Here is a 57671-nt window from a genome sequence, read left to right as displayed (position 1 = left end):
CAAATGTGTGCTCGCATTTATGTGAGAACACGTATGAGCTTCCAGCACCCTTCAATACCGCAATCATCTTTAACTTTTTCATTGTCGCATTGACAACAGCTGTATCTCTTGGTCATAAGAAAACCACCTCGTTGGTTCGTCGCATCTCCGACGTAGCGAACAAAAGCCTAGTAGGGCCTATTGTGCGGAGGCCCGCTAAGGTCGAAGAAGAATTTGATAGCCTCGACGCCAAACTTCCACCAGTCAGTTTGATCACGTCAAAGACAACCGGATCAAGCAGTGGCGGGATCAGGAGTACACCTACGATGCGTGGGGCAACCTGATTGAAAAGCGCAGCGGCATGAACCGGCTGCAGACGTTCAGTTATGACATACAAAAGGCGCCAAGTGCTGGCACTTCCGCTGTTCCTGGGCGGATAAGCAACCCCGTATTTCTCTCGCTACCTATCCTGAAATTAGCCTACGAGATGCGGGGGCACTGGTCGCTAGGGGTATCGATCCGCGTGTCTATCGGCAGTTGAAGCGTAATGCCAGGCGCCTGGCCACGGAAAACGCCTAGGAAGCGATTGTTCAGCATTGAAAGTGGTACGCAAAGTTGAACATCGTGTTTCTGGTCGTGGGTCTCGATAGTCCGGTCGGGCCCAGAACCTCCCGCTTCAATTGGCCGCCGAGTCGGCTGACAGCGAGGGCGCTCAGGTTGAGATGTAGAGGAGCGCCTACCTTCGCTGTTCATGGCCGGTTAAGTCTTTAGACCAGGTCGGTGATCAGTCGTTGGGCAGGTGCAATTGCACTTCCATGGCGTCATGAAGAAGTCGGACGACCTCGATCACGTCGTCGTTTGTCACACAATAGAACACGATATACCGTGGGCTTTTGACCGTTCCATGGGTTTGTTTGGCCTGCTGGAGTGAATAGATGAGGCGATAGCTGCGGAGGCCCGGTGCAAGTTCATCGCGGTCGTGGCTGCCAATGCGATAAGGCGTGTCGGCAATCGCTTGCAGCGCCGCGAGGATCAGCGCCTGGTAGCGCTGGCGTGCTTGATCGCCGAACTGCGTCTGGGAGAGCCTGAGGATGTCGACAATGTCGGCGCCCGTCGCGTTGGAATCCGATACTGCGACATGCTCAGTGTTTCTCTTTCGCGGGGATCGCTGCTTCCAGGCTCAAGCCCTCGAGGTAGTGCTCCAGATCCCTTTCGTTCACCTGAGTAAAGCGCCCGTGCTCAAGGTCCATGATGCCGATTGAGGTCGCCTGACGCAGGGCCTCAATTTTGGCGGTGTCTTCGGCGACGCGCTGTTCCAATAGACGCAAACCTTCTCGCATCACTTCGCTGGCATTCTGATAACGGCCGGACTGTACCAGGTCCTGGATAACCTGTTCCAGGTGAGGGGTCGCCATTATCAGTCGCACCTTGCGCGATGTACGAGGTGCTCAAAGATGTCGGTGATGGTACGACGCGCACCATCCTCCTCCTCGGCGACCCGTAGCCTTGCCCGATAATAAAATCAGGCGCTGCGGGCAAGGTCAACCCACCACAACCCCTCAAACTATTTTAAAATGACGTGCTAAAACTATTAAATTTTCTAGGTTTATTCTGAAAATAATTGGCCAATCTATGGGTGTGTATGAAGAAAATCTGAAATTTGGAGAGGCGGACACAATAACCTGAGAGAGCGTTCAATATGATTTTTGGAAATAAAAATATTATTTATTGATCACTTTATAGATGCGGGTGAAAAAAATGAAAATATCTTGGGGTACTAATCCGGACTCTGAGCTTGAACAAGCTGTCATCTTCAAGGATAGCCTTCCCGAAAGGAATTGCGACATTTGTTTTACTGCAATTGTAGATAAGAGAGGTACATATGCAAGTGGAGAGGCATACATAGATTTTAGGCCGAGCGTGGGTTGGAAAGCGACGGTTAAAATGGATGAAAAGGTGCTTGTGCAATGGCCTCCTGGATCAGGATTCTTGGTTAGGGTGTATGTCTCAAGGACTGAGGTTCTATTTGGCTCCATGGATGTTCTCACACTAGCCGAATGGACTGGTTATAGTGAAAGTAGTGGGGGTAGTTATGACTGTTTGTTGCTGAGTGATAAGAAATACCCTTCATATCCAGTTGCCAATTTCCATACCGCTGAGCTAATTATAACCGATGCCACGAAAGCGACACTTTATAGAATAGGTACTATCAAAGGCAAGGGAGAGGACTATGCTTTTGACGAAGGTGAGTCATTTGTTCTACGGAACTACAACGATAAATTAACTGTATGGGATGGCATGATAAAAAATTGTCACGAGAAGGGCGCGTGCATTGAGGTTACGATAAAATCCAGAGAGTAAGTATGAATAAGCCCCATGAAGGACAGGGCACCGGTTCCCCATTGCTATAAGGGATAGGTAAACGGGTATGTTTGATGATAAAAATGGGGGGCTTGTGGGGTGGGAGCGACGGCACCGCTGGAATCTAGAGAAAAAACTGGCCATGGTTCGCGAGAGCCTTAAGTGTTAGTGGATCAGCTTTCAACCGGTGTTGACAGATATTTGCTTTATCGGAAATTCAACGGTTGTCGCTAGAGGATTGTGACAGGGTTTGTATAGTGAGTTGATCCATGTCCCCGTCAACACAGGGTCCAATGTCGACCTCTTGACCGGTAGCATATGCTGTTAGCAACATCAAAACTATAGCTCGGCCGCGTGCTTTATCTACTCCATACGATGGGCTCAGCATCATTTTATTATTTGGACTTTTTTTAAGTGTAAAAACAAGGTAATAATTTTTGTTATCATATTCAATAGAGTCTATTGCGCTGGATTGCTTCGCACATTTATAATCTTCAGCGTAAGCGTCTAGGCAGGAGAGGGCTGTTAAAACGAGAATGCATATGGCTGATTTTAGCGAGGTCATAGCGCACCAATGTTTGGCAAGGTGAAAATTTTAGAAATAGACAAGATTTTTCTTGAAGGAAAAATATCAGGGTTGGTAGCTGATGCGGATTTTATTAACCTCTCCATTCGTACAGTGAATATCAACATTCGAACCCGTAGCGAACGCTGCTCGTAATATTTCCATCATGGTTCGCCCATAGTCCGTGTCTATGTCATATTTTGGGCTTAGTGCCATCCAGTTGTACGGGTAGTTAATTATGGTAAATCTGACATGATCCTCGTTGTTGGAAAAACTGATCCTATCAATTTTTCCAATTTTATTGGGCGCTGGCGCACACGAGTAGGCTGCATATGATTCAGCGGATACCAGAAACAGATAACACAAACACATTAATCTCATAAAGCGCATTGGAGATTCACCTCATTAAATAGGGGTTATATCGTTAATGGCAAGCTCGTGATGGCGTTGGTATTAATCAAATAAAAGGTATGGTTGTTATGCTTCATGTTCAGCATGACACCATGTTTCATGTCCGCATATTATCGGGCTCCGAAACGGATTTTTCCCTAGTAATATTAATAGTTTTAGAGAAAATAAGATAAATTCAGTGAGAGGCTATACTACTTTAAAAAACCGGATTTTTTCTGGGGGTCATACATATCTAGAATGGCTCGAAGTAGTCATGCATTTCTGACTAACCTCAGTATCGTCGATTTGTGCGATAGAACGTCTGATTATAGGGCGTCACGCTCGTCCTGGCTCAGGGCATTGACCGGCGTGGCGCGTACCGTTGTAGTTTGTGCGTCGGTTTGCAAACGTCATCTTCTGTCCAGCGTTGCGCCCAGCTCGGCAGCGACGGCTTCAGCTAACCAGTCAACGAATTGCAGCCGTTCTGGCGACGAGGTTAGCGGTTCTTGTTGTCGTCCCCCCCAAGTAGACAGTGAGTTTTTGCTCAACCCTAGAATGGCAACGGCCTGCGCCAGTGCCTTTTCCTTGCCCGCAGCTTGCGCTCCAGTCCAGTAATACGCTACTTGGTGCCACGCGCTTTGATGAGTCCGGTCGGGTGACAACTATCCTGATACAGGGGAAAACTATAAAAATTACTAGGGAAAAGTATTTTTCAAAGTTCTAAATTGCAGTCGCGGTGGGTGAAAGCTGGTTCTACAGAGGTGCGGAAACTATGCTACTAACCCAGCCAAAAAATATATCCAGTCATGAATGCGATGAGCCTATTTGGTGAGGTGTAGTAATGTATATTTATAGGTTGATTATCTTATGCTTGTTTTTTCTGATGTCCACCGACTTATATGCAAATTCGTGCGCGCCAGCGCCGAACAAGATTGGTAAGATAGATAGGGTTCATTTTGATAACAGTTTTAATTATCTCTCTTTTGTGTTGGTTGATTATCCGTATGATTGGATGTTGATAAGCCCGGATTATGGTATCGACAAGAGTTATGGAAAGGTCATGACGGCAATAGTGTTAACGGCATACGTGACAGGTTCGGATGTGTATGTCGGATATTGCGAGGGAGATGGGCATGTAAATAAAGTTCGTATCAGCTATAAAACCTAAGGCCTTATTTTTCATAATCGCATCTAACTATTTCTCTCTGATTAGTTGCACTATTAACAATGGTATATCATGTTTTTCCTAAATAAATCAAATTTGTTTGTCATGATTGTGACAATTTTTTTCTGCGCACATGCCTACTCTGAAGAATATAAATGCCCACCGAGATCCGGCCCGGTAGATTCTATTGAGTATGGCAATGATATGTATTATCCGACTTTTACAATAAAGGGATATCCAAACTACAAGGTGAAGCTGAGTCCAAAATATGGCGTGGACAAGATAGGCGGGCGGATTATGGTTTCGATATTGCTAACAGCATATGCTACCGGTCGAGAGGTAAAAATTGATGAGTATTGCAGCAACGGAGAAATGAATAAGATAATTATAAATAATCTGCCGTTCTATTCTGTTGATGGTGGTTAGGGTTATTGGTTAATCTGGCTGGTTCGAATGAATATTGGAGAGAGATACATGTTCTTGGGTGTTGAGATGATTCTCTGCAGATTATATGAAATGTCGAATTTTTTTAAAACAGGTCTTTTAGTTTATTCATTGAAAGCTCTTGGTCTCATCCCTAATGCTCAAAGTATGAAATCGCAGCATTTTTTCACGAAGGCCAGGGGCGCGGTTTTTTTACTTTCTATTTTGTTTTTTTCCAGCGTACTGGCCGCACCCCCAAAGAAGGTCTATCGGGTTGATGATCGACCGCCTGAGGAAATATTTTCTCCAGAAAACACTAAGGCTTTTGCTCCTTGGGGAGAAAACGACTATTTATTGGCTCATGTTTTAGGGGTAAGCCTGAGGCAACTAGGCCCAGAGGGCTCTGCTTTTGTCGCAACAGCAGAAACGCTGGAAGCTGCACGTCAAGTTGCGCAGACGAGGTTCCGACTTACTCCGCCAACTCAGCGGGTCCGCCCGCTTTATATATATGAAATACGAGCAGAGCAGAATTTCTATGAGGTCGATCGTTATATGGAGGCTTTGGAGCGGAATCCTCCAGAAGATGAGAGTCGACGAGACATTGCTTTCGCACGATCGGCTTTTCGATACCAAAGAGAATGGGTTGCCTTCGGAGGGATTACCAATGCGCAAGTCAGGCTAGCACGCCGAATCTACTTTAATGAGGATACTCTTCAGATTGAAGAAGATGGTGTTGTTGAAAATGAGCATTTTGTAGCGGCTAATACGCGTGCTAATGACGGGATATTCCCACTCCAAGGAATGCACCCATTGCTTGGTAGACAGGCGTTCATTCTTAACTCGACGGTTGAATTTTTGAGTGGATTTGCAGTCTCGCTTGCTTATTGCCCTCCTCCTACCGTTGATAGAAAAATAAGGTTGAAAGTGGCAGAGAGCAATTGCAATAATCCTACAGTCATACACCTTGACCGCGATTTAACAGGCTTAAACGAAATATTGCCTATTCTCCTCAATGAAGATTAACGAAGCCTTTGTTTCGCAATGAGAGCTTCGACAAAGGCAAGCTGGCCGGACAGGTTAGTCAGCCGCTACAGTTTTTCCAGCGCCTGCAACCGTGCGGCAAGGCTGGCTGATTTCAGCGATTGATCATAGTGGCTGCGCATCACGGCTTCGTCCGCGGTATTGGCCGCTTGTGCCATCAAGTCGGCCTTCATTGTGATGAGCACGTTGGTTTCGCCCTCAAGAATACCGTCGATGTACCGGCGGACGGTGGCCTCTAGCTCATCGGCGGCTACCCGCTCGTGCAGAAAACCGATGCGCAGCATTTCGTCGTCGTCGATGCTAAGGCCCGTCAGGAACAGTTTTTTGGCCGCCGCCAGACCTAACAGTGTGACGTAGCGCCGTATGCCGCCGGGGTAATAATGCAAACCGATACGGGCGGCTGGCATGAACATGCGGGTGCCGCGCAGGCCGATCCGTAAGTCGCAGCACAACGCCAGATCGGTGGCGCCCCCATAGACGCTGCCATTGAGCACACACAGCGTCGGCAATGGAAAACGTTCGAGGTGATCCAGCATGTTTTCAAAGCGGCTGTCGAGTTGGTCATTGATTGCTCCCAGCGTATAGCCGGAGCTGAAGGTTTTGCTTGCGCTGCCGGTGATGATCAGCAAGCGCAATTCAGGCGTCTTCTCAAGTTGCCGTAGGTGGTGGCTGATCACATCACAGTCTTGTGGTGCGATACGATTGTGCTGGCTAGGGCGACACAGTGTGAGGGTTGCCACTGCACCCTTCAGTGTCAGCTGTGGCACACCATCTTCTTTCAAATCAGGCATTGGTCTTCCTCGCAGGGTGATTGGTCGTGGTACCGGATCTGTCGGTCATGTGCGTGGCTCAGGCAGGCCCCATCAACAGATCGGGTAACCCGGTGGCGATGCCTGGGACTATCGCCAGCAGCACGATAAAGGCCAGCAGAATGGCGACGAAGGGCAAGGCGCCCATCATGATGTCGCGCAGCGCAACCTGCGGCGCCACGCCACGGATTACGAACAGATTGAGCCCCATGGGCGGATGGATCAGGCCGATTTCCAGGTTGATCGTCAGCATCACCGCGAACCAGATCAGATCGATATTGCTATGCACCAGCACCGGCAGAATCACTGGCATGCTCATCAGGATGATCGAGACTGCCGGCAGAAAGAAACCGGCAATCAGCAGGAACACGTTGAGCACCAGAATCAGCTCCCAATTGCTCAGGTTCCAACTGAACATCCATTGCGCCAGGCTTTGCGTGATGTAGAGATAGGACATCATGTAGGCATACACCGCCGCGCCGGCCACGATCATCAGAATCATGCAGGACTCGCGCACAGCCTCGCGCATGATTGTCCAGAGTTCGGCCAGATGCCATGTCCGGTACACCACGACCACCAGCACCAGGGCCAGAAAGGCGGCAATTGCAGCCACTTCGGAAGGCGTGGCAAAACCGCCATACATGACCACCGTCACCGAAATGATGATGGCCAGGAACGGCAGAATGCGGATCAGCCCCGACATCTTCTCGCTGAGTGTGTAGCGTTCTGTCACCTGCTGCGGGTCATTGCGCAGTTGGCGATAGCTGCTGGCCCAGGCATACACGGCGAAGATCACCAACAGCATGATGCCGGGCACGACGCCGGCCAGGAACAGGCGTGCGATGGAGGTATGGGTGATGATGCCGTAGATGATGAAAGTCAGCGACGGCGGAATCAGAATGCCCAGCGTGCCACCTGCGGCAATCGCACCTGTAGCCAGGCGCGGGGGGACATTTCGGCGGATCATTTCTGGAATACCTACACGCCCGATGGCGGCAGCGGTGGCGGGGCTGGAGCCGCACATCGCGGCAAACAGGCCAGTCCCCATGATGTTGGCGATAACCAGGCCACCGGGAATTGCGCACATCCAGCGATGCAACGAATCGTACAGGTCCTTGCCCGCACGAGAGGCGCCGATGGCGCAGCCCAGCAGCACGAATAACGGGATGGTCAACAGCGCGAAGTTGGACAGTTCGCCGACGAAGGTAGTGGGTATCGCCGCAAGACCGTTCAAGTCTCCGAAGCAATAAAGGAAGGCCACGGACACCAGAATCAGCCCGAACGCAATCGGGATGCCGGAAAACAGCACGGCAAAGGTCACCACGAACAGCAACGCGCCAAGTTCTAATTCAGACATGCTGCAACCTCCTTCTCATGTGCATCACGACGCAGGCAATAGGCTTGATGCATGCAGCTCACGTACTGCAGGGCGGTGATCAGCATGCCCAACGCAATCGTGGCGTATTTGGGCCAGGCCAGAGGCTGCCAGATCCCCAGGGCGCGCTCCGCGGTGACGAAGGCGTGCTGAGTCATGCGCCATCCTTCCCAGGCCAGATACAGGCAAATCAAGCAGGCACACAGTTGTGCTATCAGTGCCAGCATGTACTTGAATCGCTCCGGCAGAATGACACTCAACAGGTCCATCTTGACGTGACCGCCAGTGGCTAGCGTGTAGGGCGATGCCAGGAAAATCGCCGCGATCATCAGTTCAATCGAAAGCTCCAGTTCCCATGAGTTCTGCAGGCCAATGGTACGCTTGAACACCATCCACGTGATGATCAGGGTCGCCGCCAGCAGCAGTCCGGCCGAAAGTACGGCCAGGGCAGTGCTGACACGGGTTATCCAGCGATCAAAGCTATGCATGTTCGTCTCCGCTTTTATTATTGTTGAACGGATCGGGCGGCTCATCCGCCTGCCTTCACTTCTGGGCGGTTTGGTTGAGTTGTTCCACGGCCTCCAAAAGACGCTTGGCTTGCGGGCTGATGCTGGCATAGGCGGGCCATGCAGTGTTTTTGGCCAGGGTCAGCCATTGGTCGTATTCGTCCTTCGACATTTGCCGCACGTCGACTTTCGCGGCCTTGAACCTGGCGACCACCTCGGCTTTGATCTTGTCCTGATCGGCATTGAAGTCGGCCAGCGTGGCGTCGGCAGCCTGTTCGAAGATCTTCTTCTGTTCCAGGGTCAGCGCATTCCACGCCCTTGTCGAGATCACCAATGGCTGAAACACCACGAATATTGTGTAATCACCGCCCAGCGTTGCGTATTTGACCTGCTCATACAGACGCATGCTCATCAAGGTTTCAAACGAGGTCATCAAGCCGTCCAGCACGCCGCTTTGCATCGCGTTGTACAGCTCGGTGGATGGCATGGCGTATACCGAAGCGCCGGCTTTCTCCAGGACGGTGTCCACGGTTCGGTCGGCCCCCCTGAACTTCAGGCCCTGAACGGTTTGCGGTGTGGTGGTTGGCCGTATCCGGTTGGCGATGCCACCTTCTGTCCACCACCAAGTCAAAATATGAAAGCCCTGCTTCTCGGCGACTGCCTGCAATTGCGTTTCATAGTCGGTGCCTTTGAAACGCATGGCATCCTGCACGCTGCTGACGGCTCCTGGCAGGATTGTGATGGAAAATTCAGGTGCTTTGCCCACGCCGTAGATCAGCGGAAAAATTGCCAGATCGATCGAACCGCCCGCCAGCGCATCGATTTGCTTGATCGGGTTGCTGATCAGCGAAGCGCCTGGATAAATCCGGAACTTGAACGAAGGATCGCGTTTGACGACTTCGTCGGCAAATTGCCGCGCGCCTTTGTCACGGCCATCGCCCTGCGGCCATTGATGGGTCAGCTTCAGTGTTTCGGCTTGAGCTGTGCCCAACATCAGCACGCTGGTTGCCAATAACGCCAGGTTCATGAATTTCATCATTGATCTCCGTTTTTATTATTAATAACACTCTGACCATAGACGGCTTATCGTTCGTGCTGCTCAGAATGAACGGTTACATTGATGCACCACTTTCTTTTCTAACAATTGCGCGATTGTTTCTGGCGAGAGACCGTAATCGGCCAGCACTTGCTTTGTATGCTGACCAAACAAAGGCGGGGCGGTACGCACGGAGCCTTGCGCCAGCGAAGCCATTTTTATTGGCAGAGCCACCTGTTTCAGTGCGCCGAGTAGTGGATGTTCAACGGTTTCAACCAAGCCGCAAGCGATCACCTGTTCGTCATTGAATACGTCTTCCAACGTGTTGATAGGCCCCGCCGGTATGCCGGCCTCGATCATCGCCGAGGTCCATTCCATGCGGGTTTTCTTGCGCAAACTGCCTTCGAGCAATGCCTTGAGCGCCAGGCTATTGTGCATGCGCTCGGCGTTGGTCTTGAAGCGGCTGTCTTGCGTCAGTTGCGGCAACTCCAGAATATGGCAAAGGCGAATCCACATATCCTGGGCCGCCGGTGCCAGATTCAGCGGGCCATCGGCGGTCTCGAATGTGCCGTAGGGGGCGATCACTGGATGAACGTTGCCTGATGGGCCGGGAATTTCGCCAACGCTCAGGTAGCGTTGACCCTGAACGCTGAGCAATCCGATCAGGCTGGCCAGCAAGGAGGTCTCAACCTGTTGGCCACGACCGCTACGCTGGCGCTCGATATAGGCCGCCAACACCCCCATCGCGACCCACATGCCGGCAGTAAGATCGCCGATGGCGGTGCCCACTCGAGTCGGGCCTGATTCCGGCGTGCCGGTCAAGCTCATGAAGCCGGAATAGCCCTGCGCGATCTGGTCGAATCCGGGCCAGTTCCTGGCGGGACCCGTGCTGCCAAAGCCGGAGATGGAGGCGTAGATGAGTTCCGGACGGTGGGCGCAGAGTGTTTCATAACTCAGTCCCATGGCAGCCATGGTGCCCACTTTGAAGTTTTCCACGACCACATCCGATTTCAGTGCCAGTTCCTTGATCAAGGCCAATCCCTCAGCCTGACGGAAATCGACCCCAATGTCCTTCTTGTTTCGGTTGGCGCTAAGATAATAGACGCTTATATCGCCATCAAACGGCCCCCACTGACGAATCATGTCGCCATGGGGGGTGGGTTCGACCTTGATGACCTCGGCTCCCAGATCCGCCAGGATCATGGAGCAAAAAGGGCCGGATAATGCGCGAGTCAGATCGAGTACCTTGACGCCGGAAAGAGGCAATTGCATGGAGCGTGTCTCCTGGATTGCTTTTTTGTTCTTTTCAATGATCCTAGGCATTCATCGAGGCAGACTGAAATACCGTTTGTTGAGCGTGCTATAAGTTTTTCTTATCGAGCCTTGCAGACGCTCTGTTCAGACACTCACGGCAACTTCGCAGGAGAACGGCTTGAATCTCAAACAGCTGAACTATTTCGTGAAGATCATTGAAGCGCAGAACATGACGCGTGCTGCCGAGGGGCTGCATATCGCGCAACCGGCACTGAGTCAGCAAATCACCCTCTTGGAGGATGAACTGGGTGTAAAGTTGTTGAATCGCAGCTCGCGGGGAATCCAGGCAACGCAGCAAGGCGACCTGTTATATCGGCATGCGAAAACGATCCTGCGACAGGTCGACAACACCCGTGTCCTGATCTCCAAGAAAGAGGGCGACATGACCGGCAATGTCTCGATCGGCATGCCTTCCAGCACCTCAAAGTTGCTGGCGTTGCGTTTGATGCGGCTGGTGAAGAAGCGTTATCCATCGATCATGCTGGAAATCGTCGATGCGCCCAGCGCCGACCTGGTGTCGCTGGTCGGGCATGGTCGAGTCGACTTTTCATTGGTGCCGGACCCACAAAAACCCAAGGACATGGATTTTTTGCCGTTGTTTCGTGAAGAGTTGTATTTGATGACACGCCATGACGTGATCCCCACCACAGGGCCCGTGTCGTTGAAACGAATCGCCGAGATGCCATTGATTCTTCCCAGCATGCCCAACACATTACGGTCGCGGGTCGAGCATGCGTTTTTAAGGGCCAACCTGGCGTTCGATCTGTTCGGCGAGGCCAGCACCTCGGCCATCCTGATTCCCGCCGTGCGTGCCGGCTTGGCGGCGACGATTCTGCCTTACTCGGCGGCTCACGAGGAAATCCTCAACCGCCAGGTTGACATCCACGGTATCGAGGGCGGATTCGGGCGAGATGTCTACCTGTGTATCAGTAACACGCTGCCCCTATCACCGGTTACTACGACCGTGATTGATCAATGCCATGCGGCCCTGCATGAGTTGCTGGAAAATGGCTTCTGGAAGGGCTGCGAGTTGTTATAGCCAGGCCTCTCTCCAGGTCAAGCGTCGCCTAGGGACGCTTTGCAGGGTTTAAAAGCGAGGTGTCGAAGTAGATATCCGGATAGTCGCCCGCCCGCGGTCCACGGAGCGTCTGGATCGGCAACGCGCCATCAAGGGCGAATAGGGTATCCATGGCGGCGGGCAGGGCTAATGTTCTGGTGTGGCAGCGAACAATTGGCTCGGATCAGGTCGGAGCGACCACCGATGTCCAGATATCACTCTCGGTAAATTTTTCGCAGTACAAATGAACGTTGTCCAGTGCCTGGGATTGCAACCAGCCCTTGATCGATTCGACCATCGCCGGTGGCCCGCAAACGTACATGTCGACCGGCGCCTCGCGCAGTTCAATGCTATCGAAGTGTTCGGCAATGTAGCCGCGTTTGCCCGACCATTGCGGCGTCGGATTGCTGAGCACTTCGGTGTAGCGAAACCCAGGTATGCGTTCGGCATAGGCTTGGATGCGTGGGCGTTCGCACAGATCGGCAGCGTCTCGCACGCCGTAGTACAAATGCACCGGTTGCGCACATCCACGCTCGGCCAGTTCATCGAGCATACCCAGCAGGGCGGAAAGCCCGGTACCACCAGCCACCAAGATCAAGGGTCTGGCCACGTGACGAAGATAGAATGCGCCCAGAGGTGCCTCCAGTCCGATGTGGTCCCCCACCTGACAGCGTTCACGGATGTAGTTGCTCATTACCCCTTCGGGTAACAGTCGAATCAGGAATTGCAGTTGATTGTCGCCGCTCGGTCGATTGGCGAACGAGTAGGACCGCTTACTTTCAGTCCCCGGGATCAGCAATCGAGCGTATTGCCCCGGTAGAAAATCCAACGGGTTGCTCAAGCCAAGATGCAAACGCAGGATCGCAGTACTGGCTGAAATCTGTCGGACTTCAGTGACCGTGCCGCTGAGTTGTTTGGGGCCTGCGGCATGGCACAGACTGGAAGCAAAATCGAAATAAAACGTCGCATCGGACTTGACCCGAGTTTGGCAGGTGAGCATTTTGCGTTGTCGCAGGTCCTGGCTGGAGAGCGCGTCCTCATCGACATAGTCCTGGCTGTAATCGCCCGACTCGCAGCGGCCCTGACAGGTTCCGCAGACGCCTTCGCGGCAATCCAGAGGAATGTTGATGCCATTGCGCAGGGCGGCGTCGAGCAGTATTTCGTTGGGCTGTACGGGAAAGAACAGCGTTTTGCCGTCGGCAAAGCTGAACGCGACCTTATGGTGCATGCTCCGGTCTCCAGGGGGTCAGAGGTGGTAGAAATCGAGCACTGAATTGATCGTGTCGTTGAGCAGCAGGACATGCTTGCGGGTGATCAGCCAACTGTCGGCGTGGGGCTTGAGGCGATAGGTCGCACGACCGTAGAACTGCTCGGAAGTGGCCAGGCGATAGAACAGAGTGTGCCAGTTCAGGCGCACCTCCAGCTCACTGTCGTCGAGTTCGCTGATCCGCACGTTGTTGATCAAATGCGAGGTGCGCGGCATCGGGGTCGACGAGGCAGATTTGCCGGTGCGCAGGCGGAACACCCGGTCTTCCAGTCCAGAGCGATTCGGGTAGTAGATCAGCGACATTTCGCGTTTCGGGTCGCGCGTGTAGACATGTTCTGAGTCCCATTGCGGCAGGTGAAACTCACTGTATTCATCGAACAGGTTGATATAAGCGTCCCACTCCTGGGCATCGCACAGTTCGGATTTGCGGTAGAAAAACTGTTCGATCTGATACTGCAATTGCACATTCATGTTCACACCTCACGTAGCTTCAGGGATTTGGCTTCCAGGCCATCGAGCAGGAATTTCTGCCAGTTGCTGTGCTGATTGACGTAAAGCCCTTCGTGGGTGAATTCGGTGCCGGTCATGGCGGGGGCAATGCCGATGGACTCGCTATTGGGGGTGGCGGCGGTTACCCAGCGATGGCTGCCGCGGGAAATATCGCTCCAGCGCTCCAGGCGCGCCTGGAAACCGCGCTGAGCTTCGCGGAACTCCGCCAGGTCATCCGGTGTACCCAGGCCCGACACGTTGAAGAAGTCCTCGAACTGACGAATGCGGTTTTCCCGATCCGCGTCCGATTCGTTTTTAACCCCCAGGCACTGGCTGATGATCTCGGTTTTACTCCAGGTCAGCGGGCGGATGATGCGCAGTTGCGAGCTGATCTGATCGAGGAAAAACAGGCTTGGATAGATGTTCAGGTTGCGCAGCCGATGCATCATCCATTCGGCTTTTTCCTGGCCGTGTTCTTCGATCAGCCGTGGCATGATCGTGGCGTAGCCGGAGCGCACTGTGGGGTTCGGCATGTCGCTGAACAGCAGACTATGGCCGTTGTTGAACGCAAACCAGCCGTCATCGGTGTTGGCGTCGCCGGCGCCCAGTTTGCTGTAGTCCAGGGTGTGGCTGGCACGACTGCCGTTCTCGCTGTTGACCTGCTGGCGGTGTTGCACCGTGGCCACGTAGTTATAGTGGACAGTGCTGACGTGATAGCCGTCCAGGCCGTTTTCGTTCTGCAGTTTCCAGTTGCCGTCATAGGTGTACGCCGACTTGCCGGGCAGTACCTCCAGTTCGCCGGTCGGCGATTGAGCAACCATCATGTCGAAGAACACCCTGGCGTCGCCGAGAAAGTCTTCGAGGCTGTTATCAGCGAGGACATCCAGGCTGATAAACACAAAACCCTTGTAGCTCTGAATGCGCGCTTTTTTCAGGCCGCGTGCGGCCTTATCGAAACCTTCGGGGTATTCGCCGGGCGCCTTGACCTTCACCAGGCGGCCGTCGCTTTTGTAGCACCAGGCATGGAACGGGCAGGTAAAGGTCGATTGGTTGCCCTTGCCGACGCGAGTCAGGGTCGTGCCGCGATGCTGGCACGCGTTGATCAGCGCATTGAGCTGACCGTCGCCGTCGCGGGTAATGATCATGGGCTGGCGGCCGGCGCGCATCGTGACGAAGTCGTGATTGTTGGCCAGCTCGCTTTCATGACAGGCGTAAATCCAGTTCTTTTCGAAGATCAGTTCCATCTCCAGATCGAACAACTGTGGCTCGGTGAATATGTCCCGGGCAATCCGGAATACGCCGTCTGTCGGTCGGAAGTCTATGCAGCCCTCGATAAACGCTTTCCATTGCTCGACGTTCTTTTCGCCACCCATGGGTCTATACCTTTTTTATTTGGGCCAATCGGTTGTACTCATTAGAGAGAGTGAGGCGGGTAGGGGTCTATCCGATTTGTCGGCGAAGGCAGTCCAAAAAATTGCAGTGGCGCCTAAAAGATCCGCTGCGCGCCGGGTAACAGATCCACGTATCAAACCGTGCAGCTCCTATCCAAATCTCGCATCCAGCGATAAAAGGCCACACCTGTCTGTAGCATTCAGGTACTGTCTGGCAGGACGGGTGTAGTGTTCGAGGACGCGTCCAAGGTTTAAAACGACTGCTCTATCCACTGAGTCGGTAATTGCTATCCACTGGGTCGGATTAGCGGCTTTGTCGCTTGGAACTTGCTGTTTTTGCGGGGGATACGCGCCGTAGAGCGCGCAGAAAACATGGTCGTGGGTGCATCGTGATGAACAGCAAAACTAATGCGCAGTTTCGCGATATTCGTATTGATAGATTTGACCTTGAAGGTGCGAGGACCTGGATGTCTGGCATCTGTGGGCCGCATCGTCTCGTGACCGCGACCCCCGAGCGGATCCGCTTTCACCACAGCGCTAATGTGTTCAAGTCGATGGCCACCACGTTGGGCACTATCGAGTACGGCACTGATGTCACTGTCGATATCGAGGACGCTGAGCATTTCAGCAGCTACAGCCTGAGTTTGCCGCTGGTGGGCGAGCAGGAACTGAGCAAGAACGGCAGTGTGGTGAAGTCCAATCGCGATCAAGGTGTGATCATTTCACCGAATGAAAACCAGGTGCTGGCGATCTCCGGCGATTGTCGCAAAGTCCAGGTGGTCATCACGCGTGCCGCCATGAGTGAGTCTCTGGAGGATATGTTGCAACGACCGTTGCAAGCTCCGTTGCGTTTCGAGTCGGTGATGGATGCGGTCGATGGAGCATCGGCTTCGTGGTGGCGAATGGCACGTTATTTCATCGCCGAACTGGAGCGCGGCAGCGAACTGTATGAGCAGTTGGCGTTCACCCGGGATATCGAGAGTTCCTTGATCAAAGGCTTGATCCTTGCTCAACCGAACAATTATTCCGAAGAGCTGAAGCGCGTGTTGGGCGTGAAGTTGCCGCACTATCTGATCAAAGCCAGGCAATACATCCACGCCAATGCCCGAGAATCGCTGCGCCTTGAGGATATCGAGGCCGCGAGTGGGGTTTCACGCTTCAAGTTGTTCGAAGCCTTCAAGAAGCACTTCGCACTGTCGCCGATGGTTTACCTGAAAAAATACCGCTTGAATGCCGTGCGCCAGGATATCCTTGAGTACGGCTCTGCGCGCAACATTTCCGAGATAGCCTTGAGCTGGGGCTTCACGCACCTCGGCCGCTTTTCCGTTGAGTACCGCAAGTTATTCGACGAGTCCCCGAGCATGACCTTGCAGCGTAACGAGGCCCGCCGCATGCGCAGTGTATAGCGGCACGAGCAGCCTTTAGTTGTGCACCCGCCCATCCAACGCAATCACCCCGCGTTCGACAAGATCAGTGTCGGTACCGTATATTGGTTTCGTTGAAATCGCCGTCATTGTCGCCCCCCGATAAGCGCTGGTCCAGCCGGAGCCGTGGATAGATGAACGTTCCATCCCCCCATGACAGTCAGCAAGAAAACGACATGGAACAATCGCCTCAGATCGGCGATAGGATCGCCGGCAAATCAGCCCCCCCTGATGAACGCACTGTTCGCGACTGGATCGGGACGGAGGCGTTTGAGCATTGGGTGCAGTTGCGAAGCTGGATCGACGCATCCTACCCCGGTGTTTTCGAGCCGGATTGGCTCTATGGTGGCAAGAAACGCGGTTGGTCCCTGCGCTACAAGAAGATCAAAGCGTTCTGCACCTTACAGCCAGCATACAGGTTGTTTTCGGTGCAGGTGGTCTTGGGTCGAGCAGAGCGAGAGAAGTTTGAGGAGCGGCGTTATTTTTGGCCCCCGCAGTTGGTCAAACTCTACGATGAAGCTCGCACCTACCATGACGGGAAATGGCTGGCAGTTGCAATCTCATCCGCGGATGATCTGCATGATCTGAAAGAGCTTGTGAGTATGAAGCGCCCTCCATTGATCAGCTCCTGATTTATTTGCGCGCACACCATCAGCTCATCTCCTCGGTCATCGGCTAGCGCTTCACGGGTTGCCTAACTGCAGGCAGCACTGCCTTGCAAGTGATGAATCCAGATAGCGCCTCCCGAAACCGGTGTCAGCCCAAGCTGCGAGCGACTCAGAGAGTTGCTACAGCTTTCTCATGTCGCCGGGGCTACCCGAGTCGGGGAGATGCTGAAGAAAGGCGGTGGGTGTCATTTTCGTTACCTGTCGAAAGGCAAACGAGAACGCCGCTGTGCTGGCGAAGCCTACGTCTGCCGCGACCCGCGAGATTGAGTCTCCCGCCGAGAGTCGATCGATTGCCAGGGCGATCCGTGCTCGTTGCCGCCAGACCTTGAAGGTCAATCCTGTTTCTACCGGGAACATGCGGCTGACGGTGCGAATCGAGGTGGCTGCTCGATGGGCAAGGTCACTGACTCCGAGGTGCATCCGTGAATCGGCTAAAGCCAGATCAGCGACGCGTCTTGCGATCATACCGGTTGGCATCGGCAGGAATACTGGAAGGTCGGGTGTCTCGCTAAGCTCGTGAAGAATCAATCGGGCGGCGAGTTCGGCTTTTGCAGACGATATATCTTCCTTGAAGCTCGTGGCGATCAATTCCCGCAACAGTGGAGTAACCGCGACAGCGAATACGTAATCGAGTGGCCGTTCTGGCGCCCACGTCCGTAACGCCGAGGGATGCCAATAGATCATCCGTAATTCGGTATCGGAAAGCATATCGACCCGATGAGGCATGCCGGCTGGCATCCAGAGTGCGAGTTGGGGAGGGACGAACCAGCGTCCAGATGCGGTGTAGACCTGCATGGTTCCCGAAGCCGCGAAGATTACTTGTGATTCCTCATGCTCGTGCAAGGCGACGGACGCACCTCGGGACTTCGTCCGGTGAAGAATCCTGAATGGCATAGGTAGTTGCGCTTGGCGTGTCATATATGTCGATTGGCCGCACATCGTTCACACGCCTTAGTATCATTGTCTGCAGCGTCTATGTCCATCCCGGCTTGTTTAACGGAAGAGCTGATAGTGAAGAAAATACCGCTCATTAGTGCACGGATATGGCCGACATCGGATAACTATTGCTGTGACATTGCGTATCGATCTACAGCGTCTAAGGGGATGTGCGCCGTGGGCCGTCTAAAGACCGCGCGCGAGATTGCATCCTGATGAGTGGCGTCGAGTGTTTAACGACGTCGAAGCGCCGCTGGGCAATGGTCTGCATCTTGCTGGGACTGGGGCTAAGTTCTCTTGGAAGCGCCATCGTGAATATCGCCTTGCCGAATATTTCGCGTTCATTCACGAGCAGTGATGCAGCGGCCGTTTGGGTGGTGAATATCTACCAGCTTTCGGCAACGGTCTGTTTGTTGCCTGTTGCAAGTCTGGCCGAATCACTCGGTCTGAAGCGCCTTTATGCCGCCGGTCTAGCTATTTTTGTTCTCGCCTCGTTGGGGTGCGCTTTGGCTCCAACATTGCCGATGTTGCTCGGGGCGCGCTTGGTTCAGGGGGCTGGAGCGGCCGCGCTTGCTGTCGCGGGCGTTGCGTTTGTAGGGGTGATCTACCCACACCGCAGGGTCAGTAAGGGGCTGGCGTTGGTCGCGTTAGCGGTGGCGATACCCGGAGCCTTGGGGCCTACCATCGCGGCGACAATACTCGCCGTGGCACAATGGCCTTGGTTGTTCCTGGTGAATGTTCCATTTGGCCTCGTGCTACCTCTATTTATTGCCGTCGCACCACCGGACGTTCGAGTCGCTCGCCGGCTTGATCTGACCGGGACCGTTCTCAATGCGCTAGCGTTCGGGCTTTTCGTCGTTGGAGTCGGCACGCTGGGTATCGGCGATTGGCGCATCGCCACGGGAGAGATCGTAGTCGGTCTGGTCTTTTTTAGTCTCTTCATTCGGCAACAGCAGCGGCACCCTATGCCAATGTTGCCATTCGATCTTTTCCGCATCCCCCGGTTTACCCTATCGGTGTGGACATCTGTCTGCTCCTACGCGGCACAAATTCTAGCTTACGTCGCCTTGCCGTTTTTATTTGAGACGGAGCTTCATCTTTCCGCCGTGGAAACAGGTTTTCTTGTAACGCCCTGGCCGTTGATGACCGCCGTCACCGCCCCAATCGCTGGTCGTTTGATCAACCGTTACCCGGCCTCGGTGATTTGCAGCACGGGGTTGGCAGTGTTGGCCGGTGGTTTGCTTTTGCTGGTCTTCTTGCCTGCGGCTCCGGCGCAGTGGGATGTCATATGGCGATTGGCTCTTTGCGGTATCGGCTTTGGTCTGTTCCAGACGCCGAACAACACCGCCATGATGACAGCAGGACCTGTAGGGCGTAGCGGCGCTGCAAGTGGGATGAATGCCGCGGCCCGATACGTCGGATGGTCTCTCGGTTCCGCCTTGGTCTCACTGATCCTCGCCACGGGTGGAAATCATGGCGCGGTCTTTTGTCTGATCGCCGGTATGGCTTTCGCTCTGATGGGAGCCGCCACCAGTAGCGCTCGGCGATTCAGATAGCCTCCCCGTGCGTAATGCCGGCCACTCAAGGTGGTAGAACCAGCGGCCCGCAGTTGTCGTCAGCCACGAACATCGCCACAAGCTTGGCGGGGTGTACCGGATCGGGGTTCTCTGCAAACAAGTGCAGCGCGCCGGCTGGCTCAAAGAAGGTTTCGCCGAAGCGATAATCACCTGGGGGACTACCGGCCAATTGCGAGCGGATCGTGCCTTCCAGGATCACGGCAGTGACAGAGCCTGGATGGCGATGAGCCGGCGAATAGCCCAGTGGCGGAAAGTTAACGAGGAGCGTAGTAACCGACTTGCCTGGCACGTTCGGCAACGGTTCGCATGAAATCACTTTGGGTGAGGTCGCGGGCCTGACTGCGCCGGATTCGTCGGTGTTCACGGTTGCAGACGAGAACAGTGGCCTGCCGATACCGGTGCACAGATCGGCCAACCAGTCTACAACATCCTTCTTCCCGTCATGTGGCAATAACACTCCGCTGACGGCGAGCATTACGGCGGCCGCAGCCACCCCCACAAGCATCTTTTGGCTACCGACGGGCGCAAATTCCAAGGTTTTCTTCATCGCACAGTCTCCACTTGCCAGCGTTGTCGATGCAATTACGTACTTGCCGTGCCTTGACGACAAGGGCTCCAGAAATCCTGTGGGGATCATGTCCTTGATTGATGTCGGGCAAGCGGCTGCCTGCTTGGAACGCATTATAGGTTACGACTCGAATGTCGCGGGCACCAGAGCCAAGAAGCGAGTAAATGAGTGGACCATGCAGACCGATGCCCCTGCCGAGCCGTTCGTTTTCGTTGCAGACAGCATAAGGGTCATTGCGGCTGTCAATGGGCAATGGATCGGGGCTTGGCGCTAATACTCCGAAACTGACAGCAGTGCTTTATAGGTGTACCCGCCAGCCGAAGTCCGAAGGCTAAATAGTTAATTGCAGGGGAGACGTGGAGCGTCATGATCAGGCGCCGTGATGTGCTAAATTCAGCGGTTTAACACTCATGGTCGATCTGATCAAAGCATGACCTCCTTCCATCTCTCCCGCTGATTCGTAAGTGATAGGTTAATCATGGCGTGAAAATTGAATATTTTTTGCTGGTCGCAATTTAACCCCTGTTTTTGATTTGTGATCTACGTCCGAAAAATGGACAGAAATCACAACGGCGCTAGGGTTGGTCTGGAAAAGCACATGCTGTACAAATTTTTCTTGGTGTATAGTAATTGGGCCTTGATTAAAAAGTAAAAAAGCCCATCGGCGCGTAAAACAACTGCGCTGGTCGTAATGGCCGGTCTTCGTCGGTCATCTGCCTTGAGCATCAACGTATCGTCCATGAGCACGTGGGATCGTTTCCCTTGCTCCACCATCCATACGGGGCCGTATCAGTGTAATTCGCCGCAGCGCAATCGGGTATTCAAGACACTGCTCAAGGAACTTTTTGTGGTTCTCTGCCACTCATTGATCACCGAGCTGATCAATGTTTCGTTTGAACTAACGGCCTGGATAAGTGACGAGATGATAGGCAGTACACAGAATAAGACTCGTCCCTCTGCACGGTGCACAGTTTCATCCGGAACCTATCGGCACGTAGCCGGGAGATCAGTTATTCCGCAACTTTCACGTTAGTGCTATGGTGCACTAATGGCGACTATGTCTATACACTCATAAAGTTGGACATTCATCGATGCACTGGATCGCCTATCAGGCAATCCGTTGATCTTTTTTATTCGAACACTGACGCATCGAGTGTCGGTTCATGCGTGACGTCAGTCATTTTTGGGCCGATGAGGCCAGGGAGCTATTGTTTGAATCGCCCATCTTCGCCCGCTGATGTATACCCCCTGACCACCGCTCAGCGCCAGATCTGGTTCGATCAAGGGCTGCACGAAGGTGCGCCGCTCTATAAGATCGGTGGTCATGTGCGGATCGCAGGCACCGTCGACCCGCAACGCTTCGAGCGAGCGGTGAACCGGTTGGTGCGCAAGCACGACGCGTTGCGCATCGTGCTGACATCGTCGATTGATGAGCACGGCGTGCCGCTGCAACGCATCGTCGAGACGCTGGCGGTGGAGGTGCCCTTTCACGACTTCAGCGAGCGGGAGGACGCCGAGAGCGCGGCATTGGCGCTGCTTGAGCAGCGCCTGGAAGCTCCCTTCACGTTGATCGGCCGCCCCTTGTTTCGCTTTGAGCTGGTAAAGGTCAGTGATGCGCGTTTCTATTTCACGCTCAACTTTCACCACCTGATCGTCGACGGCTGGGCAATCGGCTTGCTGGTCGAATCACTGTCAACATTATACAGCGAGGCCCAGACCCAAGATCAGGCTGAACCGGCGCCGAGTTACCGGGATTTCATTGCGCAGGACCAGGCGTTCGAGCACTCGCCGCAACAGTTGCGCAACCTGGAATATTGGCTGGACAAATACCGCACGCTGCCCGACCCGCTGTTCACTCCGCGCCACCGCACCGGCCCACAGCAAGGCCTGGCGCCGGGCGGCCACGAGTGTCTGCGCCTGTCCCGTGCTTTCTTCGAGCGGATCATCGAACTGGCCCGCGCCTGCGACTCGACTCCATTCCATGTGCTGCTCGGAATTTTCCACGTCTACTTCAGCCGCACCGAGCGCCGCGATGAGTTGTCCATCGCCGTGCCGACGCTCAATCGCGGCAGTGCCCGTCTCAAATCGACCGCTGGCATGTTTGTCGGCGTCAGCCCGTTGCGCCTGTCGTTTGATCCGCACCTGAGCTTCTCTGCGCTGGTCACTTCACTGGGGCGGATGCTCAAGCAGGATTACCGCTACCAGCGCTTTCCGTTGAGCGAGCTGAATCGCACGCTGGGCCTGTGGCGCTCGCAGCGGGCGCAGTTGTTCGACCTGACGGTGTCCTATGAGCGCGATGACCATGACCTGCGCTTCGATGGGGCACCGGCGCAGGTGATCATGGGATCGAACAGGCATGAGCAGGACCCGTTGACGGTCCATATCCGCGAAAACAAATTCGACGAAAACGTTTGGATTCACTTCTTTTACAACCAGGCTTATTTCGACCCCGGAGAAATCCGGCAGATCAGCCTTCGGCTGCGGCATATGCTCGAACAGGTGCTGGACAACGCCGAATTGCCCGTATCGCGACTGTCGCTGGTGACGGCACCGGAGTTGCGCCAACTCGACGCCTGGAACGCCACCGATGTGGCCTTTGCGCCAGCGCCGATGATCCATCGACAGGTCGAAGCGCAGGCGGCGCGTTCGCCGGATGCCATCGCCATTGAGCAGGACGGGCACCGCCTGACCTATGCGCAGTTGAACAGCCGCGCCAACGTCGTGGCGCATCGACTGATGGCCCTGGGCGTCAAGGCAGACCAATGCGTAACCCTCTGTACCCAGCGTAGCCTCGACAGCATTGTCGGGATGCTCGGGATTCTTAAGTCCGGTGCGGGTTATGTACCCATGGACCCCGCCTATCCAGCCGAGCGTTTGCGCTACATCCTCGACGAAACCGCGCCCAAGGTCATGCTGATCCACCATCGAACCGCGCACCTGTTGCCCGAGACGGCGATGCCGCAGCTTGATTTGGGTGATTTGCAGGCCATGACCGAAGCGCAGCGCGCCAATCCCGATCCAATAGGGTGTCACGGCACGTCACTGGCCTACGTGATCTACACCTCGGGTTCCACTGGTCGACCGAAAGGCGTGATGGTTGAGCATCGCCAGTTGAATAACCTGATTGCCTGGCATAACCAGCGGTTTGCGCTGGGCGAAGGCAGTCGCAGTACTTGGTTCGCTGGCGTCGGTTTCGACGCCAGCGTCTGGGAAATCTGGACGGCGCTGAGTGTCGGCGGCACGTTGTTGCTACCGCCGGCACACACGGTGGACGATCCGCGCGCCTTGTTGCAGTGGTGGAAAGCGCAGACCGTTGACCTTGCCATTCTGATCACCCCGTTGGCGGAGCTGGCGTATGCCAGCGACCTTGCCAACCCAGTGGCCAGCCAGGTGCTGATCGGCGGCGATCGGTTGCGCCAATGGCCGGTCGGTCTGCCGGCCGGACAAGCATTGATCAATACCTACGGCCCAACCGAAGCCACGGTACTGGTGACTGCCGGACAAGTGCATCAGCACAACGCGGCGCTGCACATCGGTCGCCCGGTGGCCAACACCCGGATTCATATACTTGATGAGTTCGGCCAGCGCGTTCCGCCGGGCGCGGTCGGTGAACTCTATCTCGCTGGCGCGCACGTTGCGCGAGGGTACCTGAACCAACCGGGATTGACCGCCGAGCGTTTTATCGACGATCCGTTCAGCGCCGCGCCGGGTGCGCGGATGTACAAGAGTGGCGACCTGGGGCGCTGGATGGCCGATGGCAACATCGAATTTCTCGGACGCAATGACGACCAGGTAAAGATCCGTGGTTTTCGCATTGAGTTGGGTGAGATCGAGACCACGCTGGTCTCCTTGCCTGGTGTGCTCGAGGTGGCGGTACTCGCGCGCGAGGACAGTCCTGGCGAAGTACGTCTGGTTGCCTATTACACCGGCATCGACGGGCTGGCCGAGGGCCTGAGCCGTCGCGCCGGCGAGGTATTGCCGGTCTACATGGTGCCGTCGGCGTTCGTGCACCTGGCGGCGTTTCCCGTGACCGTCAATGGTAAGCTGGACCGCAGAGCCTTGCCGGCGCCGCAAGCTTGCCTCAACCATGCCTATGAGGCACCGCAAGGCGAGCGGGAGCAGGCCTTGGCCTTGTTGTGGCAACAGGTACTGGGCGTCGAGCGAGTAGGGCGGCACGATAATTTTTTCGAATTGGGCGGGCATTCGCTGTCTGCCGTGCGGCTGATCCAGAGCATGCGTCGCCAGGGCATGAATGCCGAGCCTCGCGCCCTGTTCGGTGCTCCGACGCTACAAGCGTTTGCCCGGCACACGGGCACCGGCCAGGAGGTCGAAATCCCGGCCAATCGGATCGAAGCCGGCTGTTTACGGATAACCCCCGACCTCTTGCCACTGATTGAAATGAGCCAGGAGCAGATCGACGGCTTAGTTGAAAACATCCCCGGTGGCGTTACCAATGTGCAGGATATCTATCCGTTGGCGCCGTTGCAGGAAGGCATCCTCTATCAGTATTTGTCGACCAGCGGCGGCGATCCCTACGTGTCGCATGGGCTGTTCGCGCTGGACCACCGCGCCCGGCTCGACGACTTCATCCGGGCCTTGCAAACGGTCATCGACCGCCATGACATTCTGCGCACGGCGTTGGTCTGGGAAGGGCAGGACGTGCCTTTGCAGGTGGTCCTGCGTGATGTGTCGCTGCCGTTGCACTGGTTGAATTTCCAAGCCCAGGACGGCGATATCGCCGGCCAACTGATCAAGCGTTTCGATGTCGGCCGCTCGCGTCTGGATCTGCGCCAGGCCCCGCTGCTGCGACTGGCCTGCACCTTCGACGAAAGCAACGACCGCTGGCTGGCATTGCTAATCGTTCATCACTTGGCGATGGATCATGCCGGCTTAAGTGTCCTGCAACAGGAGATGCAGGCTTATCTGCTCGATCAACAGGCACTGCTGCCTGGCGCGACGCCTTATCGCAACTACGTGGTGCAGAGTCGACACAGTATGAGCGCCGCAAGCCATGAGGCGTTTTTCCGCGAGATGCTACAGGACATCGAATCGCCGACGCTGCCGTTCGGCGTGGCACAGGCTCGCGATGATGCCTCGGTCATCGCAGTGATCCAACCTGTGCCGCTCAGGGTGGCCGAGCGTTTGCGCACGCATGCACGGGGGCTAGGTGTCAGCACTGCCAGCCTGTTTCACCTGGCGTGGGGACGGGTGTTGTCGATGCTCTCGGGACAGACAGAGGTGGTGTTCGGCACTGTTCTGCTGGGGCGCATGCAGGGGGCGAGTGGCGAACATGCGCTGGGGTTGTTCATCAATACCTTGCCGTTGCGCTTGACCCTGGCTTCCCAGGGCGTGGCCGCCAGTGTGCGCGATACCGCGGCGCGGGTGGCCAACCTGCTCGCCCATGAGCATGCGCCGCTGGCACTGGCCCAACGTTGCAGTGGGGTTGCCCCAGGCACGCCGTTGTTCAGCGCCTTGCTCAACTACCGCCGCAGTGAACACCAGGGGCAAGGCGCCGGGCCGCTGAACTGGCAAGGTATTGAACTGCTCGAGGAGTATGAGCGCACCCACTATCCACTGACATTGTCGGTGGATGACGCAGGACAAGGGTTCGAACTGAATGTCCAGGCGGTGACGGGCATTGATGCGCAATTGGTGTGCGACAGCGTGCAGACCGTCTTGGCCAGTCTGGTGGACGCACTGGAACGCAACCCCGAACAAGCCGTGCATGACCTGGTCGCGGTGCCGGCCAGGGAACGCCTGCGGGTGCTGGCCGATTTCAATGCCACCGACGGCGTCTTTGCGCAGGCGCTGACGCTACATCAGTTATTCGAAAAGCAGGTCAGGGCGACTCCCGAGGCCATCGCGCTGACCTTCGAAGACCAGTCACTGACCTACGAGGCGTTGAATAGACAGGCCAACCGCGTGGCCCATCAGTTGATCGAACGGGGTGTGCGAGCCGATGACCGCGTGGCGATTTGTGTCGAGCGCAGCCTGGACATGCTGATCGGCCTGCTTGGCATTCTCAAGTCCGGGGGCGCTTATGTGCCGCTTGACCCTGGCTACCCGCTCGAACGCCTGGTCCACATGCTGGAGGACAGCGCGCCCGTCGCGCTGCTGCTGCACGGCCCGACCCGAGGTCTGTTGCGGGCGGACGCCGCGATCTGCCTCGATCTCGCTGATGTGCGCACGCAGGCCCAGTTCCCCTCGCACGACCCGGCGCTGGCGCAGGACTGGCGGACGCTGGCGTATGTCATCTACACCTCCGGGTCTTCCGGACGGCCCAAAGGCGTGATGAACGAGCATCGCGGGGTGGTCAACCGTTTGCAGTGGATGCAGCAGGCACTGAGTCTGACAGCGCAAGACGTAATCCTGCAAAAGACCCCGTTCAGTTTCGACGTCTCAGTTTGGGAGTTTTTCTGGCCGTTGATGGTCGGCGCGAAGCTGGTGATCGCACGTCCCGAGGGGCACGGGGATGCGGTTTACCTGGCACAACTGATCGCTCGGGAACGGATTAGCACCGTGCATTTCGTACCGTCGATGTTGCAGGTTTTCCTCGAATCCGCCCAGGCCGCCGAATGCCACAGCCTGACCCGCGTGGTGTGCAGCGGCGAGGCGCTGGCGCTGAGTCTTATCCGCCGTTTCTCCACGGTGCTGCCGGATACCGGATTGCACAATCTTTACGGGCCGACCGAAGCGGCGGTCGATGTCACGGCCTGGGCATGCAGCGCCGAGGACAGCGTGTCGCTGATCGGTCGGCCCATCGCCAATACGCGTATTTACATCTTGGACACTCAGGGACAACCGGTTCCGGTGGGCATTGCGGGTGAATTACATATCGCTGGCGTGCAGGTCGCTCGCGGCTACCTGAATCTGCCTCGCTTGACCGCTGAACGGTTCGTCGACGACCGCTTCAGCGAGGCACCTGGCGCGAGGATGTACAAGACCGGCGATCTTGGGCGTTGGCTGCCTAATGGTGCAATCGAGTACCTGGGACGCAACGACGACCAGGTCAAGATCCGGGGCTTTCGAATCGAGCCGGGCGAAATCGAAACGGTGCTGGCCCAGATGCCCGGCTTGCGCGAGGTCGTGGTGCTGGCACGGCACGATGAGCGTTCCGGCCAGCGGCTGGTGGCGTATTACACCGGCAGCGCCGTCGCTCCTGAAGCGCTGCGTGAGCACGTCGGCGGCCGCCTGGCGCCGTACATGGTGCCGGCGGCATTCGTGCATCTTGATGCCTGGCCGCTGACCCCCAACGGTAAGCTCGACCGCAAGGCGCTGCCCGCACCGCACGGGGCCTATGCACGAGCCATCTACCAAGCGCCGCAGGGTGACGTCGAGAACGCGCTGGCCGGTATCTGGTCGCGGTTGCTGAACGTGGAGCCGGTCAGTCGTCACGACAATTTCTTCGAGCTGGGCGGGCATTCGTTGCTGGCGGTCAGCCTGATCGAACACATGCGCCGTGTTGGTCTGTTTGCCCAAGTGGCGCAACTGCTCGGTGCGCCGACCCTGGCCGAGCTGGCGCGCCAGGTCAGCACCGAGCAGCCACTGTTCAGTGTGCCCGCCAACGCCATACCGCCGCACGCCGAACACATTACCCCGGCCATGCTGCCGTTGGTGCGACTGACCCCGCCGGCCATCGAACGTATCGTCGCTCGGGTAGCGGGTGGCGCCGCCAATGTACAGGACATCTATCCGCTGGCACCGCTGCAGGAAGGCATTCTGTATCACCACTTGAGCGCCACCGGGGGCGATCCCTATGTGTTGCACGCGCTGTTTGCGTTTACCGGACAAGCGGCGTTCGAGCAGGTGGTCCAGGCGATGCAGCAGGTCATCGATCGCCATGATGTGTTGCGCACGGCGGTGCTGTGGGAAGGGCTCGACGCCCCGGTACAAGTGGTTTGGCGTCGGGCACCAGTGACAACCGAGTATTTCTCGGCAGACCCTCGCGAAGGTGATGTGGCGGAGCAACTGCTGCGCCGTTTCGACGTTCGCCAGCGTGGCATCGACTTGGACCGGGCACCGTTGATCCATTGGGCCTATGCCGAAGACGAGAGCCATCGGCGCGGGGTCGGTTTGCTCAGGTTCCATCACATCGTGATGGACCATGTCGCGCTGGCGTTCGTGCAGCGCGAAGTCCAGGCCATTCTGGCCGGGCAGGGCGCGACGCTGGCCGTTAGCGTGCCCTATCGTGATTATGTGGCGCAGGCGCGATCGAGTGGCAAGGCTCAGGCGCACGAAGCGTTCTTCCGCGAGCGACTACACGATGTCGATGAGCCGACCTTGCCTTATGGCATTGCCGGTATCCAGGCCGATGCCGATCCGGTGACGCAAGCCTCGGCCAGCGTCTCGGGCGAACTGGCCCTGCGCTTGCGCAGCCAGGCCCGGCAACTGGCGGTGAGCGCGGCCAGTCTCTACCACTTGGCTTGGGCCAGGGTATTGGCGGTGCTGGCGGGCCGCGACGACGTGGTGTTCGGTAGCGTGTTGCTGGGGCGCCTGCAGGGCGGTGCCGGAGCGGATCGCGCCTTGGGTCTGTTCATCAATACCTTGCCGGTGCGTATCGATGCGGGTGCCGCTGGCGTGCAAAAGGGCGTGCGTCAGACCAGCCAGGCATTGGCGGCGTTGCTCGGCCACGAGCACGCATCCTTGGCCCTGGCGCAGCGCTGCAGCGGTGTAGCGGCGCCGACTCCGCTGTTCAGCGCCTTACTCAACTACCGTCACGGTGACGAGGCGGATGGTCTGGCGGTCGGGCAATACGTTTGGCCGGGGGTGCAACTGCTCTCAGCCCACGAACGCACCCACTATCCGTTGGTGCTATGCGTCGACGATATCGGCAACGACTTCGGCTTGATCGTGCAAGCGACGCACGGCATCGATCCGCAACAAGTCTGCGATTGTCTGCACACTACACTGGCGTCGCTGGTCGAGGCGCTGGAGTGTGCGCCGGATACACCCATCAATGCCTTGCGGGTGCTGCCGCAACAGCAGCGCAGCCAAGTGCTTGAGGCGTTCAATCCGCCGCGCTTCGATTACTCGCGGCCACAGACCCTCCACGAACTGTTCGAGGCGCAAGCCCAACGCTCGCCGAATGCCTTCGCCGTCACGTTCGAGGGGCAATCACTGACTTACGCCGAGTTGAATGCGCGAGCCAACCGGGTAGCCCATCGTCTGATTGCCCATGGCGTGAAACCGGATGATCGGGTCGCGATATGCGTGGAGCCGGGCGTGGCTATGATCGTTGGCCTGCTCGGCATCCTCAAATCCGCTGGCGGCTATGTACCGCTCGATCCGGGCTATCCCGCTGCGCGGCTGGCTTACATGCTGGCCGACAGTCAGCCGACGATGATACTGGTGACGGCGGCTACCCGCGACGTGCTCGGTCGTGTGGCGGTAGCGCAATTGGACATTGCACAGCTCGACAGCGGCCCGCAATCCAACCCTTGCGTGGCAGGCCACGGCGCCGGGCGGTTGGCGTATGTGATCTACACTTCGGGTTCGACCGGCCAGCCAAAAGGGGTGATGGTCGAACACGGCAACGTGACTCGTCTGTTCGAGGCCACAGCCAGCCTGTTCAGCTTCAACAGCGACGACGTTTGGGCACTGTTTCATTCGTTTGCCTTCGACTTCTCCGTCTGGGAAATCTGGGGTGCGCTCCTGCACGGCGGTCGTCTGCTGGTGGTGGCGCCGTTGACACGCCGCTCGCCGCCAGCGTGCTACACGCTGTTGTGCGAGGAGCGAGTCAGCGTGCTCAACCAGACCCCCAGCGCCTTTCGCCAACTGATCGCGGCCCAGGGTGCCAGCCCTCTAACCCATTGCCTGCGCCAGGTGATTTTCGGTGGCGAAGCGTTGGATGTCGCCAGCCTGAAACCCTGGTATGCGCGGCCAGACAATGGCTTGACGCAACTGGTTAATATGTACGGCATCACCGAAACCACGGTGCACGTGACCTATCGGGCGTTGACCGAAACCGACACCCGGCGCATTGGCGCCAGCCCCATTGGCGGGCCAATTGCCGACTTGCGTCTATACCTGCTCGACGCCCGGCGTGAGCCCGTGCCGGTGGGCGTGGTCGGCGAGTTGTACGTCAGCGGTCCGGGCGTGACGCGTGGCTATCTCAATCAGCCCCAGTTGACCGCCGAGCGTTTTCTCGACGACCCCTTCAGCGCTGCCCCGTGCCGGATGTACAAGACCGGCGACCTCGGACGTTGGCTGGCCAATGGCGAGATCGAATACCTGGGACGCAATGACGATCAGGTGAAGATCCGCGGTTTCCGCATCGAATTGGGTGAAATCGAAGGCGTTCTTGGCAGCGTCGAAGGCGTGACCGAGCTGGTGGTGATCGCCCGTCAGGACACTCCCGGCGATCAGCGGCTAGTGGCCTACTACACCGCTGACGAGGGGCTCAACGAGCGGTTGCGAACGCAAGCCGCATCACGTCTGCCGGCGCACATGGTGCCATCGGCATTCGTGCATCTGCCCGGTTTACCGCTGACCGCCAACGGCAAGCTCGACCGTGCCGGCTTGCCGGCACCGGGCGGCGACGCTGTGGTGCGTGCGCCCTACGAGCCACCCCAAGGCGCCGTCGAGTCCACCCTGGCGCGGATCTGGTCGCAGTTGCTGAACGTGGAGTCGGTCAGCCGTTACGACAATTTCTTCGAGCTGGGCGGGCATTCCCTGTTGGCCGTCAGCCTGGTCGAGCGCATGCGCCAGGCCCATCTGTTTACCGACATTCGCCAACTGTTCGGCGCGCCCACCCTGGCCGAGCTGGCACGGCATATCGTGACTCGCAGTCCCGAGTTAGCGATACCGCCTAATAGGATTCCGAGGAATGCCGAGCGCATCGTTCCGGACATGTTGCCGTTGGTGACCGTCGATCAAGCGGCACTCGATACCCTCGTCGCCCAAGTGCCCGGCGGTGCAGCCAATGTACAAGACATCTATCCGCTGGCGCCGTTGCAGGAAGGTATCCTGTTCCATCACCTGATCGAGCAGGAGCGCGACCCCTACGTGCTGAGCGGTGCGCTGGGGTTCAGGACACGATCGGCGGTGCAGCGCTTCATCGAGGCCTTGCAACAGGTCATCGACCGTCACGAAATCCTGCGCACCGGTTTTGTCTGGCATGGCCTGGAACAGGCAGTGCAAGTGGTTCACCGTAAAGCGCAACTGATGGTGAACACCTTCGAGGTGACTGCGCCGGAGCAAAAGCCGCCCCAACGGATCGACATCACCCGGCCGCCGTTGCTGAATTGTTCGCTCGGTCACGATCAGGCCAATGACCGCTGGCTGTTGAATATCGTGTTCCACCATCTGGTACTGGATCACACCAGTCTTGATCTGGTGCTTGAGGAGGCGCGGGCCATCGAACAGGGCCGCGCCGATTGCTTGCCCACGCCGGCGCCGTTTCGGAACTTCATCGCCCAGACCTGCCTGGCCGAAAGCAGGGCGGCGCATGAGTTTTTTTTCCGGGAAATGCTCGGTGATATCGACGAGCCGACCGCGCCTTTCGATGTGCTGGACATCAACGGCGATGGTCACGACGCGCTTGAGGTCCAGCACCTGGTGCCTGACACATTATCGCGCCGCTTGCGCAGCCAGGCACGGCGTCACGGCGTCAGTGCGGCCAGTGTGATGCACCTGGCGTGGGCGCTGGTGCTGGCCAAGACCACGGGACGCGACAGCGTAGTGTTCGCCACCGTGCTGTTTGGCCGTCTGCAAGGCGGCGAGGCCGCCGACCGGGTGCTTGGGTTGTTTATCAACACTTTGCCGCTGCGCGTCGATATCGGTCGTCTGGACACCGCCGCTAGCCTGCGCCAGACCCATGATCGCTTGGTGCAGTTGCTGGTCCATGAACACGCGCCACTCTCGCTGGCCCAGCGTTGCAGTGCAGTGACCGCCCCAGCCCCGTTGTTTACGACGCTGTTCAACTACCGCTACAGCGCGGATGCGCCTCAGGCACAAAAGAATCGGCGTCTAGGCGACGATATCGAGCACTTGGGGGGCCGTGAGCGCACTAACTACCCGTTGACTATGGCCGTGGACGACCTCGGCGAGGCCTTCAGCTTGACCGTTCAGGCAGTGGCGGGCATCGATGGCGAGCGCGTCTGCGGTTACATGCTGACCGCACTGGAGCACATCAATGAGGCACTGGAGTCCGCCTCGGCAATGCCCGTCTGCGCCTTGCAGGTGCTGCCGGCGCAGGAACGGATGAAGCTGCTGGATGATCGCAATGCGTTGCGCACCGACTACCCGCCGTTAAACACTCTGCACCAATTGTTCGAAATGCAAGCCGAACGCTCGCCGAATGCTTTCGCCGTCACGTTCGCGGGGCAATCACTGACCTACGCTGAGTTGAACGCGCGAGCCAACCACGTGGCCCATGACTTGATCGCCCAAGGGGTTAAGCCCGACGACCGGGTGGCGATTTGCGTGGAGCCAAGTCTTGAAATGATGGTCGGCGTGCTTGGCATCCTCAAATCCGGCGCCGGCTATGTGCCGCTGGATCCCGGCTACCCCGCCGAGCGATTGGCCTACATGCTGGGTGACAGTCAGCCGTTGGCGGTGTTGGTGACGCCAGCCACTAGAGAGGTGCTCGGGCCATTGGCGATCACCCAACTGGATATTGCCCAGGGCGAGGGCGGACCCCGGCATAACCCGTGTGTGCCAGGGGCGCACGCAGCGCGATTGGCGTATGTGATCTACACCTCGGGCTCGACCGGCCAGCCAAAAGGCGTCATGGTCGAGCACCGCAACGTGACCCGGCTGTTCGATGCCACGGCCAGCCGGTTCGGCTTCAATGGCGAGGACACTTGGGCGCTGTTTCATTCTTTCGCCTTTGACTTCTCGGTCTGGGAGATCTGGGGCGCATGGCTGCATGGCGGCCGACTGCTGGTGATTCCACCGTTGACCCGTCGCTCAGCTCAAGCGTGCTACGCGCTGCTGTGTGATGAGCGAGTGACTGTGCTCAATCAGACGCCGAGTGCGTTTCGCCAGTTAATCACCGCGCAGGGCGAAAGCCCGCAAAGCCATTACTTACGCCAGGTGATTTTGGGTGGCGAAGCGCTGGAGGTCGCCAGCCTGAAGCCCTGGTACGCCCGGCCACGCAATGGCGCCACGCAATTGGTCAACATGTACGGCATTACCGAAACCACCGTGCATGTGACCTACCGTGCGTTGACCGAAGCCGATACCCGGTACATCGGCGCGAGCCCCATTGGCATAGCGCTCGATGATTTGCGACTTTACCTGCTGGACGCCTGGCTTGAGCCGGTGCCGCTCGGCGTGGTCGGCGAGCTGTATGTCGGAGGCGCGGGCGTGGCACGCGGATATCTCAACCGTCCGCAGCTGACGGCCGAGCGCTTTCTCGACGACCCGTTCAGTCACGTTCCCGCACGCCTGTACAAGACCGGCGACCTCGGGCGCCGGCTGGCCAATGGCGAGATCGAGTACCTGGGTCGCAATGACGATCAGGTAAAGATTCGTGGTTTTCGCATTGAGTTGGGGGAAATCGAAGGCACGCTGTCTGCCGTGGACGGTGTCGCTGAAGTGGTGGTAGTTGCTCGGGAGGATACGCCGGGTAGCCAGCGGCTGGTGGCTTACTACACCGGCACCCGAGGGCTCAACGAAAGCCTGCGCGCACGGGCGGCATCGAATCTTCCCGCGCATATGGTGCCTTCGGCGTTCGTGCATCTGCCCGATTTGCCGCTGACGGCTAACGGCAAGCTCAAGCGTAGCGCCTTGCCGGCCCCGGATGACAGCGCCCTGGTCCGAGCACGGTATGAACCGGCGCAGGGCGAAATCGAAGTGGCACTGGCGCAGATCTGGTCGCGGTTGCTGACTGTCGAGGCGGTGAGCCGTCATGACAATTTCTTCGAACTGGGCGGCGACTCCCTGCTGGCCATGCGTGTCGCAGGATCGGTACGCCAGCAGTTTGGCGATCAGCCGGCGCTACGTGCGCTGTTCGAGTCGCGCAGCCTGAAGGAGTTCGCCGCGCAAGTGGCAAGCGCCTGCGGGGTGGCTCGCTCGCCAGTGGTTGCACAGCCTCGTGACATTCCTTTGCCATTGTCCTTCGTCCAAGAGCGTTTATGGCTGATTCAGGCCAGGGATGGTGGACGTGCATACAATTGGCACGGAGCCTTGTTGCTAGAAGGCGTCTTGTCCCTCAATGCGTTGCAGAGCGCGTTCGACGCTCTGGTGGCACGGCATGAACCGTTGCGCACTCGATTCCTGCTGGCCGACGGCGACGATGTGCCTGCGCAATGCATCGAGGCCTCCTGCGCCCTCAGGCTAGCAGTGTCGCCTGTCACGCCACAGTATTTGACGCAAGCCCTACAGGCGCATGCTGGCGTTGAGTTCGATCTGCGCCAGGGGCGCTTGATACGGGCCGAGGTGTTGCGTCTCGCACCGCAGCGCCACGTACTGTCCATCGTGATTCACCATATTGTCTGCGATGGCTGGTCCACGTCGGTGCTGGTGCGCGACCTGCGGGCGCTGTATGCCGCGCACCTGGCCGGCGCGCAAGCGCAACTGGCGCCGCTGACCATCCAGCACGCCGATTATGCACACTGGCAGCGCCGTCAGGACCTGACCCAGCATCTGGATTATTGGCGCACTGCCCTGGACGGCCAGGCCGATCCGATCGATCTCGCGGTGCCGGGCACCCCGGCCAGCGTCACGCCAGGGCCTGCCGGCGTCGTGCGGCGGCGAGTGAGCGAGGACCTCGCTAAGGGCCTCGCGCAGTTTAGCCAGCAGCGCGGCACCAGTCTGTTCAGCGTACTGCTCGCCGGATGGACGCTATTGGTTCATCGTCAAACCGGATACACGGATGTGTGTACCGGTACCACGGTGGCCGGTCGCGACGATCCGGTGTTGGACCCATTGATTGGCTTCTTCGTCAACATTCTACCGTTGCGGGTGCGGCTGGACGGCCAATCGTTGATCGCCGATGTGCTCGATCAGGTCCATGCGGTGGTGCTTCAGGCACTGGAGCATCAGGCATTGCCGTTCGAGCAGATGCTCGCGGTGGCGCCCCGGTTGCGTCAGGCCGACGGTCGTTCACCCTTGCCAGTCATGTTGCGCCATCAAAACTTCCCAGGCATCGACACTCAGGCTTGGAGCGACCAGATGACCGTCAGCGAATGGCCCATCGAAGCCGATCGTCCTGCTCAGGCGGATCTGGATCTGGAGGTGTTCGGCGATGCCCGCCAGTTGGACATCGTCGCCAGCTTCGACAGCCTGCGCTTTAGCCCGGCCCAGGTGGAACTGATGGTGTCGATCTGGCTCGAAATGCTGGATCGGCTGATTCACTCGCCACGGCTTAAAGTGGCCAGCTTGTTGGCCCTCACCCCAAGCGAACACGCATTGATCGCACGCAGTAACGACACGACCCAAGTGTTTGAGCAAACCTCGGTAACGGCACTGTTCACTCAGCAGGTGTCGCGGCGCCCCGACGCCATAGCCTGTATTGATAACGGCCAAGAAATCACTTTTGCCGGGCTGGATCAACGCTGCAACGCAGTCGTCGCGGCGTTGCAATCCCAGGGTATTGCCCCTGGCGCGCGGATTGCCCTCTATCAGCCGCGCTCGGCCGATTTTCTGGCTTGCGTGCTGGCGGTGTTCAAGTTGGGCGGCACCTACGTGCCGATTGATCCGGGTTACCAGGCCTCCTATGTGCAGCGCATCCTCGAGGCGGCGATGCCGGCATGGGTGCTGACCACTTCCGACCTCGCGGCTGGGCTGGCGCACATCCAGCTACCGCTGTTGCGCCTGGATCGCGATGTCGATCAACACGCCAGCGCAACCGTTGTGGTGCGCGACAATCAGCCTGATGATCCGGCCTACATCGCCTACACCTCGGGCTCAACGGGGCAGCCAAAGGGCGTGCTGGTGGAGCACCGGCAACTGCTTAATGGCTTACAGGCCTTGTGGGCGCGCACACCGTTTGCGCCGGACGAAGTGGTTGCACAGAAGACCTCCATGTCGTTTGTGCCGTCGATCAAGGAAATGCTTTGTGGGCTGCTGGTGGGGGTGCCTCAAGTTATTGTTGCCGACCATACCGTCCAGGACGCCGCTGCTTTCGCCACAGCGTTGCGTGAGTATCGGGTAACGAGGCTGAACCTGGTGCCTTCGCACCTCAATGCACTGCTCGATCACGCGGCGCAGTTGGGTAGGTTGCGCCATGTGGTGACCGCCGGTGAGCCGCTGAGCCGTCAGGTCAAGGCCCGTTTTGCCCGTTTGCTGCCTCGGGCACGGCTGTACAACAATTACGGTTGCACCGAACTCAACGACATCACCTACAGCGAAGGCGAAGACTTGGCGGGCCTCGGTGCGGTGATGCCGGCGGGCCGCCCGATTGCCAACGTGCAAGTGCAGGTGCTCGACGAGCAGTTCAATCCGGTGCCGGTAGGCGCCGTGGGAGCAATTTTCGTCGAAGGCGCCAATGTCGGTCCTGGGTACTGGAACCCGCCGGCATCGAGCCCCGAGCGTTTCATCGTATTGCCATCCGGCGCACGTGCGTTGATGACCGGCGATATCGGCATGTGGTTGGCCGATGGCCAACTCATGCACCTGGGGCGTGAGGATTTCCAGATCAAGGTGCGTGGCCAGCGGGTTGAACTGAACGCGGTTGAACTGGCGCTGGGCAGCTATCCAGGGCTGAGGAAAGTCGCCGCTGTGGCGCGTCGCGCCGGCGGTGAGCACGATCAATTGATCGGCTTCTATATCAGCGACGGCGCTCCGATCGACCACAATGAGCTGCACCATTGGCTCGCGCAGCGGTTACCTGGGGCCATGGTGCCCAGCCGTTTGGTGCCGTTGTCGGCTTTACCGATGCTAGCCAACGGAAAACTGGATCGCTTGGCGTTGCGTACAATGCCATTGAATGCGCTGACCGGCATGGAACACACGGACGATGCTCCGCAAGGCGAACTGGAGAGTGCGCTGGCGGCGATCTGGGCGCAGGTGCTGGAGGTCGATCGGATCGGGCGCCACGATAATTTCTTCGCGTTGGGCGGCCACTCGCTGATGGCGTCGCAATTGGTCGTGCGCATCCGCGAGGCGTTGGCGGTGGATTTGTCGGTACGTAGCCTCTTCGACACCCGCAGCGTCGCTAGGCTGGCGGCTCTGCTGAATTCGCAGGCAGGTGTCCCGAGCGATCAGGCTTCGGTGCAAGCCTTCAACCGCGAGGGCCGCCAGCGGCCACTGTTCCTTACGCACACATTGCAAGGTTACGCCTGGTACTTCGAGCATCTTGCCGGACACATCGACGCCGATGTGCCGGTTTATGGCTTGCCTGCGCTGCCATTGTCAGCCGAACCTCTGGAGGATTTAGTTGAGATCGCCGCACGTTTCGTCGCCGTTGTTCGCCAAATCCAGCACCAAGGTCCATATCGGATTGCCGGTTGGTCCTTTGGCGGTTTGATCGCTTATGAAATGGCCACGCAGTTGCGGGAAGCGGGTGAGTCGATAGAGTTCCTCGGACTGTTCGACACCACCTTGGCGCCCCTTGACAGGCAAGACAGCACCCATCACGCCAGCTTGGTGACGCTCCATGCTTTTGTGACAAATAACTTTGCCGAGCACGAGCCGGACCTGATCGAAATATCCATCCGGCGAACAGTGGAGGAGGTGGTCGAGGACATAGTCGAGGCCCTTGAAAAGTACAAGCGCGCGGGCAAAGACTTATGGCATCTGGCCCATGACACGCCACAGGAAAACCGCCAGTTCCTCTACCGCATGCTGGGCCACGGCAAAGCCATGCATGCCTGGCGGCCTCGGGCGCTGGATGCCAGGCTGCACTTGTTCATTGCACAGGACACCGCACTGACACCGTTGGAGGGACATGCAGAGCCGTCTCGCTACTTGGGCTGGGAGCAACTGCTGGCGCCCTCGGCAATGGTCTTGATGTCGGTTCCAGGCGACCACGAAACGATCATCAAGCGGCATGCCGACCAGGTGGGGGCGCTGATCAGCGAAGTGTTGAAGGGATAGTTTCGGCGGATGAAGGTGAAGTGTTTTGGTCAAATTTTTCCGAACACTTCACTCGGCGTTTTTCAGCCGCCTGCCGCTGATACTATCAAGTTTTTCAATTCGAATGACCACGGCACTCAAAATTTAGTTAACCGGCTGGGGTGATTTCTAAAGTTCCATAAATAAGCAGAATGACCAAGGCAACCGACAAAAAACCATAAAAAATGATAGTACTATAATCGAGAGAGTGTATTAGTCTGCGATCAAACAGAAAAATCGAGATGGTATTTAACTTACGGCACCAAGGACATCGAATATGAAAAGTCTCATCTTAACCGAAAAAGATATTTATGAGCTTATAGATAAAGCGGACAAGTTAAAAAAGACCTTCAGCGATTTGGATATGCTTACCCTGGAGCAAAATTATCGCAAGCTAAATCCTTTGCAACTTAAGGAAGAAGAGAAGGTTGCAAAAATTATCAGAATTAACGACAGAACAGTTGTTGCCCCTGTGGTAAGCGAAAAACAAGCCACCATGATAGAGTATTGTGGGATTGTACTGGACCAGACCACTCGAAGTTTTGCACGAAAAGATGGATGGGACGACAAGGATTTGTTACAGCCTAAAAACCTGGCATCTAAAGAATATATGGATATTGCATTCCGTGCAGTAGCAAATTATCCTTTTTGCTCGGTTTTCACCGCCAGGACTGAATTTCTTGATTCTGACTCTCTCGAATATGGTGTTCCAGTCGCGGACTGCATGCTCGATATCGCCAGTAAAGTCGCATCGGACATTGGAAATCCTTTCAAGGAGGTTCTAAGCAAGTTGACGGGGGAGAAGGAAGTTAAAGAAGACGTCAAGAAGATATTGGATAATTGCTGGGGGGAGCATAATGAACTAAAGGGGGAAACTATATTCGATATTTCACCCGTATGGTCTCATAATGGTGGACTTGCCTGGAGTTACGGATTTAGTGGGTCAAACTATAAAGATAACTCTTGGAAAAAATTCCTGATCAGCAAAGCCCACAAAACAAACCAATATTATTCCGCCGCTTTTGGGGTGGCATACCGTGAGGGCATGTGGGAGGACGGCGATTGGGCGCGCATAATTAAAGAAAAACTTTCGAAGTCGAACCCTGATTGGAAGGGATTGCTTGACGCCGTTGATTTCAGTTTCTAATCGTAACTGCACAGAATCTTCAGGGCAAGCAAATTCAGGCTTGCCTTGCATTCACCATGAGATAAACCAAATGAATTCTGCAAAAAAGGATACACTCTCCACAGTAAAAAGCTGCTTGTTGTACGCCAAAGCGCTGACTGAGGAAGAGCGCGAGATGATCGAGTTGACCCTCGCCTATATTCAATATAAATCCCATGAAAAAGCAAAATATACCTTGACCCAAGATATCTGGGGAACCCCCAAGGGAGTACTCAGCTATGGCTATTATAATATAATTAATAATGAAATATATAACCTGTCTTGGTGCAAGATTGAAGCGGCGCAAGTGGATTTGATTAACAAGACATATAAATCAAAAACTAACATCATGAATGCCGTGGCTTCTGAAGCGTGTGATGCCTTTTTGGACAATGACGATCCACTGGCGACTGAATTTAAGAATTTTATCAAAGAGCAACCTAAAAACTATGCTCCAGACGCGTTTCGACTAACCGATACATTTTGGAAGAAGAGAATAGAGAAGGGGAATAACGAAGGTATTCATACAGATATCTCAAACGCAATAAAGTATACCGATGGCAGTATTCGAATAGCTTATATAATGATGTATCTGTCAACTGAAATAAAAAGTTTTGACTTTTTGTTTGTGGAATATAATCATACAAAGACTAATGTTATACTGAATGGCTTTAGTTTGAAGCTTGACCTGGAAGAGTGGCGGGAGGTCAAGAGTAAAATAAAAAAAGAACTAGGCCCAAAAGACGATAGCTTTGCTGGGGTGGATTTTAGCCTCTAGAGGTGGCTGGGACTAACTCTATATCTCCGATTGTTTTCAGTTTTCTTATTGTGCAATACAATGAAACCTCTACTTTCTATAGTGATTTAAACACCCATCTGGCCGGGGCGACGAGGCAAGCGAAAGCCTCCGTTGCCGTTCGATAAGGCCGCCTATCATTAGCAATTATTTTTAGCTACCATCGTTGTACAGCTCATTCCATATTTAATAAAAGTCCGACACTCCTCCTCTCGGAGGTTATTGTCATTGGTTTTTTTGTATTCGGTTTCAATAAAAAAACAGTCTAAAAACTTCACCGTAATTGCTTGTTTTATTTTTTGCGTTAATAAACTGTTAAATATAATAGTTATTTAGGTGGGATGGTTATATAACCTTCCAGGTGAGGCATAATGAATGCCCCGATCATATTAAAGGAGTGTCATGATGACTGCTGCAACAATAAATTCGTATATCGAGCTGCTTAATGAAATGCGTGCTCATCATAAGAAATGTGTTCGTGAGGAAAGTGCTACAAAAACAACGCCTTCAGAACATCTTAGGAGTTTACATGCTTCTGCAATCAAGGGAGGGCAAAAAGAGCTAACAGAACCTTCCGTGGTACTTTTGCAAGCCTCGGCCAAGGGTAAAGGCGGAGCACATGCCGAAGATTCTCAGCGTGGGCTTACAGTAGCTACAACGGAGTTTAAAAATAGTGGTTCATCAAATGTCGATGAGTATAAGAAGAAGCTGGATAAACTTAGAGAAAAAGATAAAAAAAATGCTGAAGAGCATATCGATAAAATGTATGACGAAGCTATTGTTGAAATTGAGAATCATCCAGAAAGCGCCAGTGCTGTCGTTGGTTTTATGGAGGCCTTCGGTGGTAAATTCAATGAGGTTCTGAATACAGTCAAAACTTTTATCATGGATTTGGCAAAAAATATCATGAAGTGGGTTGGTGAGGTGTTCAGCAAGATTAAGGATACCTTCAATAAAGTTGTTGGATTTATCAGTGGTTGGTTTTAGTTTTCTGGCAACTGAAGTGATGTTCGACCAACTCAAGAGCGACGAAGCTATTCGGTGTGGCAACGCTTATGAGACTCGTCAGAAAGAGCTCTTGGGTACTACTCCAGAGAGTGGCTTGAGGCGGCAAGGGACATAGAAATACAGACGAAATAATAGATCGACGTTATGACAAAATTTTGAAGGAGGTAGATATTGATTTAGTACCCACTATCTGAGGGGCTGTGGATATCATATGCAACGTTGCTGTAGTGTAACTAAGTCCTTGCTCCAATTATACAGGCAGGCCCGAAAGGCTTGCCTTTTTTCGGTGCGCCCAGCATAGGCGCAATCTGGTAAGTGAACGTCCGACCGTAAGCTGACCACAGCGAACGAAGTGAAGCGCAACCTATCGTCCCAGTCCGGTACGACGCGTGGTCATTCCTCAGCCTGATGGCAGCGAACGCGAGTTGAGTATTCCCACGGTTACCAACCGTTTGATCCGACAAGCGCTACTGCAAATTTTGCAGTCTCTACTTAGGCGTGGACGAGGGTAAGAGTGCGGTGGAGCGAGGGTGTAGGTGGGACAGCCTTTGAAAGCACTGAGGCAGAATTCTTCAAAACTCTGAAATAGATTAGATAACTAGTAAAAGTAATAGATAAAAATTTTATTTATCATAACTACTGAATTTAGTTGACCTATTTAAAGCTTTTGATAGGCTAAAAAATATCGCAAATGATTTCAGTGCTTTAGATGTAGAGTGTCCAGAGAGAATTTACCTGTCAATCGAGTATGTCGATAAGAAAATCAGTTCATTTTATTATGACGATATAAAGCAACTTATCCAAGCTTCCATTGATACCAATAAAAAATGCCAAAGTTAAAGGAAGAGAGCTTAAAAATGAAATCTTTGACAATAAAAAAAGGATGGTGGGAGTAATTTATCATCCGTTGATCATGGGTGTGATGTCGGTTTTGTCAAGATATTGTCGCTAATTTGAGTGATGGCTCTATATAAACTTTACTTCTCGCTATGAACACCATTTGTCTATCGGTGCCATGTGTGACCCTGTCGCTCTTTCTACAATATTTTATTCATGTGGAGCGTTTAAAATAATTGCTAATGCCATTCCGCAATATTACAACCGATCCTATCGAAAAGATGTGATCGAAGGAATTAGGGAACATATGAAGAAAAAGGGGCAGCTATGCGGTCAGAATTTAGAGATGTCGAGAAATTGTACCCATACCCCACCTCTAAATGCCTCGTGAAAAATCTTGACTGGTTGAGTTTCCGAAATTTCGATTAGAGCCACACCGATGACATACTGGTTTTGGAATACATAAGCCGGCGACGTCGTAGAAGGATAATGACTCAAACACGTCGAATAGGTTGACTATTATTATAAGTTGGTAGAGCGTGTTTCGGCTTAATCGAATGAATTCGTCACTCTGGTTGTTAAATTTTATAGATGAAATCGATAAATCCAGTTGGCTTTATATATTTTCGGTGAATGATGCTAAATAATCCAATGCGATCAAGGGGTCAATATGAATTCGGCACGTCAAATCTTATGTGCATGTTACAATGCGGCTCGAATCTGGGGTTGATCGAAATTTGCTTATCGCGTTCTTCGGGCCAGTCGGATTGCCCTGGTCATTGGTACAAAAAACTCTGAACCACTCGCTCTGCTTGGTTGTTTCCCTTCAGAATCCCTTCAGAATCCCTTCTGGTCATAGGTCCACCCAAGACTACCTTCGGCCACTCCCACGCAGTGGGCATCATAAGACTCACCTTGGAAAATGCCGGCAATGCCTCCAGGCCCATGGCCGCCAAAGTAAAATACGACATCTGGGTCGGCAGAGAACTGCACATTGCCGATTGAGACTACGCCCACGGTCAGCCCACCATTACCCCCCGCACCGCTACCCGTATTGTGCAAAGGGTTGGTTGCGCCGTTGCCGCCGTTGCCGCCTGTTCCGCCGATTGCGCCGACGATACGGCTGCTGCTCATATGAACGGCGGTATTGGCCAGAATCACGGCAAATGAACCGCCCCCCTGCTGCCCACCGCCACCGCCTCCGCTGACACCGCGATAACCGTTGTAACCCGCACGGCCGCCCCCACCACGGCTCCCGCTCCAAAGGGTACTAGTAAAGCTCCCTATCATGTCCACCGAGGGCAAGCCCATGCCACCGCACATTGGTTGGTCATTGTTACCTATATTGCAACCGTCGCAACCTTTGTCGCCAGTGGCGCCAGGCGCCGCGTAGATTTCCGAATTGACGATGGCGAGTTGCTCACTGTATTTGACCTGCAAGGCGACGCTCGCCGCACCACCCGTCGACGCCCCGGGGCTGGCAAATATTTTGAAGTTCTCTATCTGCGTGGCCGATTTGATATTGATGGCCGTTATGGCCGACACACCGTTTGGCGGCGCCTTGATTAAGGAACGCAGGCCGTCGCTGGCCTGGCCTGTGTGCGCACAGCCTCCGTAGAGACTGACGCCGTCACGCACCGTCAGCGAGGTGGTTTGTTGATACTCGCCGTAGCCGACCAGTACGCCGCAGCCGCTCGCCTGACAGTTGCCGAGGGCCTGTTCGATCGTGGCGCAGGCCGCCTCCAGCGACGCGCCGCAACTGTCGCTGTCAGTGCCGGCGGGGGTGACGTAGACCGCGTTGGTCAGTTGGCTGAGATCCGACGAGCCGCAGTCGGCCTCCCAGGCTGCCTTCGTTACCGTTGGGGTCACCACGGCGGCAAAGCGCGCGTCGGTGATATCGCTGGTAGCAGGATCCAGCGCCAGGTTGGCGGGCAGGAGGCTGTTGCGCAAGAGGGTCTTGCGGCCGGCGTAAAAGCCCGTGTGTAACGTCGGTCCGAAGCGCACCCGGCTAAGGTCGGTGGCGGAGAAATCCGTTCCCCCTAGGTCGGTGTATTCCAGGTCGGTGCCGTCCATCTTCGCGCCGGTCAAATTGGCCCCCTGGAGATTGGCCCTTGAGAGGTCGGCATAGCCCTTGCTGCTTGGCTTAAGTATGGCGTTGCTCAGGTTAACATTGGTGAGATTGGCACCGGCGAGTTCGGCGCCACTGAGGTTCGCGCCGCTGAGGTTGGCATTGGTGAGATCGGCACCCAACAAGTTGGCATTGGTCAGGTCTCGACCCGACCAGTCGACACCGGTGAGGGTGCTGAATGGACAGGTCAGCGGCGAACCGCCGCAGGGTGCCGGCGCTGGCGATGCGGAGAGTGCAGCGGCGGCGAATGACGTCAGCGCCAGGAGCAGACCGTGCATTGCCGGTTGAAGTTTGAGGGCCATGGTGATCTCCTGATGTGGCGTATCGTTGTTGAGGAGTCGTCGCAAGCCAGCGACTGATCGAGAATACGGCGCGGTCATCGGGCCTCTCGTCGCGTTATTCGGGGCGGTCGAATGGCCCTGGTCATCGGTACAAAAAAGTCTTTAACCACTCGCTCTGCCTGGTTGTTTCCCCTCAAAATCCCTTCTGCTCATAGGCCCACCCAGGAGTACCTTCGCCTCGGGCCACGCAGAGGGCATCATAATATTTACCTTGGATAGTGCCGGCACTGCCTCCAGGCCCGTGGCTGCCAAGGTAAAACACGACATCTGGGTCGGTAGAGAGTTGGACATTGCCGGCTGAGGCCAAGCCCACGGTCGGCCCGCCATTACCGCCCGCGCCGCTACCCGTATTGTGCAAAGGGTTGGTTGCGCCGTTGCCGCCGTCCCCGCCTTTTCCACCGCTTGCGCCGACGATGCGACTGTTGCCGATATGAACCGCGGTATTGGTCAGGAGCACGGCAAATGAACCGCCCCCCTGCTGCCCACCGCCACCGCCTCGGCTGATATAGCGGTGAACGTCGTAACCCGCACGGCCATCCCCACCGCGACTGCCGCTCCAGAGGGTATCGGTGAAGCTCCCCAGCATGTCCAACGAGGGCAAACCCAAGCCGCTGCATAGTGCTACGCCGCTGCTATCTGTCTTGCAGCTGTCGCAACCTTTGTCGCCAGGAGACCCGGGCGCCGCGTAGATTTCCGAGTTGACGATGGCGAGTTGCTCACTGTATTTGACCTGCAAGGCGATGCTCGCCGCGCCCCCCGTCGACGTCGCAGGGCTGGCAAATATTTTGAAATTCTCTACCTGTGTGGCCGAGTCGATGTAGGTCGCCGTCATGGCCGGCACACCGTTTGGCGGCGCCTTGATCAACGAGCGCAGACCGTCGCTGCTCTGGTCCGTGCGCACACAACCTCCGTAGAGATTGACGCCGTCGCGCACCGCCAGCGAGGTGGTTTGCTGATACTCGCCGTAGCCGACCAGCACGCCGCAGCCGCTCGCCTGACAGTTGCCGAGGGCCTGTTCGATTGTGGCGCAGGCCGCCTCCAGCGACGTGCCGCAGCTGTTGCTGTCAATACCGGCAGGGGTGACGTAGACCACGTTGGTCAGTTGGCTGAGATCCGACGAGCCGCAATCGACCTCCCAGGTTGTCTTCGTTACCGCTGGGTCCGCCACAGTGGCGAAGCGTGCGTCGGTGCTGTCGCTGGTAGCAGGATCCAGCGCCAGGTTGGCGGGCAGGAGGGTGTTGCGCAAGAGCGTCTTGCGCCCGGCGTAAAGGCCCGTGTGGAGCGTCGGTCCGAGGCGTGCCCGGCTAAGGTCGGTGGTGGAGAAATCCGCCCCCCCCAGATCGGTGTATTCCAGGTCAGTGCCGTCTATCTTCGCGCCGGTCAAATTGGCGCCCTGGAGATTGGCGCCGGAAAGGTCGGCATCGCCCTTGCCGCTCCGCTTAAGTATGGCGTTGCTCAGGTTGGCGTTGATGAGCTTGGCACCGGCGAGTTCGGCGCCGCTGAGGTTCGCACCGCTGAGGTTGGCCTGGGTGAGGTCGGCACCTTGCAGGTTGGCATTGGTCAGGTCCCGACCCGACCAGTCGACGCCGGTGAGGGTGCTGAATGGACAGGTCAGAGGCGAACCACCGCAGGATGTCGGCGCCTGCGCTGGCGACTCGGAGAGCGCAGCGGCGGTGAACGAGGTCAGGGCCAGGGCGAGACCGTGCATTGCCTGTCTACGTTTGTCGACCATGGTGATCTCCAGAAGTGTCAGATCATTGGGGAACCGGCGGCAGCCATTCACTGATCGAGGGTACAGTGCGGCCGTTAGGACCCGTGGTCGCGTTCTTCGGGCCTGCTGGTTTGCCCTGGCCGTCAGTCACCATCGCGTAGTTCAGCGCGTAGAGCGTATGCCACATATCAACTGCCAGACGAGCAGCCGCCAAGCCATCGGTAGTCACCAGTGGATTGGTGGTCGGTGCCGACGTGCCATATTGATAGATGGCCATGTGGTAGTCGCTGACCTGTGAACCGTCCCCCGCGTAGTACAGGATGTAGAGGTAGGTCATGTGCTGATCGCCGATCGCGCAGATGTCCAAGTAGGTGTTGTCGCCCGTGGTGGACAGGTTCAGAAACGAAGTGGGTAAGCCCCCTCCGTCAAAAAAGCGGCTCACCGGATTGCCATTGAGGTCGAAAGCCTGCACGCGGGCGAGGACCACGCCCTGGTCATCGAAAGACTTGGTGTCTTCCAGCACCAGCACTGTGCCGTCGTAAGCGCAACTCACTGCCACGGGATGGAACAGCAGCCCCGGCCGGTCGACCGTTCGCGCCAGACCGGCATGGATGCGGGCCATTGGTACGTCCGCGTCGGCCGCCCCGGCCGGGACCAATTGGCCTATCTGAATTTTCGCAGGTTGCGTACTCACGGCGATGACGAAACCTGAGGGGTGTAGCGCGATGGAGTCGGGCTGGAGTTGGAAGCGGCCGTAGCTGAGTAGGTTGTTACCCATGTCGAACGGAGTCGGTGACGACAGCGTGACCTTGCGTAGGTGGAAGCCGCCGTCCTTTAAGGGATCGTTGTTGGCCTTGCGCGGGTCGACGTAATACTCACCCAAAGGCTGGTCATTTGGGTCCGGTAGTGGATGACCGTCTGGACCGAGTATCCAGTTGCCATCCTGCATCAAGAACTTGGGAGGATAGGGGTCATAGACCAACAGGGTCTGCGCGTCCAGGCCGTAGGCCGGAAATTGCAGGTCGTCCATCGGTGTGCCTGGGATATTGGTGTTCTGCATGGCGAATAATTGGCCACCCAGTCCACTGGACAAGGAAGTGATACCCATGCCAGCTGCCTTCCAGGCCGTACCCACTGCGCCGTAGCGCTGGCTCAAGGTGAGCCCGGACCAGATGGAAATTGCATTGCCATCGCTGCTGGTGTTGGCGTCGGTGATCGTGGCCGTGGGTGCCTTGCCTGTGGATTGCCAAACGTAAGTAGCGTTCTGATACGTCAGCAAGGCGCTATGTTCATAGACCGATTTTTCGCTCAGCGGCACCGGATATTGCACCAGGAACATCTCAATATCGCTGGCGTCGGCCTCATCGTTGTTCACCACACCCGTGGTCGCTTTGCCAGCCAGCCAGGTGTCGATGTAGTAATCGGCTTCGAACTTAACTTGGCCGCCCAGTGTGTTGTTTGGGAAAACCGCGGCCAATATGGGAGGGGTACTCGTGGGCACCGGTACGGTAGCTATCACGGTCGCCCGCAACTGGTTTTGATAGATGACTTTAACCTTCAGACTGGCCTTACTGCCTGCCGGAGGCTGTGGAAATGCCTGGTGTCGAGGGTCGGGGTGGACCTTCACCGTGGTGGTGATCGAGGTCGAAATCGAGTTCGCAATGTTCCACGGCGAGGTGGCCACTTCCACGATCGTCTCAGCTATCTGGGCGATGCCGGTGACGACATTGATGGCGGCGATGATCCAGCCTGCGAAGGGGATCTCGTCGACCAGTTCCTCACCCACCATTTCAGCCTCGATCCATGCCAGGAGTTTGGTGGCGGCCGGATCGAACAGCACTTTCGCCAGTGAAGAGAAGGCATGCCAGTTCATTTGCTTATTGGCGGCACTCGTGCCGAATTGCGTGCCATAGTAGGCTAATCCGCCGCCGATCACCGCGCTGAGGAACTTGGCGTCCGACATCAGCCCGTTGACAAAGTGATACAGCGGCTTGCAGGCCTGCATCGCCGTGGCAAAGCCGAGCATGAACGCAGGCACGGCGAGATTAACGCAGCCGGTCATGACGCCGCCCACAATAGGCGACTTCGGCCATGCGTCGGAGCCTGTGCCTAAACCAGAGCCATAGATCGCGGCGCTTACCGCGTCCTCGGGAAAGGTCAGGGTGACTTGCAGCACACCCGGATCGGATAGGATCGGCACGGCCATTACGTTGTTCACCGGTCCTATATAGCCGAGCCAGCGCAGGTCGTCGTAGTCGATGTTCAGGCCTCGCAGCGCATTGTAGGTCATGTCAGGATTATCGATTTTCCAATCCGCTACGCTGATGGCGTTACCCTTGGCGTCGAAGAATCGGATGTAGGCCCCCAGGTAACGAACATAGGTGTTGCTCATCGTCAACCGAAGCTGGCGCCGGGCTGAGTCCAACACCTGTATCGAGGTCTGCAAGCCATACGCGGTGCCGGTGCTGCCTAGCGTTGCCTGCCAATCGTCCGCCTGATCGAGGTCAATCCGGACCGCCAGCCGCATCGTCTGTTCCTCGGTCGCGCAATCCTGTACCGATGTGCCCGGCTGCAGGGTCCACTTCTTATTTTTCAGTGTCATGTCATTCTTGGTGGCCTTCATCAAGGCTGTGGCCACCGCACCGGCGGAGATGACGATTTGCTCTGTGGGCTGCGATATGTAGTAAGTAGCGTGACCGTCGCAGCCTTTCCCTGCGCTCTTTGGCGGTGTAAATGGCACCAGGGTGGCCCAGCCCGACTCCTCGCCAGGCGGGCCCATCTGCCGCATCTCAAGCGCTAGTGTCTGAAATTGGTCACTGATGGCTTGGTCGTTGTCCATATAGTTGTAGATGGTTGCTGTCAGCGCCGGATCGGCGTTGATCAGGTCCGGATGGTGAAATATCAGCGCCTTGGCGGTGGACGGGTAGTTGATAGTTGCGTGGAAGGCCGTTTCGGCAGTGGCGTGTGCTCCGTTAAGCGCTTGCGGTGGCGGCACATGGATGGCGACGTTGCCCAGCCCCACCTGACTCTTGGCTTGGGGCCGCGTGCGCAGTGTGTGCTTGATGTGGACTCGTATGACGCAGTCTGCCGGTAGGTCGACGGCGTCACGCGTGTAGTGAGTAAGGCATTCGTCCGGTGTGGCCGCCAACCTGGCGTTGCTGGCCTTGGCCATGGCACGTGTCTCGTCGGTATGGGCTATCAACGGATACCGGCGCCCGCCTGCCTGAAGCCAATAATCCTCATTGGCGAGCGCATCGCGCAGGTCGGCATGATAGACGGCCTTCATCCATATTTTCGTTTCTTCTGTATGCATGACTTCTCTCCATGGGAGTCAGGGGGCGAGCCGAAGGACTGCAATGCCGGACGAGACATAACGTGCTCGCTGGCTATTGGTGTGAGCGCTCTATGGGGTAACGCCTCGGCTCCAAGGTGGCGCATGAAGGATTCGGTTGCGTGATCCATTGCGTTTTTTGCGGGTTGAACAATGCACACTGGCTTGTCTGCAAGGCGGTAGATGTGCCTGTGAGATCGAGGCTGGCGCAGTCGAACGTCGGATTGCAGGCCAGGTAGAGCGACGTCAGCGAACCGCTTTGCGCGATCGACTTGGCATCGCCGAGGGTGATGATTGAGTTGTAGGAAAGGTCCAGATAAGCCAGCGAGGTGAGTCGCGACAGGTCTTTGTTGTAACCGTCGAGTACGCTGGTAAGGTGATTATTCGACAAGTCGGCAAAGACAACGCTGTCGAGGATTGCCAGGTCGAAACTGGTGAAATGGTTGGAGGAAAGATCCAACACGACCGGATCCAGATTCACCAAGCCAATGATGGACTGTAGTTGGTTGTTGGATACGTCCAGGTTGACCAGGTTAGCCAGCTCCGTGACGTCCAGCGTGGTGAGTTGGTTATTGCTCAGATTGAGTGTCTTGAGCTGTTTGAACGGCTCTTTGAACTGGAACTGGGTGATCTGGTTGTCACTCAGGTTCAGTCTGGTCAGTCCGGTGAAGTGCTCCAGGCCGGTCAGATCGGTGATGCCGTTGCCTGGGCAACTGATCTCCGGCACCGTCGCGGCAGTAGTGATGCTGATCGATGACAATTTCTCTGAAAACATGCCTAAGATGCAGGCCTTCAGGTTGGCATCGTTGAACTTTACCTGCTCGCCCATTGGCTTGTCACAGTCGGGCTTGGACCAAACCGTTTGGGTGCCGTGGTTGGCGGTGCACAGATTGGTCCGCCATTCGTCGATTGTCCATTGCGTCCCACTGCATTGGGCAAAATCGCCATTGGGGCAGGTGACCGGGGCCTTTAGCACCGGATAGTCGACATCGCCATAGGCCTGCTGAGTGATGTCGACGTTACCGCACCAGGTCTTGCCACCTGGTTGAGGGCAACACGCGCCTTTCGGTATCACGCCTGACGGCATCACAGCGGCTTGGAAGTTGCTGTCCGTTACCGTCGCGTTCTTGAAGTTGCTGCCGCCCAGCTGCGAGCAAAAGAAGTTGACTGTCGAGCCGCCATTGGGCGTGGCCTTGATCGTGGCGTCGGTGAATTGCGCGTTTTGAAGAATCGTCGAACTGAAGTTCACGCTCTCTAGCACGGCACCGTCAAAGGTAGTGCCCGGCATGATGGAGCCCGAAAAGTCGGTACCATTCAACGTCGTGCCCTGGTCGAATCGAGCATCGGTGAGGACGGAGTTGTTGAAAGTGACGTTATTGATGTGCGCGTTCTGGAAGTTGGCCTTGGTGAGATTGGCACCGGCTATGCTAGCCGCCGGAAGCTCGCCGGTTGCCTCCAGAAAGGCTTTGCGAAAGGTGGCCTGAATCGCACTGACGCCCACCAGGTTGGCACCCGTCAGTTTCACTTTATCGAATACTGCTTTGTTGAGGATAGCTGACTTCAGATTGGCGTTCGTGAGGTCTGCGATAGCGTCGGGAGCGGTTGTGCCCGGCACCGCCGGACAAGGCGTACCGTAAGTGTCGAGCTGGCCGGAAGTGCCAGAGAGCAGTGCGCAGTCGAGTTTGGCATCATGCAATTGCGCATTGACCAGTTTAGCGCCATTGAGCGCGGTGGCGGTCAATTGGGCATAATTAAGCGTGGTGCCGGTGAAGTCGACCAGGGTCAGATTGGCCCCGTTGAAATCGATATTAGTGAGGTCGGTGCCTGCCAGCATTGCGCCGGTGAGGTTCTGGCCGGCCAGCGAAAAATCGTCTGGGTTGAGATTCCGGAAACTGGCGTTGGTGAAGTCAACACGGCCCCAATTGTCCGGGGTGATAGCGTTGATGTCGATGACGCTGCCGACGAATTTTGTTCGGCAATAGGGGTTGGCGAAAATTTTCTGCCTGGGACCGAATTGGGCTTGCACCAGCCCGACGTAGGAGAAGTCAGTGCAGTTGAGGTTGGCATAGCTGAAATCGGTTTTGTTCATCAGTGCACCGATAAAGCAGGTATTGGTCAGTGTCGCGCCGGAGAAGACCACGTTACCCTTGTCGCTAAGACCTAAGTCCGCACCTCGGAAACTGGCTCCGGTGAGATCCTGATCGGCAAATATCGCGCCCTTGAGAGTGGTATTGGTGAAGTCCGCGCCTATGAGCGACCCAGCGGGCAGGCTGCTGAAGTTGTAGTTGGTCAGATTTTTGCCCGCATAAGAAGTGCCACTAGTTGCCGGACACGGTGCCATCCCAGCAATCGTCTGCGCGGCGGAAGCCGTGGTGGTGAACAACAGGGTCATCAGCAATGTGACTATTAGCAACGCGGTCGTGCGCTTGGTACAGAGGTATAAGAAGAACGCTTCATACGGATGTCCGCGCATGGTGGAAGAACCTCCGAAATAGTGGTGAACGGATAAGTAGGTCTTCTTTAATTGCTGAATAGACGATTGTGTGTGCTCGATATTAGTTATGCGGCATCTATATTCAAAGCCCTATTGAGGAATGCTTTGTAAGTTTCTCGCTCAATTTTGTTCGTCTAGATATTTACGGTCGCTTACTAGATGCACTTGCCAAGTAAATTGTTGGTCATGGCATAAAATCGCTTATGATTTCCTTGTGTCAATAGTTTTTACTTATCTCCATGCGTACATGATAATTTCCAGAGAGGGTCAGTCATTGCCATTTGCAACAGACTCGCTGGCGATTATGTCAATGTGTGATATTCCTTTGCGGCCAATACCTTAAAACATACCATGCTGTCTTTGGTAATAGTGTATGTTATCTTCAAGTTGTCGAATTTAAAATTATTTTTAATGTTGGAAAAGCTGTTTTCCAAAGACTTGATGTCAGCTGCCGAGAGCCATTTTTCTTCCCTGGCTGTAATAAGCTTGTTGACGCTGTTCATATAGCTTTCAACAGATTCTGAGTTTTCATTAAAGTAGCTGATGTAGACATCTAGCAGATCTTTAAATCTATCGAGATTCCTGATTACCCGATTTGCTGTTTCAAGCCATCCATTGATTGCTATATACAAAATAAAAGGTTCGTTAGCAATGTTTCTAACGAAATCATTGTAGTTGGCTACTGCTGTGTTTAGTGTATCCACCGCCGTTACTACATTGTACACATCCATGCCGGCGTTTATCGTGGCTGCAGTACAGGCGAGTGCGACCGGAACATAAGCGCCAGCAGTAAGCGCTGTTTTTCCATAACTGATTAAGCAATAAACCAATCCTCCTGCAACTGCCGCTCCAGTCAGCAGTAATGAACCATTTATCAACGATTTTTCTGCAGAGGCTAAATTCCTTTCTTCCGTTTCAATAGCTTGTGTGTAAGTTTTAAGCGCTGTCTGCATGGTGTCAAAGCTATCGTCGTCACTAAATGAGAGGCTCAGCCTGTTCAATTCGTTTTGCAATGGGGTTAAGTCAGCCATAGTCCTGATTCTCAGTGACTTGAGCTTGGCGTAAATGTCGTTGATGGATGACTCCAAGTCGTTTATATCCATCAGTTTTCGCATATTATCAATGGCGGTAACGCCGGCTTTTGAGCTTTTTATTATATTTTTTGATGTGGGGCCGACGAAGTATTTTTGCTGTTTTCCTATGACTACATTCGCCTGTTTTATCGCATCTATCAGATTGTCGGATGCATAGATATAATCACGATGCCAGAGTTTATTTAGTGTTTCGTCCAACGTTGACAGTGCGTTGAAAAATGGTGAGGCACTAAATTTAAAAGTCACTTTTTGATCAGCTACGTATTCTGTAATTCTTTGGTAGACACGAAGCAGGTCCGCATCGGCTGAGTCCCTGAGAGGGACGATTTCGGGGCACAACCTGGCTGATTCATAATATTGGAATACCGGGTATATATATCGTGCCAGATCTGAATAATATTTCATTATTGTAATTTCCTCTGGGTGAGGTCGTCATGTCCCGTATTGCGCACAATGAGCCGGTTGCTCCCATTAGCATTGTTGCAATATCAGTTTTGAGAGGAAAGCTGATGCTTTCGTCTAGGTTGAACTGCATAACTATGTTGAGGGGATAGAAGTCGCAAAAAATATTTTGTTTGAATGTTGTGCATAAAAATTAGCACTGTCTTTTTTGCTGTGAGTTATGATTTTTATCAGTTTTCTGGCGCGCTACATTTTTCGGTTTGACCTGCTCTCCATTGTTTAATGAGTCGAAGCTTTAATATCGATATCATACTGGTCGTCCTCACAGCGTTACGGGCGAGCCGATTCACGCCGAACGTCGGCACCCTCGCTGATGTTTCTATGAATAATAATAGTTTTTAAATCTGGATAGCGCCTATAAATTATATTTGCATGGAAAGTATTTCATGTTCATAAAATAAATGAAAAATTTTAAATATTGCGCAGGGGAAATGGCTGATGGGCTATCAATATGTATTTTTCCGGTCATCGCAACGGCTCGATGTGAATAAGCCGGATTACTCTGTTTTTGAAAAAGGCTATCCGGACGGAGCCGGTTGGACTCCTTCGACAACGGATACATACAAGCCATTTGAACAGTTGGACGATAGCTATCCATTTGGTGCCAATCCAACCGCCTTTTTTGATAAGGAAAACGAAAGTATTTACATGTTGCTTAGGACAAATAATTATCTCGGAATAACAGGGTGCAAGATTTATCTTCAAAATCTACGCTGGAATATAGCGGGAGTAGATCTGAGTATAACCTCGGAAGAAAGCGTTATCCCGTATTTAACTAATGAGCATCTTCACTTGTTTTATCAGGAAAGTAAGGGGCAGATTTCCTGGTCGCAATATTCTTTTGATTATAATTCTGAAAAAATAGAGCCGTTAAACACTGTAACAGTTTCCAGGGATCATGTTCAATTAGATGGCTATCCCTCTATATCTGTAAGGTATAAGCCCGAATCTAAAAAATATATTGGCCGGTTATTTTTTAGAAACAAGTCAAATTTGATGTGTAGTTTGAGAATAGATGACCTCGAAAAAATGAAAATTGATGAAAGCTCCTTGGAGGTTTATTCTGAAATTGAGATGCAACATAGTCCTAGTGTCCTAAGTACGGGAGATGACCGTGGATTTACCACATTTTATGTGTTTTATCATTCAAAGGAGAAAACGGGCGAAATGTTATGCGCAAAAATAGACGGTTTTGGAAAATATATCAGTAAACATAAATTGAAATCATTTAATAATGACATCAAGTCCTCGCCATCTACTTTGATGGTTGATTATCCAAACGCCTATGTATTTTATACTTCGGCAAAAAGGGACGCTAAGAAAGTTGAGGTTAGGGAAATAAGCAGAGCTTGGGTGAATTTGAAGGATATGGAGGTTGTGTCAACCTCGCCGATTAAAAATTCGAATCCATTGGGTTCTGATGCTGCTCCCTTTGCACTGGATGGTGGCGATGTTCTCATTAAGAATTTTTCGGGTGTTTAAATTCGTGTAAATGCTGTGGCGCCGGTTGCAGTGAGTCGCCACCAGGCATGGGAGGTAGGATACCGGCCAGTTTTCGTGAGCTCCGCTGGTGTCCTGTCCGCCGATCAGAAGGACGGCAGGTATATAGAGCCAACAAGTGTCGAGTCAGAGATAGTTCCGCCGTGGCGCGACGCCCATGGCGGAACATGGCGGCATCGCGCAGTGGATTCCAGATCAGGCTGCGCATTTTGAATGCAGAGTCCGCGAGCAGAACCGGGGCGTTGAAGGAGGGGCCATGGCGGCGATCCAGCATGACTATCGGCCTCCTCAATGCCGACGCCAGCATCTGTGCATAAACAGCACAAGACATCTACAATCTGCCCTGTGTGCGAGCGGGTGTCATTTGCTTAGTATTTCGTTGACTTATCCAACTGAAGAAGGAAGTACTCATGCAAAGGTTTACCCGTCGACTGATGGCTGCTTGTGCGTTTTCTGGCATAGTTGCTAACACCGTCGCTTCTGCTAGCGATCACCCGACCATCCGGGCGATGTCGGGTGCGGAGCCGATCAGGCAACTGGAGGCAGGAAAATCTGCTCTGGTTGTAATCGATTTCCAAAACGAATACTTCACTGGCAAAATGCCGATTCTCGATGGCCTCGCGGCGCTGGCCAATACCCGCGAGTTGATAAAATTTGCCGATAACAACAAGATCCCGGTCTATCGTGTCCAGCACGTTGCCCCGGCAGGTTCCGCTGTGTTCGCCCTTGATGGCGAAACGGTTAAACTCCATCCAGACATGCAGTCACGTGCCCAGGATACCCTGCTTCAGAAGACCACCGTCAGTGTTTTTGGCAGTACCGATCTGGACAGCCGCTTGAAAAAAGCCGGAATTAATACGCTGATTATCAGCGGCCTGATGACTCACGCTTGTGTCGCTGGCGCCGCGCGTGACGCTGCCCCGTTGGGTTACCATGTCCTGGTTGCTTCCGATGCGTCGGCTACTCGCGCCATTACTCGTGCCAATGGCGAATCCGTTGACAAAGATTCGTTGCACGACGCTGCACTGGCGGCAGTCGAAGATGCCTTTGGCGACGTGATGACCACCGCGCAGATCTTGAAACTACCAGTGCGGTAGATTATTCGATGAATCAGATACTCGCTATGTACACCTTTCGTTGCATCGTTGAATCCCAAGGCTTTTCGGCCGCGGCTCAACGAATGGATACCAGTCATTCTTCGGTGTCGCGTCAATTGCAACAATTGGAGAAAACATTGGGCGTGCGCCTGATAAGTCGAAATACACGTCGTCTAAGTCTTACCTCGGCTGGCGAAAAATATTACGCCGCTTGTGTGGATATTCTTGAGCGCGTCGATACCGCGGCCCAAGCCGTTACCAATGAGCAAGACCGACCTTCAGGGGTGCTGCGTATCACGGCACCTCTGGTTGTTGGCACACTCGATCTGGCCAGTTGGTTACCGGCTTTTCAGCAGCGTTTTCCGGATATTCAAATTGATTTGTCCTGCTCTGATCTATTAGTCGATCTGATCGCTGGGCGCTTCGATGTCGCCTTACGCATTTGCGGGCCTTTGGTCGATAGTAGCCTGGTCGCGCGTTTGTTGAGCGTATCGCCGATGGTACTGGTGGCTTCCGGCGCCTATGTGGGTAAGTTCGGTTTACCGCGTAGCACTGCGGAATTAGGTGATCACCGGATTTTGAGCTACGGAACGTCCCGTCAGTGGTTGCTTGAGTCCGAGACGGGGCCACCGATAACCGTTGTTCACGACAACGGATTTCGTTCCGATACCGTCACCGCGCTGCACGCGTCCGCGCTTGCCGGCGCGGGCATTGCGTCCTTCACATTGGCCACCGTTCAAGATGATCTAAAAGTTGGTAGGCTAGTCAGAATTCTTCCGGAATATACCCTTGGTGTACGCCATTACTATGCGGTCTATCCTCATGCTCGCCATTTACCTCCCAAGGTTCGGGCGTTTGTAGATTTTATGGCTGAGTATTACCGGTCCGATTCTTGAAGGGCAAAAAGCAAGAAATTTTTATGCTAATGCCCAGTATGCAGTTGCGAAGAAAATACAACTGCTTTACTGGTCCGAGGGTGTCGCAGTTTTAGAGTTAAGTTCGACAGTGACAAATGGACACGGCAACATCAATCCCAGCTCAACGCGCCACCGGTCTGATACTCGATCACGCGGGTCTCGAAGAAGTTCTTCTCTTTCTTCAAGTCCATGATCTCGCTCATCCAGGGGAACGGGTTAGTGGTGCCCGGATATTCTTCCTTCAAGCCGATTTGGCTCAAGCGACGGTTGGCGATGAACTTGAGGTAGTCCTCCATCATCGCCGCGTTCATGCCCAGTACGCCGCGTGGCATGGTGTCGCGGGCGTATTCGATTTCCAGTTGGGTGCCCTGCAGGATCATCTGGGTGGCTTCTTCCTTCATCTCGGCATCCCACAGGTGCGGGTTTTCGATCTTGATCTGGTTGATCAC

32 protein-coding genes and 2 pseudogenes are annotated in these 57671 nt (G+C 55.3%); 16 read left to right on the top strand and 18 right to left on the bottom strand.

Going from position 1 to position 57671, the window contains the following annotated elements; translation table 11 throughout:
- The first annotated feature begins 429 nt into the window (after positions 1-429).
- Positions 430-558 (top strand): hypothetical protein, encoded by a 129-nt coding sequence (locus BMX68_RS26825; protein WP_482211631.1) that lies wholly within the window; start codon positions 430-432, stop codon positions 556-558.
- Between the two features lie 205 nt (positions 559-763).
- Here BMX68_RS26825 and BMX68_RS19180 read toward each other — a convergent pair.
- Both BMX68_RS19180 and BMX68_RS19175 read right to left on the bottom strand, forming a co-directional pair.
- A pseudogene (locus BMX68_RS19180) lies at positions 764-1119 on the bottom strand (type II toxin-antitoxin system RelE/ParE family toxin).
- 2 nt (positions 1120-1121) lie between these two features.
- Positions 1122-1394, bottom strand: coding sequence for a type II toxin-antitoxin system ParD family antitoxin (locus tag BMX68_RS19175; protein ID WP_017134397.1), 273 nt, complete (start codon positions 1392-1394; stop codon positions 1122-1124).
- Positions 1395-1737: 343 nt separating this feature from the next.
- Between BMX68_RS19175 and BMX68_RS19170 the strand changes: the two genes are divergently transcribed.
- The 3 genes from BMX68_RS19170 to BMX68_RS19160 all read left to right on the top strand — a co-directional run bounded on the left by BMX68_RS19170 (position 1738) and on the right by BMX68_RS19160 (position 5906).
- Positions 1738-2340, top strand: a complete 603-nt coding sequence (locus BMX68_RS19170) for a hypothetical protein (RefSeq protein ID WP_143063329.1) — start codon at positions 1738-1740, stop codon at positions 2338-2340.
- Positions 2341-4532: 2192 nt separating this feature from the next.
- Entirely contained in the window at positions 4533-4886 is a 354-nt protein-coding gene (locus BMX68_RS25640; protein WP_143063328.1) for a hypothetical protein, read from the top strand.
- A 48-nt stretch (positions 4887-4934) separates the two neighbouring features.
- The gene (locus tag BMX68_RS19160) at positions 4935-5906 is read left to right on the top strand and encodes a hypothetical protein (RefSeq protein WP_074862504.1); all 972 of its coding nucleotides are present in this window, start codon (positions 4935-4937) and stop codon (positions 5904-5906) included.
- Positions 5907-5971: 65 nt separating this feature from the next.
- Here the strand turns inward: BMX68_RS19160 and BMX68_RS19155 are convergent, their stop codons facing one another.
- The 5 genes from BMX68_RS19155 to BMX68_RS19135 all read right to left on the bottom strand — a co-directional run bounded on the left by BMX68_RS19155 (position 5972) and on the right by BMX68_RS19135 (position 10922).
- Positions 5972-6715, bottom strand: coding sequence for an enoyl-CoA hydratase/isomerase family protein (locus BMX68_RS19155; RefSeq protein ID WP_017134403.1), 744 nt, complete (start codon positions 6713-6715; stop codon positions 5972-5974).
- Positions 6716-6773: 58 nt separating this feature from the next.
- A complete protein-coding gene (locus BMX68_RS19150) occupies positions 6774-8090 on the bottom strand; it encodes a TRAP transporter large permease (protein ID WP_017134404.1) in 1317 nt (438 codons plus the stop codon).
- The gene (locus BMX68_RS19145; RefSeq protein ID WP_017134405.1) at positions 8078-8596 is read right to left on the bottom strand and encodes a TRAP transporter small permease subunit; all 519 of its coding nucleotides are present in this window, start codon (positions 8594-8596) and stop codon (positions 8078-8080) included. Before BMX68_RS19145 ends, BMX68_RS19150 begins: the two co-directional genes overlap by 13 nt.
- A 55-nt stretch (positions 8597-8651) precedes the next feature.
- Positions 8652-9650, bottom strand: a complete 999-nt coding sequence (gene dctP / locus BMX68_RS19140; protein ID WP_017134406.1) for a TRAP transporter substrate-binding protein DctP — start codon at positions 9648-9650, stop codon at positions 8652-8654.
- A gap of 63 nt (positions 9651-9713) precedes the next feature.
- On the bottom strand, positions 9714-10922 hold the full coding sequence (locus BMX68_RS19135) for a CaiB/BaiF CoA transferase family protein (protein WP_017134407.1): 1209 nt from the start codon (positions 10920-10922) through the stop codon (positions 9714-9716).
- A gap of 160 nt (positions 10923-11082) precedes the next feature.
- Here BMX68_RS19135 and BMX68_RS19130 point away from each other — a divergent pair, with 160 nt between their 5' ends.
- Positions 11083-12003, top strand: coding sequence for a LysR substrate-binding domain-containing protein (locus tag BMX68_RS19130; protein ID WP_017134408.1), 921 nt, complete (start codon positions 11083-11085; stop codon positions 12001-12003).
- A gap of 202 nt (positions 12004-12205) precedes the next feature.
- Here BMX68_RS19130 and antC read toward each other — a convergent pair whose 3' ends face one another.
- Genes antC through antA form a run of 3 tightly spaced genes read right to left on the bottom strand, consistent with a single transcriptional unit; the run spans position 12206 to position 15150 of the window.
- On the bottom strand, positions 12206-13249 hold the full coding sequence (antC, locus tag BMX68_RS19125; protein WP_017134409.1) for an anthranilate 1,2-dioxygenase electron transfer component AntC: 1044 nt from the start codon (positions 13247-13249) through the stop codon (positions 12206-12208).
- Positions 13250-13267: 18 nt separating this feature from the next.
- Positions 13268-13759, bottom strand: coding sequence for an anthranilate 1,2-dioxygenase small subunit (gene antB / locus BMX68_RS19120; protein WP_017134410.1), 492 nt, complete (start codon positions 13757-13759; stop codon positions 13268-13270).
- Between the two features lie 2 nt (positions 13760-13761).
- Complete coding sequence (gene antA / locus BMX68_RS19115) at positions 13762-15150, bottom strand: anthranilate 1,2-dioxygenase large subunit (protein WP_017134411.1); 1389 nt, start codon at positions 15148-15150, stop codon at positions 13762-13764.
- A 410-nt stretch (positions 15151-15560) separates the two neighbouring features.
- Between antA and BMX68_RS19110 the strand changes: the two genes are divergently transcribed.
- Both BMX68_RS19110 and BMX68_RS19105 read left to right on the top strand, forming a co-directional pair.
- Positions 15561-16574: an AraC family transcriptional regulator gene (locus BMX68_RS19110; protein WP_074862501.1), complete on the top strand. Its 1014-nt coding sequence runs from the start codon at positions 15561-15563 to the stop codon at positions 16572-16574.
- Between the two features lie 152 nt (positions 16575-16726).
- On the top strand, positions 16727-17224 hold the full coding sequence (locus BMX68_RS19105; RefSeq protein WP_211208535.1) for a DUF3788 domain-containing protein: 498 nt from the start codon (positions 16727-16729) through the stop codon (positions 17222-17224).
- A gap of 156 nt (positions 17225-17380) precedes the next feature.
- Here the strand turns inward: BMX68_RS19105 and BMX68_RS19100 are convergent, their stop codons facing one another.
- Positions 17381-18154, bottom strand: a complete 774-nt coding sequence (locus tag BMX68_RS19100; RefSeq protein ID WP_039792975.1) for an AraC family transcriptional regulator — start codon at positions 18152-18154, stop codon at positions 17381-17383.
- 257 nt (positions 18155-18411) lie between these two features.
- Between BMX68_RS19100 and BMX68_RS19095 the strand changes: the two genes are divergently transcribed.
- Positions 18412-19752: an MFS transporter gene (locus tag BMX68_RS19095; protein WP_017134415.1), complete on the top strand. Its 1341-nt coding sequence runs from the start codon at positions 18412-18414 to the stop codon at positions 19750-19752.
- Between the two features lie 25 nt (positions 19753-19777).
- Here BMX68_RS19095 and BMX68_RS19090 read toward each other — a convergent pair whose 3' ends face one another.
- Complete coding sequence (locus tag BMX68_RS19090; RefSeq protein ID WP_017134416.1) at positions 19778-20320, bottom strand: cupin domain-containing protein; 543 nt, start codon at positions 20318-20320, stop codon at positions 19778-19780.
- 1233 nt (positions 20321-21553) lie between these two features.
- Here BMX68_RS19090 and BMX68_RS19080 point away from each other — a divergent pair.
- The 5 genes and pseudogenes from BMX68_RS19080 to BMX68_RS26455 form a co-directional block, all read left to right on the top strand.
- Positions 21554-38323 (top strand): non-ribosomal peptide synthetase, encoded by a 16770-nt coding sequence (locus tag BMX68_RS19080; protein WP_017134418.1) that lies wholly within the window; start codon positions 21554-21556, stop codon positions 38321-38323.
- A 295-nt stretch (positions 38324-38618) separates the two neighbouring features.
- Positions 38619-39488 carry a hypothetical protein gene (locus BMX68_RS19075; RefSeq protein ID WP_060783910.1) on the top strand — a complete coding sequence of 290 codons (870 nt, stop codon included), beginning with the start codon at positions 38619-38621 and terminating at the stop codon, positions 39486-39488.
- Positions 39463-40284 carry a hypothetical protein gene (locus BMX68_RS19070; RefSeq protein ID WP_143063326.1) on the top strand — a complete coding sequence of 274 codons (822 nt, stop codon included), beginning with the start codon at positions 39463-39465 and terminating at the stop codon, positions 40282-40284. Before BMX68_RS19075 ends, BMX68_RS19070 begins: the two co-directional genes overlap by 26 nt.
- A 420-nt stretch (positions 40285-40704) precedes the next feature.
- A complete protein-coding gene (locus tag BMX68_RS19065; protein WP_017134419.1) occupies positions 40705-41289 on the top strand; it encodes a hypothetical protein in 585 nt (194 codons plus the stop codon).
- A 377-nt stretch (positions 41290-41666) separates the two neighbouring features.
- Positions 41667-41804, top strand: a pseudogene (locus BMX68_RS26455) (group II intron reverse transcriptase/maturase); the annotation flags it as partial.
- A 1180-nt stretch (positions 41805-42984) separates the two neighbouring features.
- Here the strand turns inward: BMX68_RS26455 and BMX68_RS19060 are convergent.
- The 5 genes from BMX68_RS19060 to BMX68_RS19040 form a co-directional block, all read right to left on the bottom strand.
- Positions 42985-44577, bottom strand: coding sequence for a pentapeptide repeat-containing protein (locus BMX68_RS19060; RefSeq protein WP_074862498.1), 1593 nt, complete (start codon positions 44575-44577; stop codon positions 42985-42987).
- A gap of 172 nt (positions 44578-44749) precedes the next feature.
- A complete protein-coding gene (locus tag BMX68_RS19055) occupies positions 44750-46348 on the bottom strand; it encodes a pentapeptide repeat-containing protein (RefSeq protein WP_060783914.1) in 1599 nt (532 codons plus the stop codon).
- A gap of 22 nt (positions 46349-46370) precedes the next feature.
- Positions 46371-49640 (bottom strand): hypothetical protein, encoded by a 3270-nt coding sequence (locus tag BMX68_RS19050; protein WP_211208536.1) that lies wholly within the window; start codon positions 49638-49640, stop codon positions 46371-46373.
- A gap of 73 nt (positions 49641-49713) precedes the next feature.
- Positions 49714-52131 (bottom strand): pentapeptide repeat-containing protein, encoded by a 2418-nt coding sequence (locus BMX68_RS19045; RefSeq protein ID WP_017134424.1) that lies wholly within the window; start codon positions 52129-52131, stop codon positions 49714-49716.
- A 323-nt stretch (positions 52132-52454) separates the two neighbouring features.
- Complete coding sequence (locus BMX68_RS19040; RefSeq protein WP_074862495.1) at positions 52455-53651, bottom strand: hypothetical protein; 1197 nt, start codon at positions 53649-53651, stop codon at positions 52455-52457.
- Between the two features lie 495 nt (positions 53652-54146).
- Between BMX68_RS19040 and BMX68_RS19035 the strand changes: the two genes are divergently transcribed.
- The 3 genes from BMX68_RS19035 (at position 54147) to BMX68_RS19025 (ending at position 57201) form a co-directional block, all read left to right on the top strand.
- Entirely contained in the window at positions 54147-55190 is a 1044-nt protein-coding gene (locus BMX68_RS19035) for a hypothetical protein (RefSeq protein WP_060783918.1), read from the top strand.
- Positions 55191-55618: 428 nt separating this feature from the next.
- Entirely contained in the window at positions 55619-56305 is a 687-nt protein-coding gene (locus BMX68_RS19030; RefSeq protein ID WP_026013475.1) for a cysteine hydrolase family protein, read from the top strand.
- Between the two features lie 8 nt (positions 56306-56313).
- A complete protein-coding gene (locus BMX68_RS19025; RefSeq protein ID WP_017134428.1) occupies positions 56314-57201 on the top strand; it encodes a LysR family transcriptional regulator in 888 nt (295 codons plus the stop codon).
- Positions 57202-57332: 131 nt separating this feature from the next.
- Here the strand turns inward: BMX68_RS19025 and BMX68_RS19020 are convergent.
- Positions 57333-57671, bottom strand: a 339-nt coding sequence (locus BMX68_RS19020; RefSeq protein ID WP_032873688.1) for a ribonucleotide-diphosphate reductase subunit beta, incomplete at its 5' end; no start/stop codon positions are given.

Origin of the sequence: Pseudomonas agarici, assembly GCF_900109755.1 — a bacterium.
Lineage (GTDB): Bacteria > Pseudomonadota > Gammaproteobacteria > Pseudomonadales > Pseudomonadaceae > Aquipseudomonas > Aquipseudomonas agarici.
Note: the sequence above shows the minus strand (reverse complement) of the source record. Positions and strands in the feature narration are given on the sequence as shown.

What these genes read in the sequence shown, in the direction of transcription:
- BMX68_RS19035 (WP_060783918.1), top strand. Translation starts at nt 54,147, where the DNA reads ATGGGCTATCAATATGTATTTTTCCGGTCATCGCAACGGCTCGATGTG.
- BMX68_RS19040 (WP_074862495.1), bottom strand. Translation starts at nt 53,651, where the DNA reads ATGAAATATTATTCAGATCTGGCACGATATATATACCCGGTATTCCAA.
- BMX68_RS19055 (WP_060783914.1), bottom strand. Translation starts at nt 46,348, where the DNA reads ATGGTCGACAAACGTAGACAGGCAATGCACGGTCTCGCCCTGGCCCTG.
- BMX68_RS19025 (WP_017134428.1), top strand. Translation starts at nt 56,314, where the DNA reads ATGAATCAGATACTCGCTATGTACACCTTTCGTTGCATCGTTGAATCC.
- antB (WP_017134410.1), bottom strand. Translation starts at nt 13,759, where the DNA reads ATGAATGTGCAATTGCAGTATCAGATCGAACAGTTTTTCTACCGCAAA.
- BMX68_RS19150 (WP_017134404.1), bottom strand. Translation starts at nt 8,090, where the DNA reads ATGTCTGAATTAGAACTTGGCGCGTTGCTGTTCGTGGTGACCTTTGCC.
- BMX68_RS19145 (WP_017134405.1), bottom strand. Translation starts at nt 8,596, where the DNA reads ATGCATAGCTTTGATCGCTGGATAACCCGTGTCAGCACTGCCCTGGCC.
- BMX68_RS19050 (WP_211208536.1), bottom strand. Translation starts at nt 49,640, where the DNA reads ATGCATACAGAAGAAACGAAAATATGGATGAAGGCCGTCTATCATGCC.
- BMX68_RS19065 (WP_017134419.1), top strand. Translation starts at nt 40,705, where the DNA reads ATGATGACTGCTGCAACAATAAATTCGTATATCGAGCTGCTTAATGAA.
- BMX68_RS19160 (WP_074862504.1), top strand. Translation starts at nt 4,935, where the DNA reads ATGTTCTTGGGTGTTGAGATGATTCTCTGCAGATTATATGAAATGTCG.
- BMX68_RS19100 (WP_039792975.1), bottom strand. Translation starts at nt 18,154, where the DNA reads ATGCCATTCAGGATTCTTCACCGGACGAAGTCCCGAGGTGCGTCCGTC.
- BMX68_RS19095 (WP_017134415.1), top strand. Translation starts at nt 18,412, where the DNA reads ATGAGTGGCGTCGAGTGTTTAACGACGTCGAAGCGCCGCTGGGCAATG.
- antC (WP_017134409.1), bottom strand. Translation starts at nt 13,249, where the DNA reads ATGCACCATAAGGTCGCGTTCAGCTTTGCCGACGGCAAAACGCTGTTC.
- dctP (WP_017134406.1), bottom strand. Translation starts at nt 9,650, where the DNA reads ATGAAATTCATGAACCTGGCGTTATTGGCAACCAGCGTGCTGATGTTG.
- BMX68_RS19090 (WP_017134416.1), bottom strand. Translation starts at nt 20,320, where the DNA reads ATGAAGAAAACCTTGGAATTTGCGCCCGTCGGTAGCCAAAAGATGCTT.
- BMX68_RS19030 (WP_026013475.1), top strand. Translation starts at nt 55,619, where the DNA reads ATGCAAAGGTTTACCCGTCGACTGATGGCTGCTTGTGCGTTTTCTGGC.
- BMX68_RS19110 (WP_074862501.1), top strand. Translation starts at nt 15,561, where the DNA reads ATGAACAGCAAAACTAATGCGCAGTTTCGCGATATTCGTATTGATAGA.
- BMX68_RS19135 (WP_017134407.1), bottom strand. Translation starts at nt 10,922, where the DNA reads ATGCAATTGCCTCTTTCCGGCGTCAAGGTACTCGATCTGACTCGCGCA.
- BMX68_RS19155 (WP_017134403.1), bottom strand. Translation starts at nt 6,715, where the DNA reads ATGCCTGATTTGAAAGAAGATGGTGTGCCACAGCTGACACTGAAGGGT.
- BMX68_RS19175 (WP_017134397.1), bottom strand. Translation starts at nt 1,394, where the DNA reads ATGGCGACCCCTCACCTGGAACAGGTTATCCAGGACCTGGTACAGTCC.
- BMX68_RS25640 (WP_143063328.1), top strand. Translation starts at nt 4,533, where the DNA reads ATGTTTTTCCTAAATAAATCAAATTTGTTTGTCATGATTGTGACAATT.
- BMX68_RS19045 (WP_017134424.1), bottom strand. Translation starts at nt 52,131, where the DNA reads ATGCGCGGACATCCGTATGAAGCGTTCTTCTTATACCTCTGTACCAAG.
- antA (WP_017134411.1), bottom strand. Translation starts at nt 15,150, where the DNA reads ATGGGTGGCGAAAAGAACGTCGAGCAATGGAAAGCGTTTATCGAGGGC.
- BMX68_RS19060 (WP_074862498.1), bottom strand. Translation starts at nt 44,577, where the DNA reads ATGGCCCTCAAACTTCAACCGGCAATGCACGGTCTGCTCCTGGCGCTG.
- BMX68_RS19075 (WP_060783910.1), top strand. Translation starts at nt 38,619, where the DNA reads ATGAAAAGTCTCATCTTAACCGAAAAAGATATTTATGAGCTTATAGAT.
- BMX68_RS19170 (WP_143063329.1), top strand. Translation starts at nt 1,738, where the DNA reads ATGAAAATATCTTGGGGTACTAATCCGGACTCTGAGCTTGAACAAGCT.
- BMX68_RS19105 (WP_211208535.1), top strand. Translation starts at nt 16,727, where the DNA reads ATGAACGTTCCATCCCCCCATGACAGTCAGCAAGAAAACGACATGGAA.